The organism is Aquidulcibacter sp. (genome assembly GCF_044346625.1).
Classification (GTDB): Bacteria; Pseudomonadota; Alphaproteobacteria; order Caulobacterales; family Aquidulcibacteraceae; genus Aquidulcibacter.
Genome location: NZ_JBIIYV010000008.1, coordinates 1 through 57,671, shown reverse-complemented (window position 1 = coordinate 57,671; position 57,671 = coordinate 1). Strand labels below are relative to the sequence as shown.

Below are 57,671 nucleotides of genomic sequence, written 5' to 3'. Positions count from 1 at the left end.
GCTGATGCAGCCTAAAGCAGCCATTTGGACGGCCCCGGCCCTACTCATAATTGTCGTTTGTGCAATCAAGAGCGAAGCGACTACGGCCATTTTGGTGACAGGGCTTGCCATGGCAATGCCCGTGGCTGTGTGGCTCGCCCAAAGGCATCCCAGTGCTGCTGTCCTGTCGGTTTGGGCGGTGGTAACTGGACTTGCGGCCTTGTTTCTCGTGGTCACCATTCTGGCTCCTCTTGTATTCCAGCTTTTAGGCAAAGCCCCAAACCTGACAGGCCGCACCGACATCTGGCGCGCGTTGGCCGAACCGATTGCCCAACGACCGTGGCTTGGTTGGGGCTATCAGGCGTTTTGGACCGATACATCCTTGACCAGTCCGGTGGACCGTGTTGAGTCCATTATGGAAGGCTTTCGGCCGCCAGACGCGCATTCCACACCAATGGATATTCGCTTACAAATGGGCCTCGTTGGTTTGATCTTGGTCGGCCTGACCTTCGCGCGGACTTGGCTGCAAATCCTGCTGCAAGCTGGCAGAGAGCCAGCCATGATGCCGGCAGTCGGGATCTTCACGGCTATCACGGCCATGGCATTCACCGAATCCATCGGCCTCTATCCGATGGATGGCATGACTTTAATTGTTCAATTGGTGATCGTAAAAACGGCCTTATCGGCTTGGAATCGGCGAGATAGCAAGCAGGGCAAGCCCGTTCTGGTTTAGCAGCATATCTTGAAGAGAATTAATTGGGGGACGATTTGAAATCGAACCTTCCCGCCGCCGCCCTGGTAGAGCAAGCTCTCACCAGGCGGGGCTAGGAATGGCGCGAGCGACGGGGCTCGAACCCGCGACCCCCGGCGTGACAGGCCGGTACTCTAACCGACTGAGCTACGCCCGCGCTGTTTCCTCAAACCGATGCGTCACCGCTTCGGCAAGGCGGGCGTGATAGACTCCTCCCCTCAGCGGGTCAAGCGATGATGACAACTTCGTTGCAGGAAAACTGTAATGAATGATTATGCCACACCTATAGCCCCGCGCGGAAAACAACCGGGGGTGCACCTTGTAGAAGGGCCGGGGCGCGTGGTGTGCGCCAAATGAGGTGTGCCAGATTAACGGACTGGCCCAGAATACGACGCAAACCATGCGCCCCGGCTGAATAAGGCTGTGTGCTTGGGTGGGTCATGACGCCACCGGTGGTTCTGATTTCCCCAACCTGTACATAAAGGCCCATTTTAAGCGCGTTTTGATCCACAGGATCAAAGTTGCGCGATTATAAGAATGGAGCGAACCCGCGAGTTTTGTTTCAAGCCTACTGAAAGACTAAACCTCCGGCTTCACACAGCAGTCAGGCTAAAGCAAACCGGGCATGAGGACAGCTAATCCCTATGAAACACGAGGTCGCCACTTCAACCTCGATTAATCCCGCTTACCCATCCCCAACCGGTGTCGCCTCTGCAGCAACAACGCCCTCTCGTCGGAGATGGGCTTAGGTTACGGGCGGTTTGGTGGGTGGGGGATAAGTTTTGTTTTATGCCTCTCCCCTCTCCCTCTGGGAGAGGGAAGAACCCATCCCCTACGTCATCCCCGCCGCAGCGCAAGCGGAGAGTGGGGACCCCTGGGCACTTTGCCGCACGAGTAATTGCCTAATGAGCATCACCAGATCCTTGATTGGGCTTCGCACGCGCCAGCAACGGAATTACCAAAATCGACAAGGCCAAAAAGCCAGCGATCAAAATGAACAGATTATTGAACGTCATGACCGCCGCCTCTCGGTTGAGCAACTGAATCTGCTGGGCCAAGGCCGCTGTCTCCGGATTCGCGACGCCATGCGCCGCCAGATTGGCTGCGGAGGCTGCCAGTCGATCGGCGAGGAGTGGGTCACCAACATTCATAGCGGACCCCAATTGGGTGCGATGGAATACGGTAAAATAGTCATTCATAGTCGACAAAACCGCCAAGCCAATCGCGCCGCCTAAATTCCGGGTCAGATTAAAGAGGCCAGATGCGCTTTGGATTTTGTGTGGCGGCATCGTTCCCAAGGCAATGGTAGACAAGGTGGCAAAGCATAGGATCAAGCCGCATCCGCGCATCGCCTGCGGCCAAAAGAACTCCCAAAAGCTCGATTGCGCCGTCAAATGAGCTTGTAAGAGGCACGAACCGCCAACCAGGCTTGCCCCCACAAAAATCGCAAGCCTTGGATCGACGCGCATGATAAGTTGACGAGCAAAAGGCGCACTAAGCAGCATGAACACACCGGTCACAAACATAACCTGACCGATCTGGAGCGCGTTATAGCCACGCACTTGCCCCAAGAACAAAGGCTGCAGATAGACCGAGCCATAAAGGCCAATACCGACCGTGAAGGCAAGAAGCGAACAGACGGCAAAGTTCCGGTCTGTAAAGGCGTCAAGCTTGACGATTGGCTCTTCCAAGGTAAATGCGCGCCAGAAAAATACGCCACCGCCTGTCAGCATCAGGGCCAAAAAGACGGCAATCTCGCCGCTGCCAAGCCAGCCCTGTCGCGGTCCCTCCTCCAGCACAATTTCCAACGAGCCTAGAAAGACGGCTAAGGCAATCAGACCTATGATATCGATCCTTCGCAGGAGTGGCCAATCTGGGGTCTTAAGCGGGATCAATAGAAAGCAGCCGACCGCGCATATGATGCCCGGCACCAAATTGACCAAAAACAGCCAATGCCAGCCGAGAGCGCTGGTGATAAAGCCGCCCAGAGCTGGCCCCATCGCAGGCGCGGACGTCATGATCATCCCCATCATCACATTGACGGTTGCGCGATCCTTCTCGGCAAAGAGCAAAAAGCCTGCGGCAAAGGTTGTGGGCATCATAAAGCCACCCATGAAGCCTTGGATGATCCGGAAGAATACGAGCGTGCCAATATTCTGTGCAAACGCGCACCCCAACGAAGCAATCGTAAAGCCGAGGGCCGCAGCAGTGAACAAATTACGGATCGACAGCGCCCGCCCCATGAAACCGGACAGCGGAATGGCGATCACTTCTGCCACCAAATATGAGGTCTGGATCCAGACCAGTTCATCTGCGCTAGCCGACACACCTGCTTGGATCTCACGTAGCGAGCTTGCCACGATCTGGATGTCCAAAATGGCCATGAAATTGCCTAAGGCCATGCAGGCAAAGCCAATCCAAAGGCCGATTGTTGGCTTAGGATAGATCAGTCCGCCCGGCCCTGGCGGCGGGAGGGACGTCGTGGCCGTGGGGGCCTCCCCGCTCACCTCTGGACAACCTTGGCTGCAGGCTCAATTCTGCGCGTGTCCACGTCAACCACAGTGGAGAGGCCCGGACGTAAAATGCCTTTGGCCCGCCACTCTGGGTCAATCATAATCCGAACAGGCACCCGTTGGACAATTTTGGTGAAGTTGCCGGTCGCAGTGTCGGTGGGCAACAGCGAGAATTGCGAGCCAGACGCTGGTGCGACGCTTTCAATCGTACCCGTGACCTTTTGATCGGGAAAAGCATCGACTTTGAAGGTTACTTTCTGTCCGGGGGCCAGTTTTCCAATCTGGGTCTCTTTAAAGTTGGCAACCACATAGACCTGATCAAGGGGCACAAGCGCCATCATGATGGTGCCGGGGCGCACCAACTGGCCCACTTGCACCGTGCGATTGGCTACGACGCCAGAGACTGGTGCGGTGACTTGCGCATAGCCTTGGCCAAGTTTGGCAGCGTCAAGGCGGGCTTGGGCGGCAAGAACGGCTGCATCTGCGGCCTGAATGGAGGCTTCTGCTGATCCAATAGCACTGCGCCCCGCTACAGCTCCCGCTGCTGCGGCTTGCGCTTTCGCGGCTGCACTTTCAGCACCCGATTGTGCGCCCAGCGCGCCTGCGCCTGCTGAGCCAACATCGTTGCTGGATCTAGAGCGCGAGGCACTTAAAACTGCTACTTGCTGCCGGGAAACGGCTACGGCAGCGCGTGCTTCGGCCACGCGCGCGGCGGAGGCACTGGCTTGGGCGTCGACTTGGTCCATGCGTGCCTGCGAGACAAAGCCCTGCTTGGACAAAGCGGCAAAGCGACCGCGATCGGCCTCTGCGACTTGATTAGCCGCTTCTGCGGCCCGCAGAGAAGCTTGGGCCTGGACAACCAAATCCGACTGGGTTGCCACTTGTTCGGACGCGACAGCTACACTCAGCGTTCGACCACGGGCTTCTGCGCGAGCTTGATTGGCCAGAGCCACCGCCTGCCGCGCCCCTGCGGCTGAAGCCACAGCCTCTGCGCCCATGCGATTGGCTTCTGAGGCGATGCGGCGGGCTTCGGCCCGCGCCCGAGCGGCTTCGGCTTTAGCACGCGCCAAGTCGGCTTCTGCCGCCATAACGCTGGCTTGAGAGTCGCGGGGGTCCAAAATCACCAAGGAGGCACCGGACAGGACTTTTGCATTGTCATGGGCGTCAATCTTACGGACAAAGCCTTCGGTTTTGGCGGCCACCATCGTGATATCGGCGCGCACATAGGCGTTATCGGTCGAGATATGGTAGCGCCCGACAAGGAGCCAACTGCCGATTGCCCACAGCGCGCCAAGGCCGACCACGCCTGCGACGATGGACAAGATTGTCTTTCGGTTCATGGCTTCACTCCGGCGATAGGCTGCAACGGGACGGCCGCAATGCCATGTAAAAACAAGTCGAAAACAGCTTCGACCAAAACTTCCATCGGCTGGCCGATATTGTGGGCTGGAAATGCTTGCCTGCGCAGAATTTCAAACACCAATGGCGACACTAACGCGCGGGCAGCCAAGAGCGGCTCAACTTGGCGAAACAAGCCTGCATCTATCCCCGCTTGGATCAATTCGACCAAGGCACCCTGCGTGCGCTCGATCACAGTGCGGTGGTAGAATTCCGCGAGGTCGGGAAACCGAAGCGCCTCGGCCAGAATAATGCGCGGCAAAGCGGCGACCCGTAAATCCTGGAACGAAGTTGCCCACATACGGGCAACATGGCGCAAGCCAGCTATCGGATCGCGCTTTTGATCCTTGGCTGCCGCATCAAAATGGCCCTGAAGGACCCCAATCCGCTGCTCAACCAAGGCCTTAAAAACGTCATCCTTGGAGGGGAAATAGAGATAGATCGCCGCTTTAGAAAGACCTGCAGCCTTGGCAATATCGTTCATCCGCGTTGCAGCAAAGCCGTTTACGGCAAAGACATCAAGGGCTGCCTCTAGGACTTCAGTTGGCCGCGCCCCCGGCTTACGCGTCCATTTCGGCTGACTTGAGTTTGGGCTGATCACGTTCATGTGATCTATATAACTGACTGGGAAGTTAGTTGTCGAGCCTTGTTTCGATCATGGGCACCGGACATGATGCCGCGCCCGATTGTGACTTAATTGAGCAAGTCGAGCGAAATAGAGAAAAACGCCCGAACTCCCGAAATACATGCAACTCTCGTAGGCCCCACCTGCTGTGCGCGAACGAAGCATCGGCCGCCAGAAGCATGCCTAGAGGGCGGCGGATTAACCGCATTCTTCGATTGGAGCCAAGTTTTTAAGGGAAATGGTGGGCGGTGACGGTCTCGAACCGCCGACCCTCTCGGTGTAAACGAGATGCTCTTCCAACTGAGCTAACCGCCCCACGACGCTTCCATAGGGGCTGGATGGGGTTTCTGGCAAGGCCCCTCGTGCAGCCGTGAACTGGCGGGAAGCAGAGCTCAAACCTGCATTGCACCCAAGAAAAAGGCTTCGACAGCTTTGTCAGGGCCCCTTCTTATTGTCCTTTGCGGTGCCTCAGTGGGCTGTCGCCCCGGCAGGGTCACCGGATTCTGGCAGACGTTTTGCCAAGGCAGCGGCTGCATCTTCAGGGTTCCAGTCAATCTCAACGATGGGTCGGGTCAACGCATGGACCAAGACTTCATCGGCGGTCGAAACCGGAATAATCGTCAGACCTTGTTTCACATTCTCTGGAATGTCTTCGAGGTCTTTCTCATTCTCCTTGGGGATCAGCACGGTTTTGATGCCAGCCCGCAAGGCCGCCAACAGCTTTTCCTTCAAGCCACCGATGGGCAGTACGCGACCGCGCAAGGTGATCTCGCCTGTCATGGCGACCGAGCGCGACACCGGATTATTGGTCAACAGACTGACGATGGCTGTCATCATAGCGATCCCAGCCGAAGGCCCATCTTTTGGTGTCGCCCCTTCGGGCACGTGGACGTGGATGTCGGTTTGGTCGAACAAGGTCGGCTTGATGCCAAAGTGCGGCGCGCGCGCTTTGACGTACGAGCTGGCGGCCGATATCGATTCCTTCATCACATCGCGAAGATTGCCCGTAACAGTCATACGACCCTTGCCGAACATCTGCACCGCTTCGATGGTCAGCGTATCACCCCCCACTTCGGTCCAAGCCAGACCCGTAACGGCCCCAACTTGATCTTCGGTCTCAGCTTCGCCAAAGCGAACCTTGCGCACACCCAAATAGTCTTTGACATTTTCAGATGTGATTGCGACGGTTTCTTTCTTCTTCTGACTGATTTCGCGCACGGCTTTACGGGCCAGATTGGCGATTTCCCGCTCTAGGCTACGGACACCAGCTTCCCGCGTGTAATAGCGGATCACTTCGCGCAAGCCCTCATCAGACAGCGAGAATTCACCAGCCCGCAGACCATTGGCGTCGATCTGCTTTTGCAAGAGGTGACGCTTAGCGATTTCAACCTTTTCATCCTCGGTATAGCCGGGGATGCGGATGATCTCCATGCGGTCCAACAAGGGCTGAGGCATGTTGAGCGAGTTGGCTGTGGTCACGAACATGACGTCCGACAAGTCATAATCGACTTCCAGATAATGGTCGTTGAAGGTGCTGTTTTGTTCGGGGTCCAAGACCTCCAACAAAGCTGCCGCCGGATCGCCACGATAATCAGCACCCATTTTGTCGATCTCGTCGAGCAAGAAGAGCGGGTTGGCGCTCTTCGCCTTCTTCATCGACTGAATGATACGGCCCGGCATCGAACCAATATAGGTGCGCCGATGTCCGCGAATTTCAGATTCGTCCCGCACCCCACCCAGAGACACGCGTACAAAGTCGCGCCCGGTTGCTTTGGCGATGGACTTACCCAGCGAGGTTTTACCCACGCCTGGCGGTCCTACGAGGCACAGGATTGGTCCGCGCAGCTTATTGGTGCGGGCCCCAACAGCCAGATATTCCAAGATGCGCTCTTTGACTTTTTCCAAGCCATAATGATCGCCGTCGAGAACCTCTTCAGCCGCGTCAATGTCTTTCTTGGTCTTCTTTTGCTTGCCCCAAGGCAGCGCGATCAACCAATCCAGATAATTGCGCACCACGGTCGATTCCGCCGACATCGGGCTCATTTGCTTCAGCTTTTTGAGTTCGGCTTCGGCTTTGGTGCGGGCTTCCTTGGAGAATTTGGTTTTGCGGATTTGCTCTTCCAACTCCTGAAGCTCGTCACGACCTTCGTCTTGCTCGCCCAGTTCGCGCTGAATGGCCTTCATTTGCTCATTCAGATAATAGTCGCGCTGGCTCTTCTCCATTTGCCGCTTCACGCGGTTCCGGATGCGCCGCTCAACTTGAAGCACGCCCATCTCGCCTTCCATGAAGGTGAAGAGGCGCTCGAGACGCTTGGTTGCGCTGAAAATTTCCAGCAATTCCTGCTTTTGTTCCAGCTTAATCGCCAGATTGTCAGCAATCACGTCAGCCACTTGGCTCGCGGTTGGCAATTGGCCGAGGCCAGAGACGATTTCGGGCGGGATTTTGCGGTTGAGTTTTACGTAATTCTCAAACTGCTCAATCGCCGTACGCGAGAGGGCCTTTGCCTCTGGGCTATCGGCATCGATGTCTTCAATCTCTGTGACTTGGACCGTGAACATAGGCTCGGTCGCATCAAAGCTCTCAATCGAGACGCGCGACTTGCCTTCGACCAGAACCTTCACGGTTCCGTCGGGCAATTTTAGCAATTGCAGCACGGAGGCGATGACACCAATCTTGTGGACGTCGCCGGGGCCTGGATTATCGGCGCTGGCGTCCTTTTGGGTTGCCAGCACAATTTCCTTATCGCTGCGCATCGCTTCTTCCAGCGCCCGAACCGACTTTTCACGCCCAACAAACAGGGGCGAGACGCGGTGCGGGAATACGACGATGTCGCGTAGGGGCAGAAGCGGCAGAATACGTGTCTTGGTCATTCAGTTTCCTTAGACTTAGCCTGAGGCATCCTAATTCTTCTTTGGGGCGCAACTTTGACCCAAGTGGACCAAAGCGCACTCCACGGGGAGAGATGGCGCCGTGTTGCGGTCTTTTGCAAGTCCGCGATGATGTTAGTCCACAAATGGATGCGCCTAAGGCTGCGTTCAAGGGCCGCCCTGTTTCCGTGATTGGTGGGTGGTCAATGAAAAGATTTAGGCCCTGCCTTCGCCTCGTCAATTCCATCCTTGCTTCGCACTGCGTGGCACCCTAGGGATAAAGAAAAAAGTAAGCTGTCACTGACTGCTCTGGAGGAAAATATGCGCTATAAATCAGCATCTCTGATCGTCTTGGCTTGTGCGCTAGCGGGCCAAGCAAACGCGAAGTCGCAAGGCCTTGAAGCGAGCATTACGCGCACGACTTATGGCATCCCCCATATCACCGCAAAGAACTGGAAAGGCATCGGCTACGGCGTCGGCTATGCCTATGCGCAGGATAATTTGTGCATGTTGGCCGAGGATTTTGCGACGGTAGCGGGCGAGCGGTCTTTACACTTTGGGGCCAAGGAGAAAACGAGCCTTGGCTTTGATCCGTTGGACAATCTAGCGTCGGACACGTTCTTTCGCTCCAATCTCGATCTGACTGCGCTGCGCCGTGACAACTTGAAGACCAGCAAAATCTCACGCGACCTGAGCGAAGGCTATGTCGCTGGCTATAACCGCCTTTTGCGGGATTTAGGGCCCGAGCGCGTGCCAGAGGCTTGCCGGGGTAAGGCTTGGGTGCGCCCCATCACGACCGATGACATGCTGCGCCTGACTGAGAAAAACGCCCTGCGTTCGGGCGCTTTGGTGTTGGCGCAAGCGATTGCCTATGCGGCCCCGCCGCAAGAGGCGAAGGCCGAGAAGGTTGCAGCCTTAACCCTACCCGATATGCAAGCATCAGGTCTGGGCAGTAATGGCTGGGCCTTTGGGGCCGAAACGACTGCCAATGGGCGCGGCTTGATTGTGGGCAATCCGCATTTTCCATGGGCAGGTCCATCGCGTTTTTACCAACTCCACATTACCATACCGGGCGTGGTGGATGTGATGGGGGCAACATTGGCAGGCTCGCCATTGCCTACCATCGGCTTTAACAAAGACATAGCGTGGACCCACACAGTCAGTGCGGCCCGGCACACTACTGTATTTGAACTTACCCTCGATCCTGCAGACCCCACCCGCTATCTTGTCGACGGCAAGAGCGAAGCGATGCAAGTCCGCACGATCCAAGTGCCGACGCCTGAAGGGCCAGTCCAGCGCACAATCTATGTCAGCCGCTTTGGCCCACTGATGGTGATGCCAGCAGCAGGGCTTAATTGGACGAAGGAACGTGCCTTTGCCATACGTGACGCCAATAGCGGCAATAATCGCCTGATTGATGCTTGGGTGGGGATCAATCTCGCCAAGAATGTCGGCGATATTCGCAACGCTGTGACCAAAACCCTTGGCATTCCTTGGGTGAACACCATCGCAGCGGACCGCTATGGCAATGCACTTTTGGCCGATGTCACGGCTGTTCCCAATGTTTCGGCCCAAAAGATCAAGGATTGCGCCACGCCGCGCTCCGCCCCCTTGGCGCAGCGCCTAATCGTGCTGGATGGCAGCAAATCGGCCTGTGAGTGGGATGTTGCACCGGGCACCCCTGCCCCGGGCTTGATGCCCGCCAGCGATCAGGCAATCGTCGAGCGGCGCGACTATGTTGCCAACAGCAATGATAGCTATTGGCTGACGAACCCAAAGAGCCCCTATCGTGTCTTGTCGCCTATTCTGGGCTCAGCAGAAGTCGCACGCAGTCTGCGGACCCGCTCTGGCCTGATTGAGATTGACCGCAGGCTGACCGGAACGGATGGCTTTACCAGCACAAAGGTCGATCATGAGACCGCGCGCGCCATGCAGTTTGCCAATAAGACCCTTGCCGCAGAACTCACACTCGATGCGGTTCTGGGACTTTGTGCCGACCAAGCCGATCTGGCCGCCGCCTGTCAGACGCTGAAAAGCTGGGACAGACTTTATGACAACGACAGCAAAGGGGCCTATCTCTTCTGGGCGTTCTGGGAAGTGGCCGACAAGCTTCCGGGCAAATGGACGACGCCCTTTGATCTGAAGGACCCTGTGAACACTCCGCGTGATCTGGTTACGACCGGACCTGTTGCAGACCAACTGCGCGGTGCCTTACGGTCCGCAGCAGAGCGCCTAACCAAGGAAGGCTATGCCTTAGATGTGGCGTGGGGAAGCGTGCAATTTGTGACGCGTAATGGCGAGAACATCCCCATTCATGGCGCACATGGCAATTTGGGCGTGCTGAACGTGCAAGTCTCTGAGAAAGTCGGCCAAACCCTCGTGCCACGCTCTGGCACCAGCTATGTACAGATTGTCGGTTTTGATGACAAAGGCCCGGTTGCGGATGCGATTTTAAGCTATGCCCAGTCGACAGACCCAGCCTCGCCTTATTATGCCGACCAAACAAAGGCCTATGCCGAGAAACGCTGGAACCGCCTGCCGTTTACACCCGCTCAGATCGAAGCGGCCAAAGTGGGTGAGACGTTGAAGCTGAAGGAATAGAGCCCATCAGCCCTTTGTGGGGCGAACAAGACACTGGGGGCCAAGATCGGCGACTTTCTTGACCCCCATCAGGGTCATATTGGTGCGCATCTCTGCTTCAAAGAGTGATATCAGGCGGCTTACGCCCGCCTCCCCGCCTGCGGCCAGCGCATAGGCATAGGCTCGCCCAAGCATCACGGCATCGGCCCCAAGCGCTAGAAAGCGCAGCACATCCACCCCGCTACGAACGCCAGAGTCAGCCAGTATGGGGATCGTTTTGGCCACGGCTTCGACGATTGCAGGCAAGGCCGCTGCGGTCGACAAAGTACCATCCAATTGTCGCCCGCCATGGTTGGAGACCACCAAAGCGTCAGCTCCAAACTTTACAGCATCGCGGGCATCGTCAGGGTCTAAGATGCCCTTGATGATGATCTCGCCTTGCCAACCATCGCGGATCCATTCGAGGTCTTTCCAGCCGATGCTGGGATCGAAATTCGCGCCAAGCCAGCCGATATAGTCCGCTAGGCCGGTTGCTTGGCCGCGATAGGCAGAAATATTGCCAAGATCATGCGGCCTACCCAAAAGGCCTACATCAACCGCCCAGCGCGGGTGCATGAGGGCTTGGCCCATGCGACGCGTACCCGCCCAAGACCCAGACATGCCTGAATGTGGGTCGCGATAGCGCGATCCAGGCGTTGGCATGTCTACGGTGAACACCAATGTCGTAACGCCCAGTGCTGTGGCGCGTGCCAGCGCATCGGCCATGAAACCGCGATCTTTCAAGACATAAAGCTGGAACCAGATAGGCTGGGGGCTGGCCGCTGCCACTTCAGCGATCGGGCAAACGCTGACGGTGGAGAGCGTATAGGGGATGCCTGCCTTGGCAGCGGCCCTGGCGGCCTGCACCTCGCCCCGACGCGCCAACATGCCTGATAGGCCAACAGGACCTAGGATGATGGGCAGCGCAAGCTCTTGCCCAAAGAGCGTGGTTGAGAGATCGACCCGGTCCATGGCGTGCAGAACACGTTGGCGCAACAAGATTTGCGACAAGTCTGCCTCGTTGGCTTTGAGGGTCGCCTCGTCCAGCGCGCCGCCATCGACATAGTCAAACAAGAAGCGCGGCAAGCGCTGTTGCGCTGCACGTCGAAAATCCTTTGGACTGGCAATAATCATCTAGCCCTGCCCTTTCAGACCGCTTAGCCTCAAGCTAAGCACAGCGCCGGGCTCTCAGGCAAATCCGCCACTGGCGTCTTGTTGCTGGCACCGCACCAAGCGGCTGGTCAGCACCGCAGCTTGGCGATGTTTGACGGCCTCACGGTAATCGCTGTCAGTTACCATCGCCAGAAAAGCACCGGCACTTGGGTAGTTTGCTATAAAGATCGTGTCCCAAGCTTCTGATTCTGGACCGGTTACCATGGCTTGCATGGTCCCGCGCCACACGACCTTACCACCTAAGCGGCTGAAGATCGGATCGCTGGTACGGCCATATTCGATATAAGCCTCTTCGCCCGTACGCCCCAGATTAGCGTCAGGATGATCGGCAGGATACAGCGCCAGCGGACGATAGCGAACCTGATTGAGCATCCAGATAGGCTCATCGCGAGGCAGCAATTTGAACAGGTCAAAGGCTGCCCGTGTTGGATCGACAAAGGCCTCGTCAGTCATGATGATCTCGCCTTTAGCTTAGCCAGCAGCAGCAGGGGCTGCCTGATCGCGACGCTCGGAATAGATCAAAAGCGGCTTAGCACGGCCTTCAATGACTTCGCCATTGACCACGACTTCTTCCACGCCCTCATAGGATGGCAGGTCGAACATGGTCTCCAAAAGCACGCCTTCGAGGATCGACCGCAAACCACGTGCACCGGTCTTACGCGCAATGGCCTTGGTAGCCACGCACCGCAAAGCTTCTTCGGTGAAGGTCAGCTTGGTGTTTTCCATCTCAAACAAGCGTTGATACTGCTTGATCAAGGCGTTCTTGGGCTCGGTCAGGATTTGGATCAAAGCGGCTTCGTCCAAATCTTCCAAAGTCGCGAACACGGGCATCCGGCCGACGAACTCAGGGATCAGGCCGAACTTCAACAAATCCTCAGGCTCACACTCGCGCAGCACATCGCCAGTACGGCGATCGTCTGGGCTGCGCACATTGGCACCAAAGCCGATGCCAGCACCCGTGCCACGGCGCGAAATGATGGTATCAAGGCCAGGGAAGGCCCCGCCAGCGATAAACAGGATGTTGGTGGTGTCGACTTGCAGGAATTCCTGCTGCGGATGCTTACGGCCACCTTGTGGCGGCACAGACGCAACCGTGCCTTCCATCAATTTCAGCAAAGCCTGCTGCACACCCTCACCCGACACATCGCGCGTGATCGATGGGTTGTCAGACTTGCGGCTGATCTTGTCGATTTCGTCGATGTAAACGATGCCGCGTTGGGCGCGCTCAACATTATAGTCCGACGCCTGCAACAGCTTTAGAATAATGTTTTCAACATCTTCCCCGACATAGCCCGCTTCGGTCAACGTCGTGGCGTCCGCCATGGTGAACGGGACGTCGATGATGCGGGCAAGGGTCTGGGCCAAAAGGGTCTTACCGCAGCCCGTTGGACCAATCAGCAAGATGTTCGACTTCGCCAGTTCCACATCACCATTCTTTTGGGAGTGGGCTAGGCGCTTATAATGGTTGTGCACAGCCACGGCCAAGACGCGCTTGGCATAGGTTTGGCCGATTGCGTAATCGTCGAGAACGTCCTTGATCTCCTGCGGCGTGGGGACGCCGTCCTTGGATTTCACGAGCTGGTTCTTGTTCTCTTCGCGGATGATATCCATGCAAAGTTCGACGCACTCATCGCAGATAAAGACCGTTGGCCCTGCGATCAGTTTGCGGACTTCATGCTGGCTCTTGCCGCAGAAGCTGCAATAGAGCGTATTTTTTGAATCACCGCTGGCTGCTTTGGTCATATCTACTCCAGTCCGTCACGGTGCTGCTAAAAGCAGCCTCTGACGGTCGCTTCAAAAAGCTTTGTCCAGTCTTGCACGGAATCTGTCAACGATCCGTTGCAAAACTGAAGCAATTAGTGTCACCCGCCTTAGCCTACGCAAAAATGAGGCCGAGCGGGCTCAAAGGCCTGTTTAGCTCGCCTGACTTGGGTCTTCGCGCTTCACAAAAACTTCGTCCACAATGCCGAAAGCTTTGGCTTCTTCGGCGGTCATGAAATGGTCTCGGTCCAAAGTTTTCTCAATCACATCATAGTCTTGCCCAGTATGCTTGACGTAGATTTCGTTGAGGCGACGCTTAGTTGCAACAATGTCTTCAGCATGGCGTGCAATGTCAGTTGCTTGGCCGCGGAAGCCACCAGAAGGCTGGTGCACCATCACGCGGGCATTTGGCAGCGCCACACGGCTACCTTTCTGACCGGCTGCTAGCAGAAGCGACCCCATAGAAGCGGCTTGCCCCATCACCACGGTGGAGACGGGCGAGCGGATGTATTCCATCGTGTCATAGATCGAAAGGCCAGAGGTGACGACACCACCTGGGCTATTGATATACATAGCAATTTCTTTCTTTGGATTTTCAGACTCCAAGAAAAGAAGCTGGGCGCAGATCAAAGCGGCCATGCCGTCCTCAACAGGACCGGACACGAAAATGATGCGTTCGCGCAACAGGCGAGAAAAAATGTCAAAGGCCCGCTCGCCACGCGAACTTTGCTCGACAACCATCGGGACCAAGCCCAGTGCGCGTGTGATATGATCGGTCATAAAAGCCTCTTTCAGAACACGCCAAATGCGTTCCGGAACATTAGATATTGGCCCGCTTCGCCTCGGTTGCAAGGAGATGTTGCGGTTAATACGGTTTGCAAGCAGTGAATGAAGGAAAGATGAAGCTCACTTGTCTCATCAACACCCATTTACAGGGCAATGGCAAACGAAGGCACAGCGACAACATTCCTTACGGATAAAGTGCATTCAAATAAGCCGCAATTCTTACCCCCGCCTGCATCAGGCGCAAGTCTACGGCCTCATTTTGCTGGAATGCATAGGTGTAACCCAAGCGCGACTCGGCCGGATAAACGGTGTCACGCAGAGCCGCGCTCTCCGCCACCCAAACCAATGGATCGGCATTGGCCCAGTCTTTGAGGTTTTGTGGGGTGATCCGACGCGACAACCAAGCCGTCATCTCGGTGTAAGACAATTGTTGCCGATCGACCAGATTGCTATCCCAGACTGCGTGTAAATTGGTATCCTCGCGACCAAATTGGACTTTGACGTCGTTACCACCGCGATCGGTGCCATTGCCGACGTGCAAAGGCTGGTGAAGATCGCCAATGATGTGCACCGTAAACCGCAGGGCCAATTGTTTGTCCGCTTGGCTGGCTTTTGGATCGCGCAGTGTCTTTGCAAAGCCTGCTAAAGCGCTAACCGCGTCGCCTTCCGGCGGCGCACCAACTTCGGCGTAGGTCTTGCCTGCGGGAACCGTTACATAATGCCAAGGATTTGCCGTCTTTTGCCAGAAAACTTCCGGGCTAGAGCGCATTTCATCTGGCCAAGTGGAGGCTTCGGCCAAAGACTCCGTGCCCAAGACAGCCTTCACCGCTTCAGCGGCCTTCGGCGACAAATGTGGCTCGGCAATCGCTCCGGTCACCCGATGGCCAATTTGACCCCACGCAAAGGCGGGTGAGCCGCTTAGTAGAACCAGTAAGGCGACCAGAAAAGCACGCATGAGTTGACCTCCAACCCATGCGGCTTGCAAAAAACCGGGGGTTACCACGTTTGATTTTAAGGGGTGCCAAAGACAGGTTCAAGCCAATCACAGGTCAATACGTGGCTGTTGCTGTCAAATCCTGTTAAAGGGCGGTTCGAAGCATTGCTCCCAGCAAGCTGTACCATTCATTCGCGACCTAGAAGCGCGATTTCAGGATCATCATGCCCTTCCCATCCCTACCCGCCGTATTTGAAGCCGCATTGACGGCACAAGGCTACGGCGAGCCTACCCCCGTTCAAGCTGCTGTTCTGGCAGAAGAACGCGCTGACGCTGACCTTTTGGTGTCAGCACAGACAGGTTCTGGCAAGACAGTTGCCTTTGGTCTGTCGATTGGCCCCACGCTTTTGGCTGGCGAAGAACGCCTAGGCCGAGGCTGCGCGCCGTTAGCATTGGTCATCGCGCCGACACGCGAACTCGCCCAACAGGTCGCCCGCGAGCTGGAGTGGCTTTATGCCAAAGCAGGCGCGCAGGTCGTCTGCTGCGTCGGTGGCATGGATGCGCGCCAAGAGGCCCGGAAGCTTCAAGCGGGCTGCCATATCATTGTCGGCACGCCGGGACGCCTGCGCGACCATATGGAGCGCGGCCGGGCAGACTTCAGCGCGCTGCGCGCCGTTGTGCTTGATGAAGCCGACGAAATGCTCGACTTGGGCTTTAAGGACGACTTAGAAGCCATTTTAGACGGCACGCCAGAAGACAAGCGCACGCTCCTCTTCTCCGCCACCTTGGCCAAAGACATTGTCACCTTGGCCAAGCATTATCAGCGCAATGCGATCCGCATTGATACCACCACGCGCGATGTGCCCCATGGGGATATCGAATATCGCGCAATTCGGGTTGCACCGAACGAGCTTGAATTGGCTGTCGTGAACGTGCTGCGCTTCTATGGCACGGGCGGTGCCTTGGTGTTTTGTGCGACGCGCGAGAGCGTACGCCATTTGTTTGGTAGCTTGCGGGAACGCGGCTTCTCCGCCGTGGCTTTATCGGGTGAGCTTTCACAGAAAGAACGGACCGATGCGCTTCAAGCCCTGCGCGATGGCCACGCCCGCGTCTGTGTTGCCACCGACGTAGCCGCGCGCGGCCTCGACCTGCCAGACCTCAACCTCGTGATCCATGCAGAGCTGCCGCAGAATAAAGCGGCCCTTCTGCACCGTTCTGGCCGCACAGGCCGTGCTGGGCGCAAGGGGACTTCGGTCGTTTTGGTGCCAACCACGCGGCGCAAGAAGGCCGAACAATTGCTGCATTCAGCAGGCGTTTCGGCCATTTGGTCGGGGCCACCGAGTGCTGAATCCATTCGGGCAGCGGACCGCGACCGCTTGATGAATGATCCGATGCTGAAAGAGCCTGCAACCGAGGAAGATGTTGGCTTGGCCGCAGCCCTGCTTGAAGCAGCAGGCCCGGAACAAGTCGCGACGGCCCTGATCCGCCTTTACCGTTCCCGCCTGCCAGAGCCTGAAGATCTGTTTGAGCCTGTGGCCGAACCCCGTGGCCAACGACCAGAACGCGGCGAGCGCCCTGCCCGCATGCGTGACCGTCCAGACTCGGAAAGACCAGGGCGGGACCCACGCGAATTTGGCGGTCAAGAAGGATCTGGCGCGCCGTGGTTCCGCCTGTCGGTCGGCCGCAATTCAAATGCTGACCCGAAATGGCTGATCCCGCTGATCTGCCGCCTCGGCCATGTCACCAAGAATGACATCGGCAATATCCGCATTTTTGATCGCGACACTGTGTTTGAGATCGATCCCCGCGTGGCAGATCGGTTTATGCAAGCGGTCTATAACCATCCAGATGATGCCATGCGGATTGAGCCTGCCAATGATCCCGGCAGTGCCAAAGGTGCACCGCGTCGGGGTGACCAAAAAAAGGGCGGCAATAAAGGTAAACCCAACGCCCCAGTTGCGCCAGGTGAACGCGGCCCCCGTGGCATCGTCGGCCCACCCCGCGGCAAAGGCGGCCCGCCACCCTTTGGGAAAAAGTCATTTAAAAAGAAAGTCCGGATGGATTGAGGGGGCTTGCCGTCCTCAAGCCACCCCTTCACCGGCTTCGCCGGAGCTTCCCCATGAATGGGGAAGCTGGCCGCGAAGCGGACTGAAGGGGCTCTCTCAGCTGAGCGCAGCCTGAGCTGCTGCCAAGCGGGCGATGGGCACGCGGTAGGGTGAGCACGACACATAGTCGAGGCCGGCTTTTTCGCAGAAGGTGATCGAGGCAGGGTCGCCGCCATGTTCACCACAAATGCCCAGTTTAAGGTCTGGCTTGGTGGCCCGACCACGGTCGCGAGCAATCTTGATGAGGTCGCCAACGCCCGACTGATCCAAGGTCACGAACGGGTCTTTATCAAAGATCCCTTGCTCGACATAGGCCCCCATGAAGCGGCCAGAATCATCGCGGCTGATGCCAAGGGTCGTCTGCGTTAGGTCGTTGGTGCCGAAGGAGAAGAAGGCTGCTTGACGGGCAATCTCGTCGGCTTTGAGCGCTGCGCGTGGCAACTCAATCATGGTGCCGACTGAATAGTCGATTTCCATGCCTTCATAATCCATGACTTCGCGGCCAATCGCATCAACCCGGTCTTTCAGGATTTGCAATTCCTTTTCCGTCGCCACTAGAGGGATCATGATCTCCGGCACCGGGGCTTCACCTTCTGCTTTGGCCACTTCAATAGCGGCTTCAAAGATGGCGCGCGCCTGCATCTCGTAGATTTCAGGATAGGTGATGCCTAGGCGGCAGCCACGGTGGCCCAACATCGGGTTCACTTCGTGCAAGTCCTTGGCCCGTTCCAGCAATTTGGCTTTATCTAGCCCAGTTGCATTGGCCACCGCTTCCACATCTTCCAAACTGTGGGGCAGGAATTCGTGCAAAGGCGGATCGAGCAAGCGGATCGTGCAGGGCAGACCCTTCATGATGGTGAAAATCTCAACAAAGTCTTGGCGTTGCATCGGCAAAATTTTGGTCAAAGCCAAAACGCGACCTGCTTTGGTTTCTGAGAGGATCATCTCGCGAACAGCGGCAATCCGGTCCGCGTCAAAGAACATATGTTCCGTCCGGCAGAGACCTACGCCTTCGGCCCCAAACTCACGTGCGGTGCGCACATCGAGTGGGGTTTCAGCATTTGCCCGGACCTTCAAGCGGCGGACCTTATCAGCCCACACCATTAGGGCCGCAAAGTCGCCTGACAATTCAGGCTGTTCCATCTCAACCGCGCCAAACAGGACTTCGCCTTTGGAGCCGTCGACCGAGATGATGTCACCTTTTTTGATCTCACGACCGCGCACTTTAAAGACGCCTGCTGCTTCGTCGATGCGGATTTCGCCGGCACCGGAAACGCAAGGCCGGCCCATGCCGCGTGCCACAACCGCTGCGTGGCTGGTCATGCCACCGCGTGAGGTCACAATGGCGCGGCTGGCGTGCATGCCGTGAATGTCTTCGGGGCTGGTTTCTTCGCGCACGAGGATGACCGACTTACCGGCCTTGGACATTTCTTCGGCTTCATCGGGGTCAAAGACGACTTCGCCGACGGCAGCGCCTGGCGACGCAGGAAGGCCGACGGCGATCAAGTCACGCACCGCACCTGGCGCGATTGTTGGGTGCAGCAATTGATCCAGCGCTGCAGGATCGACCCGCATGACGGCTTCATTCTCGGTAATCAGGCCTTCGGCGACCATATCGACGGCAATCTTCAAAGCCGCCTTGGCGGTGCGTTTGCCGTTACGGGTTTGCAGCATCCACAACTTGCCACGCTCGACCGTGAACTCAATGTCCTGCATGTCGCGGTAATGGCCTTCGAGCTGGCCATAAACTTGGACGAGTTGAAGGAACACTTCAGGAAGCGCTTCTTCCATCGAAAGACCGCCCTCGCCCATCGTCTCGCGCTGGACGCGCGTGATGGACTTTGGCGTGCGAATGCCAGCGACAACGTCTTCGCCTTGGGCATTGATCAGATATTCGCCATAGAACAAGCGCTCGCCCGTGGATGGGTTACGCGTAAAGGCGACGCCCGTGGCGGAGGTTTCGCCCATATTGCCAAACACCATGGCTTGGACGTTAACAGCCGTCCCCCAGCTTTCAGGGATGTCGTGCATCTTGCGGTAAAAATCGGCGCGGTCATTCATCCAAGACCGGAACACAGCCCCAACCGCGCCCCATAATTGGTCGTTCACATCTTGCGGGAATGGCTTGCCCATCGCGGCTTCTACCGCGGACTTATATTTCACGACGACTTTTTCCCAATCGTCTGCCTGAAGGTCGGTATCGATCGTGTAATCGTGGACTTCCTTATAGCTTTCCAGAATGTCTTCAAACATGTGGTGGTCGAGTTCCAGCACGACATTGGAATACATTTGGATGAAGCGGCGATAGCTATCAAAGGCAAAGCGGCGGTTGCCGGATTGGGCTGCAAGGCCTTCCACCGTCTCATCATTCAGGCCCAAGTTCAGGACCGTATCCATCATGCCCGGCATAGAAGCGCGCGCGCCAGAGCGGACCGATACCAGAAGCGGGTTTGCCGCATCGCCAAAGCCTTTGCCCACAGTGGCCTCAACCGTCGTCATGGCTGCTTTGACTTCATTAGCCAGCGCATCTGGGTATTTTTGGCCCAAGGCATAAAAGGCCGTGCAGACCTCGGTTGTGATGGTAAAGCCTGGAGGAACGGGAAGCCCGATCTTATTCATTTCTGCAAGGTTCGCGCCCTTGCCACCCAAAAGATTTTTCATGCTGGCGTCGCCATCGGCGAGCCCGGCCCCAAAGCTATAAACCAATTTACTCATGTAGCATGTGCCTCATGTGATTCCTGCGCCACCAGCGCGTGTTAGCGGCCCTTCTAAGGCAGTCCAGTGAAGTATCAACCCACACGAGAGCCCAGAATGGCCGAAGTGTGTCGCAAGACACACACCCTTTTGGATATGTAGTTTTACAACACGCAGAATTGTCCAGAATCCGGGCAAATGTCCGGATTGAGGTCAGAGCGGCAGCAAGTCTTGGGCCAAGTGCCGTAACGGAACCCGTGGCTGATGGGCAGTCGCGAATTTAGCCGCCGGCCAGCTTGGAGAAGTCGGCCACCCGCTCACTCACCGTCCGCAATTTCACCAATAGGGCCAAGCGGTTCTGACGAATGGCAGCATCGGCATCATTGACGAGAACATTTTCGAAGAACTGATCGACTGGGCCGCGTAGCCCTGCCAAAGCGCTCATCGCGGTGTCAAACTGCTCTGCCGCGAGGGCCTGTTCCATCTGGCCTTCAGCGGAAACAAGGGCTTGGTACAGCCCCTGCTCGGCTCGCTCTGCCAACAGCGCCTCTGAAACTATGCCCTGTGCCGCAGCCCCGTCCTTCTTTTCCTCAGCGCGCAGAATATTAGCCCCACGTTTGAGACCCGCAACCAAATTAGCCCCATCCTCGGTCTTCAAGACCTTGGAAAGCGCCGTCACCCGGGCAACGATTCTTACGATGTCATCATCTTGGATGGCGAAGGCTGCTTCGAGCACATCGGGCGCAAAGCCTTCATCGCGGAGGGAAACGCGGAGGCGCTCGAGGATGAAGTCTAGCAAGCCATTGGCTGTGGTTCTATCGCCCAAAGCAAAGCGAACACCCGCCTCCCGCACAATCCGGATTACACCCAGTGCCGCGCGACGCAGCGCATAAGGGTCACCCGAACCGGTTGGCTTCTCACCAATGGCAAAGAAGCCCGTCAACGTATCGAGTTTATCGGCCAAGGCCACGGCCATAGCGACAGGCTCACTCGGCACCTTATCAGACGGGCCGACGGGTTTGTAATGATCGCGAATGGCATCGGCGATGAGTTGGTTGGAAGCCGCACTTCCGCCCTGCTGCATCTGATAATAACGCCCCATAACCCCTTGAAGTTCTGGGAATTCGCCGACCATTTCGGTCGTCAAATCGGCCTTGGCCAACAAAGCGGCGTGCTTTGCGTCGTCCACATCTGCCCCGACCAAGGGCGCGATCTCGCCGGCCAGTGCCACGATGCGGCGCACCTTATCGCCAACGCTGCCCAGCTTTTCGTGGAACACCAACGTATCCAGCTTCGGCACGCGGCTTTCTAGGCTCGCTTTGCGGTCCAAGTCCCAGAAATAGCGCGCATCATTGAGCCGCGCTGCGAGCACCCGGGCATTACCCAGCGCGATTTTCTTGCCGCCGTCGGTTGCCTTCACATTGGACACGATGATGAAATGCGGCGCGAGGCCGCCGGTCTTAGGATCGCGGACGACGAAGTATTTCTGATTGACCCGCAAGGTCAGGCGAATGACTTCAGGTGGCAGGTCCAAGAAGGAAGGATCCATGTCGCCCATGATCACATGCGGCTCGTCCACCAGACCACAGACTTCTTCCAAAAGCCCTTCATCATCAATGAGTTCTAGGTTACGGGCATGACACAGGGTTTGAGCGTCTGCCTTGATCTGGGCCTTACGCTGATCCCGGTCGAGGACGACATGGGCAGCCGATAGCTTGGCCTCATAATCCTCAAAGTCCTTGACCTCAAAGGTGCCCGTGCCATGAAAACGATGGCCTTCACTGACATTGCTAGCGGCAATTCCGTCGACGTCAAACGGCACAATCTCACCGTCAAACACGGCCAAAATCCGATGCAAAGGCCGCACCCACCGCAAGGTTCCCTCACCCCATCGCATGCTTTTCGGCCACGGGAAGTTGCGGATAATATCGGGGACGATCTCTGCCAAAGCATCTGGCGTTGCCCGGCCAGGCTTTACCAGATCAGCGACGTAAAAATCGCCCTTCTTCGGGTCGGAGACCACACGGGCCTGGGCGATGTCGGTTAGGCCTGCACCACGTAAGAAGCCTTCAATGGCTTGGGCGGGGGCATCGACTTTGGGGCCCTTACGCTCTTCGCGTACATCGGCTGTCCGCTCTGGCAGGCCTTCCACAACCGCGACGAGGCGGCGCGGCACGCTGAAAGTCTCCATCCCGCCTGGCAAAAAGCCTGCTTTGGTCAAAGCATCCATCAACAGCTTTTTGAGGTCTTCAGCCGCGCGCTTTTGCATGCGGGCTGGGATTTCCTCGGAGAAAAGTTCAAGCAAGAATTGGGGCATGGTTACAGCCACTCCGCTTCTTGGGCTTGGGTTTCAGCCCACAGGACGGCGCAGCCCTTGGCCTGATCGCGCACGCGGGCGATGAAGCTCTGCCGCTCTGTCGGTGACACCACGCCGCGCGCGTCGAGAAGATTGAACAGGTGTGAGCACTTCAGCGCCCAGTCAAAGGCCGGCAGTGGCAAGCGCTTTTCACGCAAATGGGTGCACATACGCTCTGCATCCTCAAACCAGCGCTTGAGCATGGCAGGGTCGGATTCTTCAAAGTTAAAGGTCGATTGTTGGCGCTCATTCTCGAGGAATACATCGCCATAGCTGACGCCAAGCCCATTGAAATCAAGGTCATAGACGTTTTCAACGCCCTGAACATACATGGCCAAGCGCTCGAGCCCATAGGTCAATTCGCCCGACACAGGCTTGCAATCGAGGCCGCCGACTTGTTGGAAATAGGTGAATTGGGAGACTTCCATCCCGTCACACCAAATCTCCCACCCAAGCCCCCAAGCCCCGACGGTCGGGTTTTCCCAATCGTCTTCGACAAAGCGGATGTCATGCAAAGTGGGGTCGATCCCAATCTCATAGAGTGAATTGAGATACAGTTCCTGCAAATTGGGCGGATTGGGCTTTAGGATCACCTGATACTGGTAATAATGGCCCAGGCGATTGGGGTTTTCCCCATAGCGCCCATCCTTAGGACGACGCGATGGCTGCACATAGGCCGCGCGCCACGGTTTTGGTCCGAGCGCGCGTAAGGTGGTGGCTGGATGCAACGTCCCTGCGCCAACTTCGGTATCATAGGGCTGCAAGATGACGCAGCCTTGCCGCGCCCAATAGTACGAAAGGGTGAGAATAATATCTTGGAAGCTGGGCACTTTGCCATCGGCGAGCGCGCGCGAGCAAGGCGTTTCGCGTGGGGCAGCTTGAGGAGCGATAAATTGGGTCATGACGATGTGTGCATAAAGCGCAAGCGGCCCCGCTTGCAACAAGCGAGGCCGCTTTTAGCGCAGAAGAAGGCGGGAACCGGCCTATTCTTTCAAGCGCAAACTGAAGGTTTCCCGCGCAATCTGCTCAAAGGTCGAATTTAGCTGGCTTGCATCAACCGCGAATGCCCGGTCTGCACTGCCAGCACAGGTGCGGAGGCGGTCGACGGCGTCCGTATCCGAGACGTTGATTGCAACTGTGTACAGTTCAATCTTATAAGTATCGCGGATTGCGGTACACCAAGATTGCATGCGCTGGTCGAGCGTCGCGCGATCTGGCGAACCCGAGCACCCCGGAGCGCCGGACTCATTACAACCCCAGTAACCAGGGAAATTAACCGCTTGTTCGTTCGCCCCGTCGGTCATCAAGACCATAACCTTAGTGACAGTCGAGGAATCAAACGGCTCTGGCTGGTTATGCTGGAAGAAGGTTTTCCACTCGTCGCGCGGTGACAACGCCCGCAGACCCCAGCGCAAGCCCACATCGGCATGGGTACCACCAGGGGAGGGCGACAGACGGTCAATCGTGTTGATCAATTGGGTCCGGTTCGCAGAAAGGCCTAGCATCGGCATGGGGCAATTCAGGTTTGGCCCTGTAATGCGGCGGAAGCTATCCCACGTATTTTTCGGCACCCACGAACACCAAGACCCATTGGCATTGTTCCAAGTGATTTCGTTGTAATCAGCGGCACAGCCATTGGCGGTGCCCAAGTTGAGGTCCCACTGACACCCACCACTACTCACGCAGCTTTGTGAGCCCGTGAAATTGAAGAAGGCGTTGCGTGTGCCGTTATTGTCGTTTTGCGCACACGCAATTGTGGTTACACTTTGGCTGCCAGCGGGGCAAGAAAGATAGGGGCAAGAGTAGGGATTGTTGACGCAGGCTGCATTCAACACAGTCGAGCCAAAGTTCAAAAACGCAAAGCTCTCGGACTTTTGGCCCGGCAAGATCAATTTGCCCTGCGTTTTTGGCGGTGGCGGCGGCGGCGGAGGCGGCGGCGGCGGCGGCCCCTTAGGTGGCGGCGGCGGTGGTGGTGGCCCCTTAGGTGGCGGTGGACAACCCGTCCATTTATCGCACATCTTCGGTGTGCTCACCCCTTTGGTTCGGGTGGCATTGTTGATGCGCGGCGGTACGCGCAGAGCATTCCAGCTCATGCCAGTCTTTGTGTCATCATTGGCCGAAAGGCTTTCGCCATTACCAGAGATACAGCCGCGCCAGCCTACGGGCGCAAACAATGTGTTTAGGTTGGCAGTGGTCTCAGTAACATTTGCTGTGCGGCTAACGAGATTGGTCGGCAACGAACGTGTGCCCGCATCAGGGGGGCTAAGGGCCGGCGCAGCATCTTTATTCCATGTTTGATCTGGAACTTCGCTACGAATATTGACGGTCGTCGTCCAAGGAATAACTGCAACCCGCAAGCGATCGGGAATGGTGACCGTGTCGAACAAGGTATTGACGAAACCTTTGGCCGCGCTGCGCATTTGGGTGAAGCGCGTGCTTGGACGACCATCCTTTTCGAACATAGATGCGGTGGTATCCACAACCACGGCCACTTCCAAGCGACGATCCGTGCCTGCGGTGGCGACACCAACAGCGCTGAGGGAAACCGTCGATAGTCCAACTACGCCACCCAAAATCAAGCTTTGCGTGCCAGTTCCAGTCAACCGCGCTGAACCATCTTCATCCCAAGTGACAGAGGCCTGAAGATTGCTAACGCCTTGCTCCGAACCCGGTGCAGAGGCCAAAAAGGTCTTGGTGCCGGCCGTTACCCCAGCGGCCTTGGCAAGAGTGTCGCCTAGATTGCTCTTGTCAGCTTGCTCGCGCTTGGCAGCCAATGCGCCAGCATCGGCAGCAGCGGCCAAAGAAGCTCTGGTGTTGGCGACGCGCGTAAGTTCGATCGAAGCGCCCAACACACCGAGGGACACCGAAGAGACCAATGCAAAGATAACCGCGACATTCCCGCGCTCGGTGCGCGTGATACTCGTCGCTAATAAAGTCTTCGAAAACTTCATTGACCCAATCCTTCAAAGCGCCACAAACACCAGGACACTTATCTATTCGGTAACACGTAAGCTCTTAACAACGCCTAAAAAAGATTGGTCAATTGGAGCTAAATCAAATACCTGCAATTTTAATCGATGCGCAGTGAACAGATGCGTTTCGACACGGATATGCTCCGGGCAAACCTAAAAAAATCAATAACTAACAAAGATGCAGCCTAAAAGCCATCTCAGCTATTTAAGCTTTAGTGGAAGCGTACCCAGCTTCAGGAATTCATCGCTTAAAGTGCCTGCCCATCATCAATTTGCACCACCGCACCACTGGTAAAGCGGCCTGGATCTGACACCAACCACGCCATTGCCCCATCAAGGGCTTGGTCGTCCATCAAGCGGCGGCGTGGAAATCCAGCAACCATCTTTTGACCCCCACTTTGGCCCAGCCAATCAGCATTGATCTCTGTTTCAATATAGCCTGGGCAGATGGCATTCACGTTAATGCCCTTGCGCATCCATTCTGCGGCCATGGATTTAGCCATCATCACCACGGCAGCTTTTGAGACGCAATAGGGCACAAGGCCCGGGAGCGGCTTAAGACCCGCCATAGAGGCAATCAAAACTATTCGGCCATCCCCACGTTCCGCACTGCCACTTGCAATCATACGCTTGGCCCCTTCGCGAGCGGTAAGAAACACGCCGCGTACATTGACCGACATTATGGCATCATAGGCATCCATGGTGATGTCGGTTGCAAGGCCAATTTCATTGGTGCCGGCATTGGCGATCACGATGGACGGCAGCCCCAGACCTGCCTCGGCAGCGTCAAAGGCTGCGACCACACTGGCCTCATCCTGCACGTCAAGATTCACCGCCTGAGCCGCCCCACCTTCGGACTCAATCGACGCAACCAAAGCCTCTAAGCGATCCACCCGGCGCGCACCGCACACCACTTTTGCGCCGAGCCCCGCCAGCAGACGGGAAAAATGCGCGCCAAGACCAGAGGATGCCCCCGTGATCAAAGCTGTCTTGCCGTGAAGGCTGAAATTGGGCTGAATCAAAGCAGGGTTGGCAGTCAAAATCGTGCGCCTTTCACATTCGTTTACTGACGACTCAGTTTCCCCACGCTAGGGTGCTATACGAATTACGCAATGGTCCTTGAAAGTAGGCATAGGATGGCAAAGCCACATATTCTTGTTCTCGCCGGCGATGACGCAAGTGAGGTATTGTCGCAAGCTGGCTTCACCATAGCCGGGGAAGACCATCAACGTCGCCAGACAGCTGCGATTGTTGTCGATACCCGCGGCGACAGCGGGCCGAAGGCCGGTGAGCTGGTTCGATCGCTCAAGGCCGCCTTGGGGCCGCGTGCCGGCTTGTTCATGGCGTGGAGCAATGGGGAAGAAAATTTCGACGTCAGCGCGTTTGATGGCGTTTTAGATGCCTTTGCGACACCCGGCGTTTTGGCGGCCCGCCTTGGGTCCAGCTTGCGCATCGCGGTCATGGCTGATGAAGCGAAAATGCGGTTTCGAACCTTAGCACGCTTTGGCGGGCCCGCGCATCCGCCCATCGTAAGCAGCGCCAAAGTGCCCCGAATCCTGTTGTTTGGTCAGCCTGACCCTGATCTGTTGCAATTCACGACTGCCCTAACACAACTTGGCGCAGAGACGGTCGCTGCCTTTACCTCGTTCACTGCCTTTGATTATCTCCATGAGAGTGAATTTGATGGCGTGGTGATCCTTGCCCGGGATGATCGGGCCACCGCGTTGGGTTTCTGCGCCGCCATGCGGCGCAACGCGCGCATGTTCCATATGCCGTGCCTAATCCTGGGATCGCCGGACTTCGACAATCCTCATGAAGCGATTGAGCGTGGGGCAACAGATTTTGCGATAGCAGGCGACGATGACGCTGCCGCCGCAGATCGTCTGTTCAACTTCGTTGAAGAAAAACGCAGCCGCGATGCTTTGAACTTGGCTTTTGCAGCAGCCAGGGCACCGGCGGCTATGGAAGCGACAACAGGCCTTTATGCGCCGTCCTTCTTCTTGGCGCATTTGGAAAGCTTGGCCCAACGGGCCCACGAAACCGACCGACCATTATCGATTGCCTTGGCCCGCCTCGACACCGAGGCTAGCCTCGGCGTGGTTCATACGCGTCAAGGGATTGAAAGATTAGTCAGCCAGTCGGGTGCCATGCTGTCGCGCTTGGTGCGTGCGGAAGATGTTGCGGCACGTCTTGATCAGACAACCTTTGCGGTTGCTTTCCCAAGCTCCGATGATGAAGCTGCTGAAATTGCGGCTGAGCGCATTGCCGCTGTGCTTGAATGTACCGCTTTTGACGTTCAGGCGGATCACACCAATTATAGCAATGATCAACCGATCCAGATCAAGCTGGCGATTGCAAGCGCGAGCCTGTTGCCGCAAGAAAATGCAACGGGTTTACTTCAACGCGTCAAGGGTCAGCTAGAACAAGGCCACGCTAAATGAGCCCTCCACCACCTGAAGCAACCTCCCTCGAGCGCCCAATAACGATTGACTTTATCTCTGACGTGATTTGCCCTTGGTGTTATGTCGGGTTTCGCGCGTTGGTGACTGCTTGCGTCACCCAAGGCAATATTCTTACCCATTTAGCCATGCGGCCATTTGAACTCGATCCAACAACGCCCAAAGAAGGCGTTGATCGTCGGGCACGTCTATTGGCCAAATTTGGTGGCGATGAGGCCCGCTTGAAAGAGATTTCTCAAGCCGTCGTTGATGCCGGCCTGCAGGTCGGAATTGCCTTTAACTTTGATGCGATCAAAACGACACCAAACACGCGCGATTGCCACCGTTTAATGCGCTGGGCCCGCTCGGCAGGCGTTGAGGTCGAATGTGCCGAGGCTTTGTTTCAAGCCTATCATGTCGAGGGCGAGGATTTGAGCCAAGCCACCACGCTGGTTTCAATCGCCCGCGGCCTTGGGATGGATGGCGATCTGGTTGCGCGCCTGTTGGCCAGTGACGCCGATGTTGCCCCAGTTGAGCAGGAATTGGAAATCGCCCAACGCATGGGCGTAACAGGCGTCCCTACTGTCTTGTTTAATCAGAGCTTTGCTGTCGTTGGTGCGCAAGGTGTCGACACGTTTGTGGCCGCCTTGGACCGGGCGCGCGTTGAGCAAGTAGCTGCACCAGAACCTGCCACGCCCGGCAACACCTGATGCCAATTCTGGACTATCCGGCGTTTTGCGAGGCTTTGCCTGCCCGCCAGGCTTTAATCGGGATTGACCCCGGCTCCACGACGATAGGGGTCGCAGCTTCTGACGTCACACGCCTCATCGCCAGCCCAGCAGGCGGGGTAAAGCGTACGAAGATGGCCGCCGATGCACAGGCAATTTTCGCGATTTATGATGACCGCGCCGCCTGCGGCCTTGTGGTCGGTCATCCAATCAATATGGACGGATCTAAAGGCCCTTCGGCCCAAGCAGCACGCGCCTTTGCCCGCAACCTCTTGAATGTCCGCGATGTACCGCTTTTGATGTGGGATGAGCGGCTGTCAACCGCAGCCGTTCAACGGCAAATGATCGCCGCCGACATGACGCGGGCAAAGCGCGCTGCGGTGGTTGATGCAGCAGCAGCAGCCTACATGTTGCAGGGCCTTTTGGACCGCTTGCAAGGTGGGTTCAGCCTCGGCCCCATGTCATGAACGTTGCTTTCACCGCTATTCTGCCAGTCTTTCTGGTCATCGCCATTGGCTTTGTGGCCAAGCGCGCCAAGATTGTGCCCGATACGTCTTGGGCAGCCGTCAATTCCTTTGGCTATTGGATGTTGTATCCGGCCTTTTTGTTTTCCACGGTCGCGGGTGCCGATTTTTCAGGCCCAGATACTGTCCACTTTCTCACTTGCCTTGTAGTGGGCTTTGCGTTGGCTGGCCTCTGGGGGCTAAGTCTCAGATTGTGGTTTCGCGACGATGGCCCCGCCTTTACCTCAATTTTTCAAGCCAGTGTGCGCTGGAACGGCTTTATCGTATTAGCAGCAGCCCCTGCCCTTTATGGACAAGAGGGCCTCGCACTCATTGCTTTGGGCTTTGGGCCAGTGGTCGCTTTTGTGAATTTGATGAGCGTTTTTGTCATGGCTCGTTGGGGCCAGAATGACATTGTGCCGAGCCTTAAGGGTGCGCTGGGCGAAGTGATGCGCAATCCGTTGGTGCTGGCCAGCTTGGTCGGGATTGTCGCCAATCTGATTGGGCTGACCAAGCTAATTGGTCCGCTAGAGCCAGCGCTCGCCCTCCTAGGTCGTGCCGCAATGCCGGTTGCTTTGGTGAGCGTCGGGGCCGCTTTGAGCTTTGAGGGACTGGGTAAAGTACCGCTTCGCTTGGCGGTTGGCGTCGTCTCGAAGTTGGCCATCGCGCCGCTTCTGATGCTGATCGTGACGCAGATGCTGGGCTTGGCACCCTTGCCGAGTGCGGTGGCCATCGGTGTGGCCTCTATGCCGAGCGCGCCTGCTGCCTATGTGCTCGCACGCGAATTAGGCGGCGATGCGCCGCTGATGGCCGGTTTGGTGACCGCGACGACCTTGATCGCCTTGGTCACCATTCCGCTTTGGCATGTGCTGACTGTGCCTGCGTAGGCAGGCTGCCTTAGTCTTAGTGACTCTTTGGCGCAGGTGGCATCAAGACGGTGTCGATCACATGGATAACACCGTTAGACGCGGCGACATCGGCAGCGATCACGGCGACGCCATTAACGGTCACGCGGCCATTGCGTCCATCAATCGTGGCCTGACGTCCTTGAACGGTCGTGGCCGGAGTGATTCTCTCGAGCAATTGGTTGGATGTAATTTTGCCGGGCACGACGTGATAGGTCAGGATTGAGACCAATTGCGCACGATTTTCAGGCTTCAAAAGCGATTCCACGGTGCCAGCAGGCAATTTGGCGAAAGCGGCATCGGTTGGGGCAAAAACGGTAAACGGACCAGCGGTCTTCAGGGTATCAACCAAGCCAGCAGCCGTCAGCGCTGCGGCCAAGGTGTTAAAGCTTCCCGCACCAACAGCCACATCAATGATGTCACCCGTAGCGGCCTTGGCAGGCTTTTTGGCGGTAGACGTTGCGTGATAGCCGATGGTTTGAAAGCCAGCCGCTTGGGCTGCGGCGTCGGTACGGGTCTTGGCACATTCTGCCATTGCCGGTGCTGCAGACAAAGCGAGGGCGGCTGCCGCCGAAGCGAACATTTTGAAAGTGAACATGTTTTAATCCTAGAAGTCGAGCGGGATAGCTCTGGGACAGTCTACGCAGCCCGGTTCAACTGGATGTGTGAGAACCCAATTTCGTGATGTTTCTCTCTGAATTGTAATTTTAGTGACCGTTTCAAACCCATTAGGCGCAAATGCAAAGACCCTTCCCCCAAGCCGCACATCACATTAGACAGAACCCATGAGCAAAGAGCCCTCAAACGCACCGGAATTTTCTGTCTCTGAACTTTCAGGCGCGATCAAACGCCGCCTTGAGGATGACTTTGGCAATGTGCGCGTGCGCGGGGAAATGGGGCGGGTGACGCTGGCCAGATCCGGCCATGTCTATGTCGACCTGAAAGACGCCAATGCAGTCTTGTCTGCTGTGATGTGGAAAGGTGTGGCGGCTGCGCTAAAGTTCCGGCCTGAAGAAGGGATGGAAGTCATTGCCACAGGCAAAATCTCCACCTTCCCCGGCTCGTCGAAATACCAATTGATTATTGAGCGTCTGGAGCCTGCTGGCGTTGGCGCTTTGCTGGCGCAATTGGAAGAACGGCGCAAGCGCCTCGCGGCGGAAGGCTTGTTTGACCCTGAGCGCAAGCAAGCCCTGCCCTATCTGCCCAGCGTAATCGGCGTGGTGACCAGCCCGACCGGTGCCGTGATCCGGGATATTCTGCACCGCCTGTCCGAGCGCTTTCCTGTGCATGTGCTGCTCTGGCCAGTCCTCGTCCAAGGCGACAAGGCCGCTGACCAAGTCGCACGCGCCATTGCCGGATTTAATGATTTGCCGGCTGACGGGCCAGTGCCGCGCCCTGATCTTTTGATCATCGCGCGGGGTGGCGGCTCCATTGAAGACCTATGGGCTTTCAACGAAGAAGTCGTGGTACGCGCTGCAGCAGCCAGCGCCATCCCGCTGATCTCTGCCATTGGGCATGAGACCGACACCACTCTGATCGACTTTGCCTCTGACCGCCGCGCACCGACGCCAACGGGCGCGGCTGAAATCGCTGTCCCGGTGCGGCTAGAGTTACAAGAGCGCATGAGCTTGATCGGTGCCCGCCTTTCGCGCGCCATGGTGCGTGGCTTAGAACGTGCCAAGATCGAACTTCGCGCAGCTACGGCTCGCCTGCCCCGCGCAGAAACCCTGTTTGCTGGTGCACGCCAGCGCATGGACGTGATTGACCTGCGCTTTGGCCCATCGTTGCGCACCTTAGTCGTCGCCAAAGCGCACGGCCTTGCCGCTATTGGTGGTCGGTTGCGACCGCAAGTGCTGCACCAAGATGTGACGCGCAGGGCACAACTTGTCACCAGCCTCAGCCAAAGACTAGGTGCCGCCCTCACCCGCCGCACAGCGCTAGAACGCGACGCGCTGAAGCGGTCCGAGCAGCGCTTGGCCTTATTAAGCCAACGCCTGCAAGCCGGTCTCACGCGCAGCTTAGAGGGCAAGACGCGCCATCTGGCTGGCCAATCGAGCTTGTTAGAGGCTTTGTCTTATCGCTCGGCTTTAGAGCGCGGCTTTGCCGTGGTGCGCACCGATAAAGGCGTCGTGGTCCGCGCCAAGTCTGCCATTAAACCCGACGCGCATTTGACCCTGACCTTCCTCGATGGGGATGTAAAAGTGCGGGCAAGCGATGGCCCGGTTCAGGGCAGCTTGTTCGATTAAATCGCGTCCAGCAGTTTCAACAATGCCTCAGCTGCGCGCTCTGCGGCTGGAGGATCATGGCGGCCCATTTTGTCGAGGGCCAAGGCTTGCGCGCTCACTTGGTCTTGGGCAGCTTTTGGATCATTGAGAAGCTTAGAGGCTGCTTCTGCCAAGGCTTCTGGCGTCAACGCATTTTGCACAAATTCAGGGATCGCCATCCGCCCAAGAGCAATATTGAGCAAACAGATAAAGCGGCTCTTCAGCAAGAAGTTCAAAATAATAAAGCCGCTGATCGCACCTAAACGATAGCCCAGAACCATCGGCGTTTCTTGCAGGGCCACTTCCGTCGTAACCGTGCCAGAGCAGGCCAAAGCGACATCACCAGCGGCGAATGCGTCTAGTTTTTCATCCTCGCCCACCAAAGTGTGCGGGAAGGTCCAGTTCGCAGCGCGTGCTTCCAAGCGCTCCGCTACATTAGGTGCCAGAACGGCAACTACATGGACCAATGGGTCTTTGCCGCTGATCAAAGCTGCCGCCCCTTCCAGAGCCGGGGCGACCCGCTGAATCTCCCCACCGCGTGAGCCAGGAAGCAAAAGGACGATCTTTTTGTCTGCTAATCCATGGCGCGCCCGAAACCCAGCGCCATCGCCTTTTCCTGCCCGCGCTATCGCAGGATTACCGATAATCGTGACAGGCAGGCCTGTGCCCTCGTAAAAGGGCACTTCAAAGTCATGGATACAGAATAAGGCGTCATAGACCTCGGCCACCGTCTTGGCACGCCCGGGACGTGTAGCAAACACTTGCGGGCCGATCATTTTGATCAGACGGGCTTGTGGGACCCGTGCGCGAATGGCTTTGGCGGCTCGCAGCGTGAAACCCCAAGAATCGATCAACACAACGGTGTCGGGCTTAAAGGCTTCTGAGGCAATCCCGGTTTCTTTTGCCCGTGCATTGACGGTTTTCAGAGCCGCCAAGCCTTCAGTTAGGCCCAAAACGGATAGACCTTCAATCGATACAGCGCTTTGTATGCCTTGGCTGGCAAGCTTCTCGCCGCCAACGCCTTCGATGACCAGATTGGGGCGGCGGGCGCGCAGCGCTTGCACGAGCTCCGCGGCCAGCTCATCACCTGATGGCTCGCCGGCTACGACAAAGACCCGGAAGGGTTTCATGGCTGGGCATCCAATTGAACGCCCAGAATGAATAGTCCTGCTTCTTCGGCTGCTGCGATCACATTATAGCGGTCGATGATTAGAGCACTACCCGCCTCAACCACAATGCCGGCAAGGCCCGCTTTTGAAGCCCCCTCCACCGTTTTGACCCCGATGGTTGGAAGATCGACGCGGCGTTCTTGATCAGGCTTAGCGCGCTTGGCCAAGACCCCACGACGGGCCGCTTTGGTACCGCGAATATGGGTGGAAAGCTCATGCACACGGGTCAGCATCCGGTCGGTGCCCTCTTGAGCCTCAACCGCTAGGACCAAGCCATCCACCACGATGGCACCTTGACCAATATCCAGACGGCCGATTTCAGCTGCAATGGTCATGGCCTTGTTCGCATCTTCAAGCTGGGTCTCGGTTGGTTCATTCCCTGCGATCAAGCCCACTTCAGCCAATAGATCGGCTAAGACTTCATCGGTTCCAACAATGGCAAAGCCTTCCCGCTCAAACTCAGCGAGGACTGCCCGCAACAACGCGTCATCGCCTTTGCGCATTTCGGCCATGATGCGCGGTAACGCAAGCGCACCCCGTAAGTCTGGCTTGAGGGTGGAAAAGTCGGGTCGATTGACGAGGCCCGCAAACACCAGAGCATCCACGCCATCGGCTTTGAGGGCTTTCATACGTTCGCCAAAATTGGCCAAGGCGCATTCACTACCCGGATACAGGCTGAGGCGCGGGTCGGACATGCCTTTGATCCGGCTGATGTGCACCGGCATCCCAGAATCGCGGCAATGCTGGGCCAAGAGGACGGGTAAGTCCCCTGCCCCGGCAATAATGCCCAATTTCGAAAATGCGCGCATGTTGTCCCTTTAGGTCCGACAGCTTCCATGTAGGAGGTCTTAGCGTTCCGCGCTACAAATCCCGCGTTTGGAAGTGCCGTTCAAGAAGTCCAACATGGCCTGAACCTGCTCATTATCCTGGAAAGCTTCGCTAACATCGGAGATCCGGTCCTGCAGCGGTGTGACATCATCGCCGAACAACATGTCAAACGCGGCCAAGATGTCGCGGATTTGCGCCGTTGAATTTCCGCGCCGCTTAAAGCCCACAATGTTTAGGCCTTTCAGATGCGCCGGGTTTCCATTGGCCATGGCGAAGGGGATTACATCGCGGGTCACCAAGGCCAAAGCGCCGATAAAGGCGAAGGTGCCGATGCGCGTCCATTGGTGAACAGCTGCTAGCCCGCCAATATAGACGCCCTTGGCCAAATGGGCATGGCCGCCCAAGGTCGCGCTGCGGGCGAGGATACAATTATCCTCCACCACACAATCATGAGCGACATGGGAATTGTCCATAAAATAGCAACCATCGCCAATTTTGGTCAGGCCCTGATCGCGCGTTGATCCCCTGTGCATGGTCACATGCTCGCGGATCACACAAGACGCGCCAATGACAAGCTGGGTATCACTATCCTGATAGGGATGGATCTGGGGCGGGCCACCCAAAACGGCAAAGGGCCAAACTTGCGTGTTAGCGCCGATTGAGACCCGGCCATACGTCGTGACGTTCGAGACTAAATGGGCATCCGGGCCAACGGTGGTTTGGCCTGAAATAAAGCAGAATGGGCCGATCTTGGCCCCATCCTGAATAATCGCGCCCTCTTCGATGACGGCGGAAGGATGGATCGTCGCACTCATGCCAAATCTACTTTCATGGCAGCCCATTCCGCCTCGCAGGCCAATTGGCCATCCACTTCAGCTTTACCGGCAAATTTGTAGATATTGCGGCGGCCGAGCAGCACTTCGACGTGAATGTTCAGCACGTCGCCGGGCCGAACAGGACGGCGGAACTTGGCATTATCGACCGACATGAACATGATCCCAGCTGTTTTGGCGTCAACCTTGAGGGTCTTAGACATCAGAACCGCACTGGCTTGTGCCATAGCTTCAATCTGCAACACGCCGGGCATCAGCGGGCGGTTAGGGAAATGGCCCTGAAAGAAAGGCTCGTTCGCCGTCACGCATTTGATCCCACGGATGCTTTGGCCTTCGACATAGTCAAAGCACCGATCAATCAGCAAAAATGGGAAGCGATGTGGGATCAGGCGTTCAATTTCGTCACAATCAATGATGGCGCTCATCTTCATTCCCCGCCCTTCGGGCTTGTTGGTGGTTTTGGGTTGACCAGTCGCTTGAGGACAACCGATTCTCGCATCCATTGTCGCAGCGGTTTGGCCGGATAGCCACCCCACGCTTGCCCAGCGGGGACCGATTCTAAAACGCCGCTTCCAGCAGCAATGACCACGCGCTCACCCACGCGAATATGGTCACCCAAGCCGACACGTCCGCCCATCATCACATTATCCCCAATCTCACACGAGCCAGAGATCCCACCAAAAGCGGCGATCACAACGCCCAGTCCAAGCTGGCAATTATGCGCGATCTGGGTGAAATTATCGATCTTGCAGCCGATCCCCAACACGGTGTCGCCAAAGGCGCCGCGATCAACAGCACAAAGCGAACCAATTGACACCTCATCTTGCAGTATCGCCCGGCCCAATTGCGGCACGTCGACAGGACCAGAGGCCGTGGGGGCCACGCCAAAGCCGACTTCACCAATCACACTACCCGACGAGATGGTCACTCGATCACCTATCAGGGCACAATAAATCACAACATTCGCGCCAATTCGGCAATTGCGGCCGATGGCGACACCCGGCCCGATGACACTATTGGGACCAATCGTCGTGCCCTGCCCAATCTCGACGTCTTCGCCGATGACGACGCCCCGGCCGATCACAACATCGGATTCCTGCTTTACCGAAGCGGGCACAGCGGGCGCTGTCGGGTCAAAGTCGCGTCGCGCGACCAAGGCAGCGGCGGCGGCTGCAAACACGGCGCGCGGTTCTTTGACGACCAGAGGGGCCACACCTGGTGGCAACAGGGCCACATGCTCCGCCCGAACCAAACAAGCCCCTGCTCCGGTTTCAATGGTCGACTTGCCTTTAGCTGGTCCCTGACAGAAGGCTAGATCCCCGGCTTGAGCTTGATCGAGGGGGGCACAGCTGGTCAGCGCTAAGTCAGGGTCGAAGCCCGTGGGTAATGCAGCCTTCACGATCTGGGCCAATTCGCGCAGACTTTTTGGCCCAAGGAGCCTATAGAAGCGCGGATCAATCATCATTTAGGCTCCGAGTCGGACAATCTAAGCCCCTATAAGCGAATTATCGCGGGGCCACGCAAGCCTGACACGCAGGATAGAAAACGCGGCCTCCAAGTAGAAGACCGCGTTTTCCGGCGCTGGTTGTTTGTTGAGCTTAAATCTGCCCTTCTGAAGGGCAGAAAATGCGTTATGGACGCCTTGGCGCTGCTGCAGGTGGACGCGCTGGCAGAGGTGCACCGGCTGGAGCCGCGGCTGGTGCGCCAGCCGCTGCAGGTGCCGCTGCGCCGCCTTGGGTTGGCAATGTCGCGCGGACAACGCTGATTGTCTTGGTGGTTGCGTTGAGGCGCGTAATCAAATCAGCGGTCATGTCGACGCCAGGGATAAAGGCTTCAACTTGATTGGCTGAAATGGCAATCAAGCCATTGCGGGCCACGAGGGTTTGTTGCAGTGCAGGCGCGATGGCTTTGTTGAAGGCGTCGATCGCATTGCGCTCGGTCAATTGCATGACTTGGCTCAAGCGCTCTTGCTTTTGTTGGAATTCATTGTTGAGGCGCTGGAACGCTTCTTGGCGCTGACGGCCTGCAGCACTTTGCGAATCCTGCACCGAGCTCGTCAAAATCGCGCGCAATTCAGACTCGAGCTGGCGCTGATCTGGCTCCAACTCGCGATTAATTTGATCGCGGATGGCTTTCAGCTTGTTGGACATGTCTTGGCCAGCCAAGCTGTCTTGGATGAGGCTACCGAGGTCATAGACGACAACCGGGCTCAACACAGCAGGCGAACCAGCTGGGCGCGCAGGCGCTGCAGCTGCAGCAGGTGCGGGAACTGGAACCGGGGTTTGAGCTTGAGCTGCACTTGCAGCCAACAAGGCTGCAACACCAGCCATGAAATAGTGTGCTTTCATAGAAGTTTCTCCTGGAACATTGAGGGCGACCAGCCCTAGAAATTAGTCGCTGTTGAGAAGCGGAAGGTTTCAGCTTTGTCGTAGTCCTGCTTCATGAATGGATTTGAGAAGTCAAAACGAACAGGGCCGAACGGGGAAACCCAGTTGACGGATAAGCCAGCAGAAGCGCGCAAGGCCAATCCATCTCGGGTGTTTTGATAGGTACCATAGTTGATGTCACCCTTTACTTTATCGACTGGATCAAGGCCACCGAGGGTACCAACATCCAAGAATAAGGCTGCCGAGATACCATAGGATTCTGGTAGTGGCGTTGGGACGGTCAACTCAAACGAGGCGATACCATAGGTCTTGCCGCCCAATGCGTCACCATAAACCGTCCGTACTGTTTGGGATAAGCCGTCAGGTTGCGTTGAATCGGCATCACGGACAGAGAAGACCGTGCGTGGGCCAATACCGGCAATTTCGAAGCCACGGAAGCTTTGACCACCTTTAAAGAAGCGGTCGTTCACGCGGATCGTGTCGTCGTCCCAGCCCGCGATATGGCCGGCAGACAAAGTCGCACTGGCGCGCCAGCCCGGGAATAGCCCGCGATAGACCCCGCCGTTGAATTCGCTGCGATGGTATTTGACCCCAGTGCCGATGCCGGCAAAATCTTGGCTGAGAGAGATGTCAAAGCCACGTGTAGGCCGGCGCGGATCATTGCGCCGGTCCCAGTTAAACGAATAGCCAGCCAGCGAGGTCGTCGTTTTACCTAACGAACGACACAGCGCACTTGCGTCCAACAAGGGCGAACCGTCAGCATTGAAGCAGGACACGGATGGAATTTCATTGGTGTCATTCCGGTACGTATAGCGCAGCCCTAAGCTGCGATCTTCGGCCAGCGGGAACCCACCCCGCACGCCAAAGCCCGTGGAGTTGGTCAAGAAGCCGGCTTCGCGCAGATAATCCTGCTCAACCGAGAAGACGTCGATCCCGGCTGCGATATTGCGGCCCATAAAGCGCGGCTCTGTAAAGCGGATGTCGATATTTTTCGTGCGAGAGCTGGTCTCCACGCGGAAGCGCAAGAACTGGCCCCGGCCGCGCAAGTTTCGTTGCGAGATTGAAACCGCGAAATTATAGGCTTCTTGCGAGGCATAGCCGACGCTGAAGGCCAATTCGCCCGTTGCTTGCTCTTCAACTTTGACTTCCACGACCGTACGGTCGGGCAGTGAGCCAGGCTTTTCTTCAATCTCGACCTCTTTGAAGAAGCCCAAAGCTTTCACGCGGTTCTTAGAACGATCGATCAAGACGCGGTTGAAAGCGTCGCCTTCGGCTAAGCGCAACTCCCGACGAATGACCTGATCCAATGTCGCAGTATTGCCGATCACATCGATCCGCTCAACATAAACGCGCGGGCCTTCGTCGACGTCAAAAACAATATTGACCTTGCGGTTATCGCGGTCTGCCGTTTCACGCGGGCGTACGTCCACAAACGCATAACCGGATGAACCTGCGGCAAAGGTAATCGATTCAATCGCCTTTTCCACCAAGTCTCGTTCAAACATCGCGCCAGAGCGGATCGGCACAAAGGCGCGCAGAACTTCGCCGCTGAGCTTAGAATTCTTGGTGTTTACCGTGATGTCGCCAAACGTGTATTTCTGCCCCTCTTCCACCGCATAGGTAACGAAGAAGTCCTTTTGGTCTGGCGTCAATTCGGCCACCGCTGATTTCACACGGAAATCATAGTGACCTTCATTGAGATAAAACTTGCGCAATTGTTCGCGGTCATAATCCAGCTTGTCTGGATCATAATTGTCTTTGCTCGAAAAGAAGCGCCACCACTCAGACTCTTGGGTGACGACAACGCTTTTCAGGCGCGAATCCGAAAAAGCCTGATTGCCAATGAAATTGACCTTACGAATGCCTGTCGTGCGGCCTTCATTGATTTCAAAGATCAGATCGACGCGGTTAGACGGCAGCACCTTAATCTTGGGCACGATATTGGCCGCAAATTTGCCCGACCGGCGATAAACTTCCTGCATCCGACGGATGTCTGCCTGCACGCGGTTTTGCGTAAACCACGAGCGTGGTTTGATCTGGACTTCTTTCTCAAGCTTGTCCTTAGTAACCGCACTATTGCCTTCAAACAGCACTTGGTTGACGGTCGGGTTTTCGGCAACCTTCACCACCAAGGTTTGGCCGCGCTGTTCAAATTCGACGTTGGCAAAAAAGCCAGTCGCAAATAGCGTTTTCAGAGCGATGTCGATCCGCTCTGGGCTAAACGGTTCGCCGGGTTGAATGGCAACATAGGCCAGCACGGTCGCTGTCTCGATGCGTTGATTGCCTTCCACCGCTACACTTGTGATGATTTGCGCGACCGCAGCTTCGCTGAACTCTCCAACCTGTTGGGCATAGGCCATCGGGCCATAGCACGCACTTGCTGCGAATGCAGCAGCGCCGCCAATCAGCAGACGTTTAATTGATGCCATACAGGAGCCCGTTAAACCTTGTTGCACGCGTGCCATAGAGGTCACGCCCGAGTTTCAGAAGTGGTGGATAGACAATTTGGCACAGCAATCCTAGCCCGCGGCGACAAAGCCTTTCAGCGCATTGAATAAACCTGCCCTGTCGAGATCTTGGAAAGTCGCAAAAACGAATAAACTCAAGATACAAACAAGACCAACTTGAAAGCTGACTGCCTGCACTTTTTCAGGGATCGGTTTACCACGAATAGCCTCAGCCGCATAAAACACCAAGTGTCCACCGTCGAGAACTGGCAGAGGCAGCAGATTCATGAAGCCCACGGCAATGGAAAGGACTGCCGCAAGTCGCACCAAACCGATACCGACTGATTCGGCGACCTTTGCCGCGTCGGCATCAGGGCCGGCACTTTCCACCGAATTTTCTGTGACTTTGCCAGCGATCTGATAAATGCCCAATGGCCCACTCAAATGCCCTGCCGACATGCCACCGCGCAACAAGGCAGTTATGAAGTTCACCTGCGTGCTGATGATCTCGCCGGTTTGTTCGCCACCGCGCACGACTGCTTCAATCGGATTATAGCTGCGATGCTCAATTGTGTCCTTGGTGAAGCGGGTTTCTATGCCCATCAGGCCTTGCGTTTCTGTATCGCCAAACGGTGTCTTGCGTTCGACGACTTTCGGCGTGACGTTTATGGGAATTTCGGCCCCATCCCGCTTTAACAGCAGCCGCATTTCCTTGCCGCCAGAGACCATGATGGCGGTCTGCAATTCAACAAAGTCATCAATCCGGCGGCCATTGATGGCGACAACTTCATCGCCCGCTTTCATGCCCGCGGCCGCAGCGGCGCCGTCAGGAAGCACCTTTGAAATCAGTGGGCGTTGAATGGTTTCACCCATTAGCGCAAAGAAAACCGCAAACACCGCGATGGAGAAAGCGAAATTGAAAGCAGGGCCCGCAGCCGTCACAGCGGCGCGAACCCCCACAGGCTGCGCATGGAACAAACCACTGCTTTTGTCGGCCTTGGCTTGGGTGAAATCGGGCTGGGAAGCTGCGTCCTTATCGCCCTCAAATTTGACGTAGCCGCCCAAAGGCAAAGCGCCGATCCGCCAACGCACGCCTGTCTTCGCGGTCCAAGCGAGAAGCTCTGGACCAAAACCAATCGAAAACGATTCCACCTTGACCTTGAACCAACGCGCGACTTGGTAGTGACCAAATTCGTGCACGAAAACCACGATGCTCAGAACCGTCACAAAGGACGCGAGGCTGATTGCGATGCTACCAATATTTTCTAACATATCACCAAGAACTCCGGCCCAGGATACGCACCTGTCTCAGCCTAAACTGAAACCAACTTGCGTTTCGCAATGTTTTGAGTGGCAATGCTACGGCCCGCTTCATCAGCAGCATAGACATCATCCAAGTCTCCCAAAGCAGCATCCATGCCAAGGCGGCAGGCTTCATCCAAGGTTTCCGACACGATTGCGGCAATTTCTGGAAAGGAAACATTACGATCCAGAAAGGCTTGCACTGCCACTTCGTTGGCCGCGTTCAAGATTGTGGGGGCTGCCCCCCCTTTCTGCAGCGCGCCGCGCGCAAGACTAAGCGCAGGAAATCTTTCCAAATCAGGTACTTCGAAGTCAAGTTTCGCAATTGCTGCTAAGTCCAACCTCGGGGCAGACGTCACCAATCGCGCTGGCCAAGCCAAAGCGTGGGCGATCGGGATGCGCATATCGGCTGCACCTAATTGTGCTAAAACACTGCCATCTTGATACGCCACCAAGCTGTGGATAACCGATTGCGGGTGGACCAGCACATCGATCTTGTTTTCAGGCATCCCAAAAAGAAGCGCTGCCTCGATCAGTTCCAAGCCCTTGTTCATCAAAGTGGCACTATCGACAGAGATTTTCTGTCCCATGGACCAATTGGGATGAGCGACCGCCTGCTCTGGTGTTGCTGCGGCAATCGCTGCTGCATTCCAAGTCCGGAAAGGTCCGCCCGACGCTGTCAGAATCAGTTTCTCGACCCGGTCCGATTGGTCCAAGACTTGAAAAATCGCATTATGTTCGCTGTCGACCGGCAGGATGGATCCACCACCATCGCGCACCGCTTTTAGGAAAACCGATCCGGCACAGACCAAACATTCTTTATTGGCCAAAGCGATGGTGGCCCCGCGCTTGGCTGCTGCCAGTGTCGGTGCCAGCCCAGCGGCCCCCACAATGGCTGCCATCACCACATCAGCAGGCCGCGCTGCGGCTTCCACCAAGGCTTCAGGGCCAAGGCCGATTTCGATTTGGTGTCCTGCCAAGGCGGCTTCGAGTTGTGGGCCAAAGCGGCTATCGCTTAAGGCAACAAAGGTCGCACCGGTAAGAATGGCTTGTTCGGCTAAGCCTGCCCAATCCCGGTTGGCGGTCAGCGCGATTACCCGGTAGGCATCATCCTGCCTTGCGGCGCGAGCCCGTGCATTGGCCTCCATCACCACATCCAAGGTGGCTAAGCCAATAGAGCCCGTGGCCCCTAAAATAGTCAAAGATCTCGTCATGTTCCCGTCAGCATAACGTGCAAACCAGGAATCGCCAGCAAAATGGCCACAAAGCCCAAGGCCGCGGCTAAATGCCCATCTAGTCGATCCAGCACCCCGCCATGACCTGGGATGACCCCTGATGCATCCTTTACCCCATAATGACGCTTCGCCAAAGATTCCAATAGGTCTCCCCCTTGCGAAACGACGGCCAATAGCCAGCCCACCAAAGCCCAAGCAATCGGATTGGCACCGGCGAATAATCCGTACAGACCGCCTGCCAAAATGCCTGCTGCCGTGCCACCAAGCGAGCCAGACCAGGTCTTATTCGGACTGATGAGAGGAAATAGTTTTGGTCCGCCAACAACGCGGCCAACCAGATACGCCATGGAATCGGTCGACCATACGATTGCGAACAGGCCAAACATCAGGCTGCGGCCAATATCATCCTGTCCTCGCAAACCTGCGAGTGCCCAACCAGACAAGGCAAGATAGGCTGACCCAGCCATCGCCAGCCAACCAAACTCACGCGGTGAGCGTACCAGTGTCAAGAAGAAGCCAAAAGCCGCCACAGCTTCAAAACTGCGCGGTAGAAGCACAAAGCAAAGCCCGCATACAGCGGCTATCAGCGAACGCGGGACCAGATCGACAGCTTTAGGCGAGATCATTCGACCCCATTCAAAAGCAACCGCTGCCATGATGGTTGCTGCAAGAAGCGCCCAACCAATTCCGCCAAACCATACGCCCGTCAAGCTAAGCGCAACCATCACCAAGGCTGAGACAAAGCGGACCCAAAGGTCCCCGCCTACTTTGTCGGCCGCTACGCCAATGGGTAAAGCAGATTGTTTAGGGTCATGCTCGGGCGCTGAATTCAAAGTTAAACGCCCCCGTAACGACGGTTTCGCTTAGCAAAGATGCGAAGAGCTTCTTCTACTTGCGGTCGGCCGAAGTCTGGCCACAGCGTGTCAAAGACAAGGAACTCTGCATAGGCAGACTGCCAGATCAGAAAATTCGACAGGCGTTGCTCGCCACTGGTGCGAATCACCAGATCCGGGTTCGGCCAGTCGCGGCTAGGCAAGAATTGTGCAATTGTCTCGGGACTAATCGTAGCAGGATCAAGCTGTCCCGCCGCCACTTGGCGTGCAATCTCTTGAGTTGCGCGGGCTATTTCTGCTTGGCCGCCATAATTGAAGGCGATAACCAAAGTCATAATGGTGTTGCCTTGGGTCTGCTGTTCCGCCTGATCCATCAAGGTCAGGATATCTGCCGGCACGCCCTCGCGCTCACCCAAGACACGGATTCGAACCCCCGCACGATCGAGGCGCGCCAGATCGGAACGAATAAAGCCACGCAATAGGCCGAACAGGGCTTCAATCTCTTCAGGCGGCCTACGCCAGTTCTCGGTCGAGAAGGCATAGACCGTAAGCACCTCAATGCCGAGATCGCCAACCGCTTCAACCGTATTGCGCAGGGCTTGAACGCCTGCTGAATGCCCAAAGGCGCGCGGCATCCCACGGGCGGTTGCCCAGCGGCCATTTCCATCCATAATAATGGCGATATGACGCGGACGCACACTTTCGCCATCATCGCCACGTGGCGAGAGATGATTAGCGGCCTTTGCGGCCCAGTCGGCGAGCGCCCCGGCCATCCTAGACTTGCATAATCTCATCTTCCTTCGTCTTCACGGTCTGATCGACCTGCTTGACAAAGGAGTCGGTGGCTTCTTGAACTTGGGTAGAGAGCTTCTTCAACTGATCTTCGCTGATGTCGCCGTCTTTCTCAGATTTCTTCAATTGTTCCATCGCATCACGGCGCACATTGCGAATGGCAACGCGGGCAGCTTCCGCATATTTGCCGGACAATTTGACCAGCTCACGGCGGCGCTCTTCGTTCAAAGGCGGGATGGGAACACGCAAAGTCATGCCGTCCACTACCGGATTGAGGCCAATCCCAGCATTGCGAATGGCCTTGTCGACCACATTCACCATGGACTTTTCCCAAACCGTCACCGTCAGCAAGCGCGGCTCAGGTGAGGAAATCGCACCCACTTGGTTCAAGGGCACCATGGCCCCATAGGATTCCACCATCACGGGTTCCAACAGATTGACGTTGGCCCGGCCAGTGCGCAGACCTTGAAAATCGTTCTTCAAGGCCGTGATCGCGCCTTCCATTCGGCGTTTGGTATCTTGGATGTCAAATGTCGGCATAGTTCAGTTGTCCGTTATGACGGTGCAGACTCCGGTGCCAGCAAGCACCTCGGCCAAGCGCCCGGGTTGACGAATATTGAAGACGATAATGGGAATATTGCTGTCGCGCATCATCGATACCGCAGACGCATCCATCACTTTGAGGTTCTTTGCCAAGACATCTGTATAGGACAGCTTGTCATAGCGGGTCGCTGTGGGATCGGCCTTCGGGTCAGCTGTATAGACGCCGTCTACGCCCGTCCCCTTCAATAAAGCATCACAGCCCATTTCAGCGGCGCGCAGGGCAGCACCAGAATCAGTCGTGAAAAAAGGACTGCCGACGCCAGCAGCAAAAATGACGATCCGTCCCTTTTCCATGTGCCGCATTGCCCGGCGACGGATATAAGGCTCACACACCGTCTGCATCGGAATGGCGGATTGAACGCGGGTATGAACGCCGATGCTTTCGAGTGCCCCCTGAAGGGCCAGCGCGTTCATGATGGTAGCCAGCATGCCCATATAATCAGCCGTCGCGCGCTCCATCCCTTTGGCGGCGCCAGAGATGCCGCGGAAGATGTTGCCACCCCCAATGACCAAGCATAATTCAATGCCGGAATCGCGCGCAGCTTTCACATCGCGCGCAAATCCAAGACAGGTTTCTTGATCAATCCCAAACTGACCATCGCCCATGAGGGCCTCGCCCGAAATCTTGAGCAAGATCCGGCGCGGCTTGTGGTCCTTTGGCTTGGCTACTTCATTCATAATGCTGCGTCTCCCAGCTCTCGACGGGCCTTAACATGACTCGCCCGAAAGCATGCAGGCAGGTCTTCTGACAGACCAAGGGCGGCACGCCAAGCATGCCGCCCTATTTCTTGTCAGCAAAGTGTCATCTTCCACTTCGCTTATTTCCGTCTATTTGGCGATCACAGCCAAAAGAGGAAGATTCTTTGACTTAAGTACCGCTCAAAGCGGCCACTTCTGCGGCGAAATCGTCTTCTTTTTTCTCAACGCCATCGCCCAGCTTGAACATCGCAAAGCCAGTCACTTCCGCGCTGATACCAGCAGCTTTTGCCGTTTCAGCAACAAAGGCTGAAACAGTCTGATCTGGGTTCATGACGAATGGCTGCTGCAAGAGCACCACTTCTTCATAGAACTTGCGGATCCGGCCTTCGATCATGCGTGCGATCACATCGTCCGACTTACCGCTTTCGCGGGCTTGCTCGGTCAGAACTTGGCGCTCGCGCTCAACCACAGCAGGGTCGAGATCGTCGGTCTTCAGCGACAAAGGTGCGGTTGCAGCGATATGCATCGCAACCTTGCGGCCGATGTCATTAGCGACAGCAGCGTCACCGCCGGTTTCAACACCGACCAACACGCCGATGCGGCCCAAGCCTTCACCGGTTGCAGTATGGATGTAAGAAGCAACAACGCCTTGGGTGACCGCCACTTTGGCCATACGACGCAAGGTCATGTTTTCGCCGATCGTGGCGATCAGATTGGTCACATAGTCGTTGACAGTGCCTTCACCCGCTGGCGAAGCAGCTGCACCCAAGGCTTCCAAGCCGTCAAAGCCATGAGCCAATTTGGTGATGCCGCTGACGGCTGCTTGGAACTGCTCGTTGCGCGACACGAAGTCGGTTTCCGCGTTCAACTCGACCAACACACCCGTGTTGCCTTCGACATAGACGCCAACCAGACCTTCAGCAGCCGCACGGTCAGCCTTCTTAGCGGCCTTCGAAAGGCCCTTTGCACGCAACCAGTCAATCGATGCTTCGATATCACCGTTGTTTTCGGTCAGCGCTTTTTTGCAGTCCATCATGCCGACGCCGGTCTTCTCGCGAAGATCCTTAACGAGGGCAGCCGTAATCTCGGCCATAATCGCCTCCAGGGTAGAGTGTTTGTTGGGTCCGCCTTGGCCTGTGTCAGCACAAACCAAGGCGGGAATTTTTAAGCTTCAGCAGGAGCTTCAACGTCGCCATCAACCGATTCTGCGACAGCTTCTTCCGTGATCTGAGCCAAAACAGGCTCAACTGGGTTTTCCATGGCACCCAAATCAACGCCCGAAGACGATTGACCTTCGGCCAAGCCATCCAAAGCAGCGTCTGCGATCAGGTCGCAGAACAATTGGATGGAACGCGCAGCGTCATCATTACCTGGGATTGGGAAATCAACTTCGTCGGGATCGCAATTGCTGTCGATCATCGCCGCAACTGGGATGCCCAACTTCTTGGCTTCTTTGATCGCAATCGCTTCCTTGTTGGTGTCGATTACGAACATCAAGTCAGGAATGCCGCCCATGTCGCGAATCCCGCCGAGCGAACGCTCAAGCTTTGCATATTCGCGGGTCAGGTTCAGGATTTCTTTCTTGGTCAAACCTGCAGGTGCGTCGCCTTGCACAATGGCTTCGACTTCGCGCATGCGGGCAATAGACTTCGAAATCGTTTGCCAGTTGGTCAGCGTGCCACCCAGCCAACGGCTGTTGACATAATATTGAGCGCAGCGCTTTGCAGCAGCAGCTACAGGGTCCGAAGCTTGACGCTTGGTACCAACGAACAAAACGCGGCCGCCCTTTGCGGTTACGTCACGGACGCGCAGCAAAGCCTGATGCAACAAAGGCACGGTTTGGCTGAGGTCGATAATGTGGATGTTGGCGCGCTCACCAAAGATGAAACGCTTCATCTTTGGGTTCCAACGGTGGGTCTGGTGACCAAAGTGTGCGCCCACTTCGAGCAATTGGCGCATAGTAAATTCTGGCACTGCCATAGTATTTCAATCCTTTTTCCGGCTAGCCTCCGCGAACAGGAGCGGTCTCGGAAGAGAACCGCGCCGGATGGACGAACGACCCCTGCCCTATCCCCAAAGGAATAAAAAAGGGTTCGCGCGCCGCGAGCTCGCGTGCGTGATAGCGGTGATGTAGGAGCAATGCCCTCAAAACTCAAGGCTTGAGGGCAGTTGGGGGTGCAAACACCACCCCCGCCCCTCACTCCATTTCTGCAGCCAAGAAGGCGGCAGCGCGGCGGGCACCCTTGAGGCGCTGTTCGGGGGTGGACCAATCGCCATTGACGACCATTTTGCCGTCTGGCCGCAAGCGGAACAAAGCGGGCTGCTTTTGCACTGCGGCAACCAGCTTCATCGGGTCGGGCGCGGACTCTGGGCGGAAGGTTAGCACCGCCCCTTTTGGGCCTGCATCGAGCTTGGCGATATGGGCCTTACGGCAGAGCGCTTTTACGCCCGCAATCTGGATTAATTGCCGCGCTTCTTCGGGTAGCGGGCCAAACCGGTCTGCCAGTTCTGCGGCATAGCTGTCGCGATCTGCATCGCTTTCAAGCTCGCTCAAGCGGCGATAGAGTGACAGGCGCACATTGAGGTCGGCCACATAATCTTCCGGGATCAGAACCGCGACGCCGAGATTAATCGCGGGCGACCACGACCGGGCGGAGACGACTTCGCCGCCATCTTGCAGGCTGGCGACTGCTTCTTCCAGCATTTGCTGATAAAGCTCGACGCCGACTTCACGAATATTGCCCGATTGTTCTTCGCCCAAAAGGTTGCCACCGCCGCGCATATCGAGGTCGTGGCTGGCCAATTGGAAGCCAGCGCCGAGACTGTCGAGTGATTGCAGGATTTTCAAGCGCTTTTCGGCGCTTTGCGTAATCGGCCTTTCTGCCGGCACCGTCAGATAGGCATAAGCGCGGGTCTTGGAGCGGCCTACTCGGCCGCGCAATTGGTACATTTGCGCAAGGCCAAACATATCGGCCCGCCAGGTAATCAGCGTGTTGGCGCGAGGAATATCCAAGCCACTCTCCACAATCGTGGTGGAGATCAACACATCATAAACGCCTTCATAGAAGGCCGTCACGATTGGCTCCATCTGGGTCGGGCTCATCTGACCATGCGCCACCGCATAGGTCATTTCCGGCACCATTTCCTTCATGAAGCGCTCAATGTCGTCAAGGTGCTCCACCCGTGGGGCGACAAAGAAGGCTTGGCCGCCGCGATATTTCTCACGCAGCAAGGCTTCGCGGATGGTGATCGGATCCCACGGCGTCACATAAGTGCGCACGGCCAAGCGGTCGACTGGTGGGGTGGCAATGATCGACATTTCGCGGATGCCAGCCAGCGACAATTGCAAGGTGCGTGGGATAGGCGTGGCCGACAAGGTCAGCACATGGGTGTCGGTGCGCAATTCTTTCAGGCGCTCTTTATGCTTCACGCCAAAATGCTGCTCTTCATCGACGATCACAAGGCCCAAGTCACGGATCGCTAAGTCCTTGGCAAAGATCGCATGGGTGCCAACCACGATGTCAATCTTGCCATCGGCGAGGTCGCGCTTGGTATCTGCGGTTTCTTTGGTACCCACCATGCGCGACAATTGCCGCACACGAATGGGCCAGCCGCGGAACCGCTCGCTAAAGGTCTTAAAGTGCTGGCGGGACAGCAGGGTCGTGGGGCAAACCACCGCAACTTGCCGGCCACTCATCGCCACGACAAAGGCTGCGCGCAAGGCAACCTCGGTCTTGCCAAAGCCCACGTCGCCACAGATCAAGCGGTCCATCGGATGGCCTGCGGCCAGATCATTGAAGATGTCTTCAATCGCCGACAATTGATCGTCAGTCTCATCCCACGGGAAGCGGGCACAGAATTCATCATAATCGCCAGAGCTCGCCAAAATCGGCTCCGACACTTTTGCCGCGCGTGCTGCCGCAATCTTGATCAGCGCTTCGGCCATATCTTTCAGACGTTGCTTGGCCTTCGCCTTACGACCCTGCCAAGCCACACCGCCCAATTTGTCCAAAAGTGCGGTTGCATCTTCTGAGCCATAACGCGAGACGAGTTCGATATTCTCAACCGGCAGGAACAACTTGTCGCCACCGGCATAGATCAGTTCTAGGCAATCGTGCGGGGCGCCCTGCACGTCCAAGGTGCGCAAGCCCTCGTAGCGTCCAATGCCGTGGTCAATGTGCACCACAAGGTCGCCTGCCGACAGGCTGCCTGCTTCCAAAATGATGCTCGCCGCTTTTCGGCGCTTGCGGGCGCGGCCCAAGCGCTCACCCAAAATGTCTTGCTCAGACAGGATGGCATAGTCTTCGGCAACAAAGCCGCGCTCTAGCGGCAGAACGGCCAGACCAATCGCCCCTTTGGGCATGAGGGTAATCGCTTCTGCATTGGGCAGCGGGAAGAGTGCCGCCATGCCATGTTCTTGCAACACATGACCTAAACGCTCTGCCGAGCCTTCCGTCCACGCAGCTAGAATGGGCTTTATGCCCTGCGTGGCCAAAGCCTCCACATGCTTTCGGGCCGCATCCCAAACATTGACGCCTTCGGTGGCGCGTTCGGCGGCGAAGTTACGACCAGCCTTGGCGCCACTCTCGATCAGTGCTTGACCTCCTTCAGCCTCGTGATAGGCGCTGAGGCGGCGGACATCTCGGCTGGCGAGCAAGCCTTCGAGCTCGGCGACTGTGGCATAAAGCCGTTCAGGCGGTAGCGGGTTGTAAGGGGCAGAACCCTTGGGCGGCGGGATACGGCGCGCTTCATAATAGTCCGTCACTTGGGCCGCCCGCTCGGTCGCGGCATCCAAGGCATGGGGGTCGAGACTGATCAGGGCATCCTTGCCGACATAATCAAATACCGTCTCCATATGTTCATGGAATAGCGGCAACCAATGCTCCATCCCATTGCGGCGCATCCGTTTGGTGACGGCTTCATAGAGCGGATCGCCTTGGGCGGCACCAAACAATTCCAAATAGCCGAGGCGGAAGCGGCTGGCGGCCACATCATCCAGAATGGCCTCTGACACAGGTGCTAACACCACGCCTTGCAATTGATGGGTCGAGCGTTGGGTTTCCGGGTCAAAGCTGCGGATGCTTTCCAGCGTATCGCCAAACAGGTCAAGGCGCACGGGCTCTGGCAGTTCCGGCGGGAACAAATCAATCACCCCGCCTCGTATAGCAAAGTCACCCCGCTCGCGCACAGTCGCGGTGCGCACATAGCCATTGGCGGCAAAATAGGCCTGAACAGCACTGACATCAAGGATCTGGCCGGGCCGGGCCGAGAAAGACGCGGCGCGTAGCCGGTCCCTTGGCGCAACACGCTGAAGAAGCGACGCCCCCGTCGTGAGAACCAGTACCGGCGCATCGCCCTCTTTGCGCCGGATCAATTGGGTAAGGGTCGAAAGCCGCGTTGCGCTGATTTCAGGGGCTGGCCCTACACGGTCATAGGGCAAGCAATCCCAAGCCGGCAGGCGAAGAACCGACAGGTTCGGCGCATAGAAACGAACAGCGGCCAGAAAACTCGACGCCTGCGCATCGTCGCGCGCCACATGCAACGTCACCCCGCCCCGCAGTAAAGCGGCACGCGCAATCAGCCCAGCGTCATAGCCTTCAACGGCACCTGACACACGCAACGGGCCAACGGCGTTGGCGAGGGTTTCGACAAGAGAGATCGGCATCGGGCGCTGTGCTTTTGAGGAGGATGGTCACGCGATATAGCGATCCCCTGCCCCCTTGGCGAGGGTCAGTGCTCAGTAGCTGCCGGTTCAGTCTTTAGCCTTAACGGGCCGAGTAATAGGCGGCCAGCTTGTTGCCATCGAGATCGCGGAAATAAGCAAAGTCACCAAAGGCCCCGCGTGGGCCTGGCTGGCCTTCGCACGTGCCACCCAACTCCAGCGCTTTAGCATGCAAAGCGGTGACTTCGGCAAGGGTGTCGACTTGGATGGCGATCATGGCACCGTTGCCAAAGGTTGCCGGCGCGCCGTCGTGCGGGCGGGTCACCATCAGCATCGCCCCTTCGCTCAGGCGATAGATCAAGCCCGCAGGTGTTGGCATCAAGGGCTTGCCACCAACTTCAGCCAGCAGCGCGGTGTAAAAGGCTGTCGCCTTATCAAAGTCATTGGTGCCAACGCACAAATAGCCGATTTTCGCCATGGTGTTCTCTCCCCTGTTGTTTTGAGGATCTTGTGCGGCGCTTAGCAAAGAGCGTCAAGCAGGCGGGCGAAACAAAATGGGCCATGGATGGCGTCCATCCACAGCCCTTTGTTCCAGAGATATTGCTTGATTTACTTCAAAACGAGCTCTTGTAGCTCCATTGTGCCCTTTAATTCACGCATCTTACCGCGCGAAGCTGTGGCAGTCTCAGCAATGCGGTCCGTCTCAGCTAAGAATGCATCTAGTTTTTTGCCAAAAGCTTCTTTTTGAGCAATTGTCCCGTAATCCTTATACTCGATCAACAGGATTAAAGTTGGTTCGCCGTCGCGGGCATGATTAACTCGCAAAACACGATAGCTGAGTACGATCCCCTCCTTCTTGCTAAACTCCTGAATCGTTTTCCACCGGCCTGCCAAATAGTCCATGTAATTTTCAAACTGACCGGGCAGAACCTCGATGCTGCTCGCGACAAACACCGAGCCCGGCTTATAGCTCGACTCCTGCGCCATAGCGGGTGCGGCGGCACCCATCGTCAAAGCCATAGCTAATGCTGCCCCCGCAGCCAAACGCGTGATCATGTTCATATCGTTTCTCCAATCAACCTGTGCATCAGGGCTCTCGATGAGCGCGCTCACCTAAAAGCAGGGTCGAAAGCGGTGACAAGGGGAGATCAAAAATGTTCTTACCCGTAAGAAACATTTTTGCAGAAAGCCAACACAAGTCGGCTAAAGGGGCGGTCTAGTGGGTCCCAACCAGCACAACCCCGACCAGTATGGCGGCGTAATGCAAGCCCGCGGCGGCCACGACATGGCCGTGCCAAATCGCGCGGCGGAACTTTAGTCCTTTAGCGGCGTAGAAGATTGTACCCACGGAATAGACAACGCCACCCGCCGCCAAAAGCCACATCGCGACAGCGGGAACTTCTTCAATCATCGGCTTTATGGCAATGACGACCATCCAGCCCAGAGCGAGATAGAGAACGACCCAAATCGTTTTTCCAAGGCCGGGCAAGAACATCTTGCCCGCCATACCCAAAGCCGCCAACGACCAGACAGCTGTCGTCATGCCAATGGACCAAGCCCCGGTCAAAGCTTGGGTGGTAAAAGGGGTATAGCTCGCGGCAATCATCAAGAAGATGCCCGCGTGGTCTAAGCGGCGCAAAAACGGCTGCCAACTTGGTTTGGCAAAATTATAGGCCAGTGAGAACGCCAGCATGGCGATCAAGCCCAAGGCATATATGGAAACCGCTGCGACTTTGCCCAGCATCCCGTTGCTTACGGCCAGACCCAAAGCGAGACCGCCGCCAAACAACGCCAAGGTTAGGCCTGCGATATGGACGATTAAGTCCGCCCGACGGGCCCATACACTGGGATAATGATCAAGGTCTGTTGCCATGAGGTCGAGTATACAGATGTTTGTGTCATTCGTAAGGGTGCGACTCCGTCTCGCCCGTCAACTTGTCCGACGAATGGTTTCAACCGTGAAGCTCATCGCTTGCAGCCTTTCCATCACAGGGCCCTGATATTTTTCCGGAACCGGCACTTGGCCAACGATCCAATAATAAACGTCCCAATCGGCTTGGTCGAGCAAGGCTTCAAAGAGGCTTAAGTCTTCTGAGCTGGCGTTGGCCAAATGCTGGTCGGCAAAGGTGCCCATCAAGAAATCATGTTCGCGGAACCCGCGCCGCCAAGCGCGATAGCGCAATTGCTTGATCCACGTGTCGCGGTCTTCCATCAGAACTCTCCTGTCTTGCGTTTTCATATAGCGCGCCAATCACATTCCAGCACACTTGACCGCAGTGCATTTGTGCCGTTCGGTAGGGTTTCTGCAGGTCTCATTCAACAGCGCCGCCCATCGGCGCGCGAGATCATCCAGTGGGGAAAGAACATGAGTGAAGCGCGCGGCCGGAAAACGATTTTCATTACCGGGGCTGGATCAGGCATTGGCCGGGCAACTGCCCATTATTTCGCCCAACGCGGCTGGTATTGTGGCCTCTATGACGTCAACGCCGCAGGTATCGCCGAAACAGCGGCGGACATGCCGGTGGATTCCTATTGCACGGGTGTGTTCGATGTCCGTGACCGCCATGGGTGGAGCAATGCTGTCAGCCAATTTGGCGATGCCACGGGTGGGCGGATGCATGTCTTGTTCAACAATGCCGGGATCGGCAAACATGGCTGGTATGAAGAGGTCGGCCAAGATGACGCCGATCTTGTGGTCGACGTGAACCTAAAAGGCGTGATGAATGGCGTCTATGCCGCCTTGCCGCTCTTGGAAACAACGCCAGGTGCCCGTGTCATCAACACAGCATCGACGGCAGGACTTGTTGGCTCACCGCGCCTAGCCGTTTATTCGGCGACGAAGTTTGCGGTACGGGGTTTGAGCGAGGCTTTAGACGTTGAGTTTTCACGCAAGAATATTCGCGTCGTCGCCTTATGCCCTTGGTTCGTCGACACCCCCATCCTCGATATGGTGGAAAAGGCAGGGTCAAACTCGAAAGAGCGTCCTGCAATGGCCGGCATTGAAGTCTACCCCGTCGAGATGGCTGCCGCACGAACCTGGGATGCGGTGCACGGGGACGACGTCATTGTCAAAGTCGGCAAGGCCGCAGATCGCGCGCATTTCTTTAGCCGCTTCCTGCCCAAATATCTTGCCAAGCAAATGCGCAAAAGCGTCTTGAATGGCTAAAAGCAAAAACAAAATGCCCTCGCCGGAGACAGCGAGGGCATCTGATAGGTTGGAAGTCAAAATGGACTTCGTTTGGGTTTACCGCACATTCGAGCGGTAGAAGACATGGCCCCCAATGCTGGTGACGCGGCGATAGACGCGCGCCCAACTTGGAGCAACAAACGTCGCATGGAAGTGGGTCGCACCGGGTGCTACACCGGGTCTCCACCCATCGACGACACGTTCTGCGATCTCATTGGCACGTTGCCATTGTAGACCACTTGGGGCGCGCTTCGCGCTGCACGCCCACGAGAATTGGCAAGTCCGTCCTGAACGTTGATAAACAACGCCACAGAAACTCTTTGGATATGCCTTTGAAGCCACCCGCGTTGCAACCACTTCAGCTACTGCTTCTTGGCCGCGACGGGGCTCACCCTTCGCTTCATAGTATACTGCCTCAGCCAGACACCGTACCTGACGCGCACGGTCGAGCTCGGCCGTGTTGCGCTTCGATTGCGGAGTACCCTGGGATTGGGTCGTGGTTATGTCGGCATCAATCTGGGCATCTTCCACCACAGGTTCTGCATGAGCGATCGTGCTGAGGCATACGATCAAACACACAGTCCCTAGGACGGTCGCAGCATCACGCGCGAAGGTCCTAGAGAGGCCGGTCTGTCCCGACTTCATGAGTGGCTTTTAGCCCGTGGAGGCCCATTTCGCAAACGCAGCAACGCAGTCGCACGCTGGAACTTTCGCGAAATTGGGGAAAAGTAACAGAATTAAGTAAAGGGTTTTAGGCGCTTACGCCACCGTTGCAATTCCGCATAGGGGGCATGCCCGAGCTGTTCTTGGGTCGATTTGGACCCTTTTGAGCGTCAATGGAACAAGAAATTTGTCGATCAAATTGCGTGATCAAGTGCCTCAAATGGCCGCCACAACACCCAGTTTGATTCGCCTTATTTTGGCGAAACCGCAGTCGGAGCTTGGTTGCGTGGAACCCCGTTTGCAGAGGCAACAGCGCTGATGCCAGCCAAAGCGCGCAGACGTTTTGCTTCCGCTGCGTCGGCACTTGCGAGATAAGTGTCACGTGCCGCGAGGCTGGACCAAGCGGCGACCACAAAGCGATCAAACACAGTGTCACCTTCCATGGGCGTGAACTGGCCAATGCCCGGTGAATTGACCAATTGCCCGCCAGAGCGCTTTACGCCTTCTATAAGGCTGGCTGCGGCGCGCTCAGAGGCCTCTTGCTCGGCAGCACCTTTGCCGGTGGGCCCGGTCATAACGATCAGAAACCCTGCCCCTGCCCCTTCAAACGGAGTTGGGCCAGTTCCTTCGATGGCTACTACGCTGAACACGCCGGCATTGTCGCGCTTGCGAATGGCGGTCCGGTAAGCCTCCCCCCACCAGAAAGCATCAGCCCCGGCACGGGTGGGAAATTTAGCAAAAATCACCGAGCGATCTGTCCACGGCCCTTCTAGCCACGTCACCCCGCGCCCAGGGGCCCCGATGGCGAGATAATTGCCATCAAGACTGGCATAAATGGGTGGGAGTGAGGCTGCATATGCGCCGATCTTGGCGCGGTCTGTAGTTTTCCCAACAACAATTAAATAGCCGGGATTGGGGTTTGTTGCGGTCTCCGCGGCCAAATGGTGTGGTGAAAGCAGCGCGGAGACAGCCAGTCCCATCGCCAGTAAGCGAAACCCGAAAACTGAAGCCGCCGTCTTTAGCACCATGACAATCAGTCTCCCCTAAGGCGAGGACACAGCCCAAACCCAGGAAGGAAGGATATACTCTTTTGTGCGTTTGAGAAGGGTCTGGCGGATGTAGGCCCCCCACCTACCCTCAAACCTTAGTCGCGCAGCACGTAGCGGCGGTTGACGGGCTGGATCGGTCTTGCATTCATGGGGAACAAGGCTTGGAATGCCTCTACATCCTTTTGCGAAACCAGAATTGGCGTCGAAAGAACGGTCCATAAAACTGTTTCAGAACAAGGTGGTGTGGTCAGCGATCCTTGATAGCGATAAACGCCATCAATAGGGGCGATCATGCCGCGTTGCTCGATCATACCGACACTGGCTGAGCCCTCTTCCTTCGGGGCCTTTTCCATGATGGTCGAGAACAAGGAATTCTCGCCACCTGGCATCATCAAGACGCCGATAACGGCCAGTCTGCCCTCGGCATTTTTGTGCACGAAGTGAACTTCCATCGGATAATTGCGTCCATCAATCGTATGTTCAGAAGGCGTGTGGAAGTGGAATTGAAGCAAGTCAAACCGCTCGCCATCAATGGTGGCATAGCCGCCATCTTTGCCTTCTACTTGGATAGTGTGGCCATTGTTGAGCACGTTCCAGGCCGCGGGCTTCCAGTGCAGGGCGATGTTGGCGACTTCAGCGTCAACACCGCCAGTTAAGTCGATTGGGGATTGTTCGAGACCAGAGGCACAAGCCTTGTTGGCTTCGGCGATTTGGCCCCAGTTTTCAGGCCCAGTTGAGCCCTCATAACCCCAATGTGCGCCATCTTTTCCGGGAATTAAGTGCGACAGGATAGACTTTTTCTCGCCCTCTGGAGCCGCGTGGGCATCTTTAGATTCGTGTGCTGCGGGGGCTGCATGGGCATCTGCGGCACCATGCTTTGCTTCTGCCGCCGCGTGTGGCGCTTCGCCGCTCATCAAGGCTTTGGCGGTGCCAATGCCGATTACTGCCACCAATGCTACAATTCCAACACCTGCCAATACACGCTTCATGGCCGCATCCCTCGTCTTTATTCAAGACTATACTTAACCAGAAGGCGTTAAGTCTTTCTCACTTTTTTGTGATTAGCTTGTGATGGGGACAAGCCTGTCCTCCCGGACGGCGAAGCCGAGTCCCTGATCTTGATCCGCAAACTAACTGAGGTCCCCGCTCGCAGCTCGCGCTCCGGCGGGAATGACAGGTTTGCAATAGGCAACTTATCTGGAAGCGTTTTGGTGATCCCTGTGGTCCACCAAAACGCTGTTTCAATTGTCCGTGCGACATCTGGGTAGTCAAGTGCGCAGCTTCGCTGCGTCGCGGTGCGATCCGTTTTCGCAGAAAACGGACACTTGACGACCCAGAGGTCGCGCCGATCCTAGACGATCCATTTTGGTGAAACAGGGTTTCCACCAAAATGGGTCCAGATGAAAAATAGCAAGGATTGGCGTCAAGGAGGCGATAGAGTATGCAAATAACTAAATCACTCAAGACACCAGAACGACCCACTTAAGAGCTTAGATATGCTGTTTATGGCTGGATCGTGTCCCATGGCGTGGTGTAACAGCGGCGTCATGAGGTAGCCGGTTTAGGGCTGAGTTGATCATGTTCAGGGGACTGCGCTGAGCATGACGATG

47 protein-coding genes and 2 tRNA genes (1 of these 49 running past the window's edge) are annotated in these 57,671 nt (G+C 56.6%); 9 read left to right on the top strand and 40 right to left on the bottom strand.

What is annotated here, in order from left to right; genetic code table 11:
- A protein-coding gene (locus ACIQ20_RS04150; protein ID WP_395777655.1) for an O-antigen ligase family protein crosses the window boundary here: on the top strand, positions 1 to 712 show its 3' portion. It extends 641 nt beyond the left edge of the window; the window shows 712 of its 1,353 coding nt (coding positions 642-1,353); its start codon lies off the left edge, out of view; the stop codon is at positions 710 to 712.
- Positions 713 to 810: 98 nt separating this feature from the next.
- Here ACIQ20_RS04150 and ACIQ20_RS04145 read toward each other — a convergent pair.
- The 6 genes from ACIQ20_RS04145 to lon form a co-directional block, all read right to left on the bottom strand.
- A tRNA-Asp gene (locus ACIQ20_RS04145) sits at positions 811 to 887 on the bottom strand.
- Positions 888 to 1,632: 745 nt separating this feature from the next.
- On the bottom strand, positions 1,633 to 3,237 hold the full coding sequence (locus ACIQ20_RS04140) for a DHA2 family efflux MFS transporter permease subunit (protein WP_395777654.1): 1,605 nt from the start codon (positions 3,235 to 3,237) through the stop codon (positions 1,633 to 1,635).
- Complete coding sequence (locus ACIQ20_RS04135) at positions 3,234 to 4,583, bottom strand: HlyD family secretion protein (RefSeq protein WP_395777653.1); 1,350 nt, start codon at positions 4,581 to 4,583, stop codon at positions 3,234 to 3,236. The genes ACIQ20_RS04140 and ACIQ20_RS04135 overlap by 4 nt, the downstream gene beginning before the upstream one ends.
- A complete protein-coding gene (locus tag ACIQ20_RS04130; protein ID WP_395777652.1) occupies positions 4,580 to 5,248 on the bottom strand; it encodes a TetR/AcrR family transcriptional regulator in 669 nt (222 codons plus the stop codon). Before ACIQ20_RS04130 ends, ACIQ20_RS04135 begins: the two co-directional genes overlap by 4 nt.
- 257 nt (positions 5,249 to 5,505) lie before the next feature.
- A tRNA-Val gene (locus tag ACIQ20_RS04125) sits at positions 5,506 to 5,581 on the bottom strand.
- Positions 5,582 to 5,734: 153 nt separating this feature from the next.
- The gene (gene lon / locus ACIQ20_RS04120; protein WP_395777651.1) at positions 5,735 to 8,137 is read right to left on the bottom strand and encodes an endopeptidase La; all 2,403 of its coding nucleotides are present in this window, start codon (positions 8,135 to 8,137) and stop codon (positions 5,735 to 5,737) included.
- A gap of 318 nt (positions 8,138 to 8,455) precedes the next feature.
- Here lon and ACIQ20_RS04115 point away from each other — a divergent pair, with 318 nt between their 5' ends.
- A complete protein-coding gene (locus ACIQ20_RS04115) occupies positions 8,456 to 10,735 on the top strand; it encodes a penicillin acylase family protein (protein ID WP_395777650.1) in 2,280 nt (759 codons plus the stop codon).
- A gap of 6 nt (positions 10,736 to 10,741) precedes the next feature.
- On the opposite strand, the gene lldD is transcribed toward ACIQ20_RS04115, so the two are convergent.
- The 5 genes from lldD to ACIQ20_RS04090 all read right to left on the bottom strand — a co-directional run bounded on the left by lldD (position 10,742) and on the right by ACIQ20_RS04090 (position 15,428).
- Positions 10,742 to 11,887 (bottom strand): FMN-dependent L-lactate dehydrogenase LldD, encoded by a 1,146-nt coding sequence (gene lldD, locus ACIQ20_RS04110; protein ID WP_395777649.1) that lies wholly within the window; start codon positions 11,885 to 11,887, stop codon positions 10,742 to 10,744.
- 54 nt (positions 11,888 to 11,941) lie between these two features.
- Positions 11,942 to 12,379, bottom strand: a complete 438-nt coding sequence (locus tag ACIQ20_RS04105; protein WP_395777648.1) for a DUF1330 domain-containing protein — start codon at positions 12,377 to 12,379, stop codon at positions 11,942 to 11,944.
- Between the two features lie 18 nt (positions 12,380 to 12,397).
- Positions 12,398 to 13,669: an ATP-dependent Clp protease ATP-binding subunit ClpX gene (gene clpX, locus ACIQ20_RS04100; protein ID WP_395777647.1), complete on the bottom strand. Its 1,272-nt coding sequence runs from the start codon at positions 13,667 to 13,669 to the stop codon at positions 12,398 to 12,400.
- Positions 13,670 to 13,840: 171 nt separating this feature from the next.
- Complete coding sequence (locus ACIQ20_RS04095) at positions 13,841 to 14,467, bottom strand: ATP-dependent Clp protease proteolytic subunit (protein ID WP_346381659.1); 627 nt, start codon at positions 14,465 to 14,467, stop codon at positions 13,841 to 13,843.
- Between the two features lie 190 nt (positions 14,468 to 14,657).
- Positions 14,658 to 15,428: a S1/P1 nuclease gene (locus ACIQ20_RS04090; RefSeq protein ID WP_346381658.1), complete on the bottom strand. Its 771-nt coding sequence runs from the start codon at positions 15,426 to 15,428 to the stop codon at positions 14,658 to 14,660.
- 203 nt (positions 15,429 to 15,631) lie between these two features.
- On the opposite strand from ACIQ20_RS04090, the gene ACIQ20_RS04085 reads away from it, so the two are divergent.
- The gene (locus ACIQ20_RS04085) at positions 15,632 to 17,473 is read left to right on the top strand and encodes a DEAD/DEAH box helicase (RefSeq protein ID WP_395777646.1); all 1,842 of its coding nucleotides are present in this window, start codon (positions 15,632 to 15,634) and stop codon (positions 17,471 to 17,473) included.
- Between the two features lie 96 nt (positions 17,474 to 17,569).
- Here ACIQ20_RS04085 and ppdK read toward each other — a convergent pair whose 3' ends face one another.
- The 5 genes from ppdK to ACIQ20_RS04060 form a co-directional block, all read right to left on the bottom strand.
- The gene (ppdK, locus tag ACIQ20_RS04080) at positions 17,570 to 20,227 is read right to left on the bottom strand and encodes a pyruvate, phosphate dikinase (RefSeq protein WP_395777645.1); all 2,658 of its coding nucleotides are present in this window, start codon (positions 20,225 to 20,227) and stop codon (positions 17,570 to 17,572) included.
- A 259-nt stretch (positions 20,228 to 20,486) separates the two neighbouring features.
- On the bottom strand, positions 20,487 to 22,523 hold the full coding sequence (gene glyS, locus ACIQ20_RS04075; protein ID WP_395777644.1) for a glycine--tRNA ligase subunit beta: 2,037 nt from the start codon (positions 22,521 to 22,523) through the stop codon (positions 20,487 to 20,489).
- A gap of 2 nt (positions 22,524 to 22,525) precedes the next feature.
- Positions 22,526 to 23,464 (bottom strand): glycine--tRNA ligase subunit alpha, encoded by a 939-nt coding sequence (locus ACIQ20_RS04070; RefSeq protein ID WP_395777643.1) that lies wholly within the window; start codon positions 23,462 to 23,464, stop codon positions 22,526 to 22,528.
- Positions 23,465 to 23,545: 81 nt separating this feature from the next.
- Positions 23,546 to 25,513, bottom strand: coding sequence for a pilus assembly protein TadG-related protein (locus tag ACIQ20_RS04065; protein ID WP_395777642.1), 1,968 nt, complete (start codon positions 25,511 to 25,513; stop codon positions 23,546 to 23,548).
- Positions 25,514 to 25,782: 269 nt separating this feature from the next.
- On the bottom strand, positions 25,783 to 26,574 hold the full coding sequence (locus tag ACIQ20_RS04060; RefSeq protein ID WP_395777641.1) for an SDR family NAD(P)-dependent oxidoreductase: 792 nt from the start codon (positions 26,572 to 26,574) through the stop codon (positions 25,783 to 25,785).
- Positions 26,575 to 26,670: 96 nt separating this feature from the next.
- Here ACIQ20_RS04060 and ACIQ20_RS04055 point away from each other — a divergent pair, with 96 nt between their 5' ends.
- From ACIQ20_RS04055 to ACIQ20_RS04040, 4 genes are read left to right on the top strand one after another with little or no spacing between them, the layout of a single operon-like run.
- Positions 26,671 to 27,975 (top strand): diguanylate cyclase domain-containing protein, encoded by a 1,305-nt coding sequence (locus ACIQ20_RS04055; protein WP_395777640.1) that lies wholly within the window; start codon positions 26,671 to 26,673, stop codon positions 27,973 to 27,975.
- The gene (locus tag ACIQ20_RS04050; RefSeq protein ID WP_395777639.1) at positions 27,972 to 28,682 is read left to right on the top strand and encodes a DsbA family oxidoreductase; all 711 of its coding nucleotides are present in this window, start codon (positions 27,972 to 27,974) and stop codon (positions 28,680 to 28,682) included. Before ACIQ20_RS04055 ends, ACIQ20_RS04050 begins: the two co-directional genes overlap by 4 nt.
- Positions 28,682 to 29,167 (top strand): Holliday junction resolvase RuvX, encoded by a 486-nt coding sequence (gene ruvX / locus ACIQ20_RS04045; RefSeq protein ID WP_395777638.1) that lies wholly within the window; start codon positions 28,682 to 28,684, stop codon positions 29,165 to 29,167. The genes ACIQ20_RS04050 and ruvX overlap by 1 nt, the downstream gene beginning before the upstream one ends.
- Positions 29,164 to 30,090: an AEC family transporter gene (locus tag ACIQ20_RS04040; RefSeq protein WP_395777637.1), complete on the top strand. Its 927-nt coding sequence runs from the start codon at positions 29,164 to 29,166 to the stop codon at positions 30,088 to 30,090. The genes ruvX and ACIQ20_RS04040 overlap by 4 nt, the downstream gene beginning before the upstream one ends.
- A gap of 16 nt (positions 30,091 to 30,106) precedes the next feature.
- Here ACIQ20_RS04040 and ACIQ20_RS04035 read toward each other — a convergent pair whose 3' ends face one another.
- Positions 30,107 to 30,706, bottom strand: coding sequence for a fasciclin domain-containing protein (locus tag ACIQ20_RS04035; RefSeq protein ID WP_395777636.1), 600 nt, complete (start codon positions 30,704 to 30,706; stop codon positions 30,107 to 30,109).
- 187 nt (positions 30,707 to 30,893) lie between these two features.
- Here ACIQ20_RS04035 and xseA point away from each other — a divergent pair, with 187 nt between their 5' ends.
- Entirely contained in the window at positions 30,894 to 32,354 is a 1,461-nt protein-coding gene (gene xseA / locus ACIQ20_RS04030) for an exodeoxyribonuclease VII large subunit (protein ID WP_395777635.1), read from the top strand.
- Here the strand turns inward: xseA and ACIQ20_RS04025 are convergent.
- From ACIQ20_RS04025 to ACIQ20_RS03930, 20 genes are all read right to left on the bottom strand, one after another.
- A complete protein-coding gene (locus tag ACIQ20_RS04025) occupies positions 32,351 to 33,502 on the bottom strand; it encodes a lipid-A-disaccharide synthase (protein ID WP_395777634.1) in 1,152 nt (383 codons plus the stop codon). The genes xseA and ACIQ20_RS04025 overlap by 4 nt on opposite strands.
- Positions 33,499 to 34,350, bottom strand: coding sequence for an LpxI family protein (locus tag ACIQ20_RS04020; protein WP_395777633.1), 852 nt, complete (start codon positions 34,348 to 34,350; stop codon positions 33,499 to 33,501). The genes ACIQ20_RS04025 and ACIQ20_RS04020 overlap by 4 nt, the downstream gene beginning before the upstream one ends.
- 39 nt (positions 34,351 to 34,389) lie before the next feature.
- Positions 34,390 to 35,184: an acyl-ACP--UDP-N-acetylglucosamine O-acyltransferase gene (lpxA, locus tag ACIQ20_RS04015; RefSeq protein WP_395777632.1), complete on the bottom strand. Its 795-nt coding sequence runs from the start codon at positions 35,182 to 35,184 to the stop codon at positions 34,390 to 34,392.
- The gene (gene fabZ, locus ACIQ20_RS04010; protein ID WP_395777631.1) at positions 35,181 to 35,633 is read right to left on the bottom strand and encodes a 3-hydroxyacyl-ACP dehydratase FabZ; all 453 of its coding nucleotides are present in this window, start codon (positions 35,631 to 35,633) and stop codon (positions 35,181 to 35,183) included. Before fabZ ends, lpxA begins: the two co-directional genes overlap by 4 nt.
- Positions 35,630 to 36,667 carry a UDP-3-O-(3-hydroxymyristoyl)glucosamine N-acyltransferase gene (lpxD, locus tag ACIQ20_RS04005; protein WP_395777630.1) on the bottom strand — a complete coding sequence of 346 codons (1,038 nt, stop codon included), beginning with the start codon at positions 36,665 to 36,667 and terminating at the stop codon, positions 35,630 to 35,632. The genes fabZ and lpxD overlap by 4 nt, the downstream gene beginning before the upstream one ends.
- Positions 36,668 to 36,833: 166 nt before the next feature.
- On the bottom strand, positions 36,834 to 37,550 hold the full coding sequence (locus ACIQ20_RS04000) for an OmpH family outer membrane protein (protein ID WP_395777629.1): 717 nt from the start codon (positions 37,548 to 37,550) through the stop codon (positions 36,834 to 36,836).
- Between the two features lie 35 nt (positions 37,551 to 37,585).
- A complete protein-coding gene (gene bamA / locus ACIQ20_RS03995; RefSeq protein WP_395777628.1) occupies positions 37,586 to 40,018 on the bottom strand; it encodes an outer membrane protein assembly factor BamA in 2,433 nt (810 codons plus the stop codon).
- A gap of 90 nt (positions 40,019 to 40,108) precedes the next feature.
- Positions 40,109 to 41,308, bottom strand: a complete 1,200-nt coding sequence (locus ACIQ20_RS03990; RefSeq protein ID WP_395777627.1) for a M50 family metallopeptidase — start codon at positions 41,306 to 41,308, stop codon at positions 40,109 to 40,111.
- A 41-nt stretch (positions 41,309 to 41,349) separates the two neighbouring features.
- Positions 41,350 to 42,552, bottom strand: a complete 1,203-nt coding sequence (gene dxr, locus ACIQ20_RS03985; protein WP_395777626.1) for a 1-deoxy-D-xylulose-5-phosphate reductoisomerase — start codon at positions 42,550 to 42,552, stop codon at positions 41,350 to 41,352.
- Positions 42,549 to 43,406: a phosphatidate cytidylyltransferase gene (locus ACIQ20_RS03980; protein WP_395777625.1), complete on the bottom strand. Its 858-nt coding sequence runs from the start codon at positions 43,404 to 43,406 to the stop codon at positions 42,549 to 42,551. The genes dxr and ACIQ20_RS03980 overlap by 4 nt, the downstream gene beginning before the upstream one ends.
- Positions 43,407 to 43,408: 2 nt before the next feature.
- A complete protein-coding gene (locus tag ACIQ20_RS03975) occupies positions 43,409 to 44,179 on the bottom strand; it encodes an isoprenyl transferase (RefSeq protein ID WP_395777624.1) in 771 nt (256 codons plus the stop codon).
- A 1-nt stretch (position 44,180) separates the two neighbouring features.
- Complete coding sequence (gene frr / locus ACIQ20_RS03970; protein ID WP_313588521.1) at positions 44,181 to 44,738, bottom strand: ribosome recycling factor; 558 nt, start codon at positions 44,736 to 44,738, stop codon at positions 44,181 to 44,183.
- A 3-nt stretch (positions 44,739 to 44,741) separates the two neighbouring features.
- Positions 44,742 to 45,479: a UMP kinase gene (gene pyrH / locus ACIQ20_RS03965; protein ID WP_395777623.1), complete on the bottom strand. Its 738-nt coding sequence runs from the start codon at positions 45,477 to 45,479 to the stop codon at positions 44,742 to 44,744.
- Between the two features lie 190 nt (positions 45,480 to 45,669).
- The gene (gene tsf, locus ACIQ20_RS03960) at positions 45,670 to 46,593 is read right to left on the bottom strand and encodes a translation elongation factor Ts (protein WP_395777622.1); all 924 of its coding nucleotides are present in this window, start codon (positions 46,591 to 46,593) and stop codon (positions 45,670 to 45,672) included.
- Between the two features lie 71 nt (positions 46,594 to 46,664).
- Positions 46,665 to 47,480: a 30S ribosomal protein S2 gene (gene rpsB, locus ACIQ20_RS03955; protein WP_395777621.1), complete on the bottom strand. Its 816-nt coding sequence runs from the start codon at positions 47,478 to 47,480 to the stop codon at positions 46,665 to 46,667.
- Between the two features lie 217 nt (positions 47,481 to 47,697).
- Complete coding sequence (gene mfd, locus ACIQ20_RS03950) at positions 47,698 to 51,165, bottom strand: transcription-repair coupling factor (protein ID WP_395777620.1); 3,468 nt, start codon at positions 51,163 to 51,165, stop codon at positions 47,698 to 47,700.
- A 100-nt stretch (positions 51,166 to 51,265) separates the two neighbouring features.
- Positions 51,266 to 51,640 (bottom strand): VOC family protein, encoded by a 375-nt coding sequence (locus ACIQ20_RS03945; RefSeq protein WP_395777619.1) that lies wholly within the window; start codon positions 51,638 to 51,640, stop codon positions 51,266 to 51,268.
- Between the two features lie 131 nt (positions 51,641 to 51,771).
- Positions 51,772 to 52,224: a hypothetical protein gene (locus ACIQ20_RS03940; protein ID WP_395777618.1), complete on the bottom strand. Its 453-nt coding sequence runs from the start codon at positions 52,222 to 52,224 to the stop codon at positions 51,772 to 51,774.
- 154 nt (positions 52,225 to 52,378) lie between these two features.
- Positions 52,379 to 53,035, bottom strand: coding sequence for a hemolysin III family protein (locus ACIQ20_RS03935; RefSeq protein ID WP_395777617.1), 657 nt, complete (start codon positions 53,033 to 53,035; stop codon positions 52,379 to 52,381).
- Positions 53,036 to 53,092: 57 nt separating this feature from the next.
- Positions 53,093 to 53,401 carry a succinate dehydrogenase assembly factor 2 gene (locus tag ACIQ20_RS03930; protein ID WP_395777616.1) on the bottom strand — a complete coding sequence of 103 codons (309 nt, stop codon included), beginning with the start codon at positions 53,399 to 53,401 and terminating at the stop codon, positions 53,093 to 53,095.
- A 126-nt stretch (positions 53,402 to 53,527) separates the two neighbouring features.
- Here ACIQ20_RS03930 and ACIQ20_RS03925 point away from each other — a divergent pair, with 126 nt between their 5' ends.
- Entirely contained in the window at positions 53,528 to 54,328 is an 801-nt protein-coding gene (locus ACIQ20_RS03925) for an SDR family oxidoreductase (RefSeq protein WP_395777615.1), read from the top strand.
- Positions 54,329 to 54,406: 78 nt separating this feature from the next.
- Here the strand turns inward: ACIQ20_RS03925 and ACIQ20_RS03920 are convergent, their stop codons facing one another.
- The 3 genes from ACIQ20_RS03920 to ACIQ20_RS03910 form a co-directional block, all read right to left on the bottom strand.
- A complete protein-coding gene (locus ACIQ20_RS03920) occupies positions 54,407 to 54,994 on the bottom strand; it encodes a cell wall hydrolase (RefSeq protein ID WP_395777614.1) in 588 nt (195 codons plus the stop codon).
- A 269-nt stretch (positions 54,995 to 55,263) separates the two neighbouring features.
- Positions 55,264 to 56,040 (bottom strand): DUF1330 domain-containing protein, encoded by a 777-nt coding sequence (locus tag ACIQ20_RS03915; RefSeq protein ID WP_395777613.1) that lies wholly within the window; start codon positions 56,038 to 56,040, stop codon positions 55,264 to 55,266.
- A 116-nt stretch (positions 56,041 to 56,156) separates the two neighbouring features.
- Positions 56,157 to 57,050 (bottom strand): carbonic anhydrase, encoded by an 894-nt coding sequence (locus ACIQ20_RS03910; protein WP_395777612.1) that lies wholly within the window; start codon positions 57,048 to 57,050, stop codon positions 56,157 to 56,159.
- Positions 57,051 to 57,671: the final 621 nt, after the last annotated feature.

Coding starts and splice junctions, on each gene's coding strand:
- ACIQ20_RS03930 (WP_395777616.1), bottom strand. CDS start 53,401: ATGAAAACGCAAGACAGGAGAGTTCTGATGGAAGACCGCGACACGTGG.
- ACIQ20_RS04040 (WP_395777637.1), top strand. CDS start 29,164: ATGAACGTTGCTTTCACCGCTATTCTGCCAGTCTTTCTGGTCATCGCC.
- pyrH (WP_395777623.1), bottom strand. CDS start 45,479: ATGAATGAAGTAGCCAAGCCAAAGGACCACAAGCCGCGCCGGATCTTG.
- ACIQ20_RS04090 (WP_346381658.1), bottom strand. CDS start 15,428: ATGCGTGCTTTTCTGGTCGCCTTACTGGTTCTACTAAGCGGCTCACCC.
- ACIQ20_RS04135 (WP_395777653.1), bottom strand. CDS start 4,583: ATGAACCGAAAGACAATCTTGTCCATCGTCGCAGGCGTGGTCGGCCTT.
- clpX (WP_395777647.1), bottom strand. CDS start 13,669: ATGACCAAAGCAGCCAGCGGTGATTCAAAAAATACGCTCTATTGCAGC.
- ACIQ20_RS04095 (WP_346381659.1), bottom strand. CDS start 14,467: ATGACCGATCATATCACACGCGCACTGGGCTTGGTCCCGATGGTTGTC.
- ACIQ20_RS04105 (WP_395777648.1), bottom strand. CDS start 12,379: ATGACTGACGAGGCCTTTGTCGATCCAACACGGGCAGCCTTTGACCTG.
- glyS (WP_395777644.1), bottom strand. CDS start 22,523: ATGCCCCAATTCTTGCTTGAACTTTTCTCCGAGGAAATCCCAGCCCGC.
- xseA (WP_395777635.1), top strand. CDS start 30,894: ATGAGCAAAGAGCCCTCAAACGCACCGGAATTTTCTGTCTCTGAACTT.
- ACIQ20_RS03975 (WP_395777624.1), bottom strand. CDS start 44,179: ATGGCCGGGGCGCTCGCCGACTGGGCCGCAAAGGCCGCTAATCATCTC.
- ACIQ20_RS03990 (WP_395777627.1), bottom strand. CDS start 41,308: ATGTTAGAAAATATTGGTAGCATCGCAATCAGCCTCGCGTCCTTTGTG.
- ACIQ20_RS03910 (WP_395777612.1), bottom strand. CDS start 57,050: ATGAAGCGTGTATTGGCAGGTGTTGGAATTGTAGCATTGGTGGCAGTA.
- rpsB (WP_395777621.1), bottom strand. CDS start 47,480: ATGGCAGTGCCAGAATTTACTATGCGCCAATTGCTCGAAGTGGGCGCA.
- ACIQ20_RS03925 (WP_395777615.1), top strand. CDS start 53,528: ATGAGTGAAGCGCGCGGCCGGAAAACGATTTTCATTACCGGGGCTGGA.
- ACIQ20_RS04070 (WP_395777643.1), bottom strand. CDS start 23,464: ATGACCCAATTTATCGCTCCTCAAGCTGCCCCACGCGAAACGCCTTGC.
- ACIQ20_RS04050 (WP_395777639.1), top strand. CDS start 27,972: ATGAGCCCTCCACCACCTGAAGCAACCTCCCTCGAGCGCCCAATAACG.
- ACIQ20_RS04065 (WP_395777642.1), bottom strand. CDS start 25,513: ATGAAGTTTTCGAAGACTTTATTAGCGACGAGTATCACGCGCACCGAG.
- ACIQ20_RS03920 (WP_395777614.1), bottom strand. CDS start 54,994: ATGAAGTCGGGACAGACCGGCCTCTCTAGGACCTTCGCGCGTGATGCT.
- bamA (WP_395777628.1), bottom strand. CDS start 40,018: ATGGCATCAATTAAACGTCTGCTGATTGGCGGCGCTGCTGCATTCGCA.
- ACIQ20_RS04020 (WP_395777633.1), bottom strand. CDS start 34,350: ATGCGCGCATTTTCGAAATTGGGCATTATTGCCGGGGCAGGGGACTTA.
- lpxD (WP_395777630.1), bottom strand. CDS start 36,667: ATGATGATTGATCCGCGCTTCTATAGGCTCCTTGGGCCAAAAAGTCTG.
- ACIQ20_RS03915 (WP_395777613.1), bottom strand. CDS start 56,040: ATGGTGCTAAAGACGGCGGCTTCAGTTTTCGGGTTTCGCTTACTGGCG.
- ACIQ20_RS04055 (WP_395777640.1), top strand. CDS start 26,671: ATGGCAAAGCCACATATTCTTGTTCTCGCCGGCGATGACGCAAGTGAG.
- tsf (WP_395777622.1), bottom strand. CDS start 46,593: ATGGCCGAGATTACGGCTGCCCTCGTTAAGGATCTTCGCGAGAAGACC.
- ACIQ20_RS03940 (WP_395777618.1), bottom strand. CDS start 52,224: ATGAACATGATCACGCGTTTGGCTGCGGGGGCAGCATTAGCTATGGCT.
- fabZ (WP_395777631.1), bottom strand. CDS start 35,633: ATGAAGATGAGCGCCATCATTGATTGTGACGAAATTGAACGCCTGATC.
- ACIQ20_RS04025 (WP_395777634.1), bottom strand. CDS start 33,502: ATGAAACCCTTCCGGGTCTTTGTCGTAGCCGGCGAGCCATCAGGTGAT.
- ACIQ20_RS04085 (WP_395777646.1), top strand. CDS start 15,632: ATGCCCTTCCCATCCCTACCCGCCGTATTTGAAGCCGCATTGACGGCA.
- ACIQ20_RS04035 (WP_395777636.1), bottom strand. CDS start 30,706: ATGTTCACTTTCAAAATGTTCGCTTCGGCGGCAGCCGCCCTCGCTTTG.
- ACIQ20_RS04130 (WP_395777652.1), bottom strand. CDS start 5,248: ATGAACGTGATCAGCCCAAACTCAAGTCAGCCGAAATGGACGCGTAAG.
- frr (WP_313588521.1), bottom strand. CDS start 44,738: ATGCCGACATTTGACATCCAAGATACCAAACGCCGAATGGAAGGCGCG.
- ACIQ20_RS03935 (WP_395777617.1), bottom strand. CDS start 53,035: ATGGCAACAGACCTTGATCATTATCCCAGTGTATGGGCCCGTCGGGCG.
- dxr (WP_395777626.1), bottom strand. CDS start 42,552: ATGACGAGATCTTTGACTATTTTAGGGGCCACGGGCTCTATTGGCTTA.
- ruvX (WP_395777638.1), top strand. CDS start 28,682: ATGCCAATTCTGGACTATCCGGCGTTTTGCGAGGCTTTGCCTGCCCGC.
- mfd (WP_395777620.1), bottom strand. CDS start 51,165: ATGCCGATCTCTCTTGTCGAAACCCTCGCCAACGCCGTTGGCCCGTTG.
- lpxA (WP_395777632.1), bottom strand. CDS start 35,184: ATGAGTGCGACGATCCATCCTTCCGCCGTCATCGAAGAGGGCGCGATT.
- ppdK (WP_395777645.1), bottom strand. CDS start 20,227: ATGAGTAAATTGGTTTATAGCTTTGGGGCCGGGCTCGCCGATGGCGAC.
- lon (WP_395777651.1), bottom strand. CDS start 8,137: ATGACCAAGACACGTATTCTGCCGCTTCTGCCCCTACGCGACATCGTC.
- lldD (WP_395777649.1), bottom strand. CDS start 11,887: ATGATTATTGCCAGTCCAAAGGATTTTCGACGTGCAGCGCAACAGCGC.
- ACIQ20_RS04115 (WP_395777650.1), top strand. CDS start 8,456: ATGCGCTATAAATCAGCATCTCTGATCGTCTTGGCTTGTGCGCTAGCG.
- ACIQ20_RS03945 (WP_395777619.1), bottom strand. CDS start 51,640: ATGGCGAAAATCGGCTATTTGTGCGTTGGCACCAATGACTTTGATAAG.
- ACIQ20_RS04000 (WP_395777629.1), bottom strand. CDS start 37,550: ATGAAAGCACACTATTTCATGGCTGGTGTTGCAGCCTTGTTGGCTGCA.